A 57,083-nucleotide genomic window follows, 5' to 3' on the forward strand; every position below is an offset into this window, starting at 1 on the left:
ACGTTTTCGATCACCACCACCGGCTTGTCCGGCGCGTGGCCGTGGGCCAGCAGTCGCTCGGCGGTGGCGATGGCCTCGCGGCCGCCCATGTATTGCACCAGCGTGTCGGTTTCCGGGATGGCGTCGTGGTCCGAGTGTTCGGGCGCGGTGGAGGAGGTGAAGAAGGCGACGCTGCGGGCGATGCCGCGCTTGGTCAGCGGCTGCCTGGTGGCGGCCGCCGCCGCCAGTGCGGTGGTGATGCCGGGGACGACTTCGACTTCGATGCCTTCGGCTTCCAGCGCGCGCAGCTCTTCGTCGGCGCGGCCGAACATCATGGGATCGCCGCCTTTCAGGCGCACCACCAGCTGCGCGCGGTGCGCGGCTTCCACCAGTTGCTGGTTGATGAGTTGCTGGGCCATCGAGCGCTGGCCGCTGCGTTTGCCGACCGGGATTTGCTCGGCTTGCGGGCAGAGTTCCAGCATTTCCGGCGTTACCAGCGCGTCGTGCAGCACGATGTCGGCTTGCGCCAGCAGGCGCGCGCCGCGCACGGTGATGAGGTCTTGCGCGCCGGGGCCGGCGCCGATCAGATAGACTTTTGCGGGCGTTGGCATTTTTTGCGTCACTCCCGCGCAGGCGGGAGCCTATACTCAGCATGGATCCCCGCCTGCGCGGGGATGACGGGGATGACGGGGGGACGTCAGAGGCGGATCATGCCGGCGGCGACGGTCTGGTGGGTGACTTCATCGATCAGGATGAAGGCGCCGGTCGCGCGGATGTCGCTGTAGGCGTCGGCCGCCAGCGGCTGCTGCACGGCCAGCTCAATCGTCGCGATGTCGTTCAGCTTCAGGCCCTCCGCGTTGTGGCGCTGCTGGGTGTTGATGTCCAGCAGAGACTCAATCGCCTTGACCTTGGCCGAAGTCTGCCTGGTGCCGTGCTTGATCCAGTATTTGCGACGCACGTCCAGCGGCTCGTCCGACATCCAGCATACATCGGCCTTCAGCTGCTTAAGCTGCGTGGCCGGCTGGTCAGCGCTGGCCAGCAGGTCGCCGCGCGAAATGTCCAGGTACTCGTTCAGCAGCAGCGTGACCGACTGGCCGGCCACCGCCGACTGGTGCGAACCTTCCAGCGTGACGATATCCTTGACGGTCGCGCTCTGGCCGGACGGCTGCACCACCAGCTTGTCGCCCACCGATACCTTGCCGGCCTCGATGCGGCCCATATAGCCGCGGAAATCGTTGGCCTCGTGGCCGTTGTGGCGCGCCACCAGCTGCACCGGGAAGCGGAACGGCGCGTCGTGCGATTCGTCGTACACCGACAGCGATTCCAGCAGCTCGATCAGGGTCGGTCCCTGATACCAGGCCAGCTTCTCGCTCTTTTCCACCACGTTGTCGCCGGTCAGGGCGGACAGCGGGATCGGCGTGATGTCCTTCAGGCCCAGCGACGCGGCGAATTCGCCATACGCCTTGACGATGCGCTTGTAGATGTCCTGGTCGTAGTTCACCAGGTCCATCTTGTTGACGGCCACGATCACGTGCTCGATCTGCAGCAGGTGGGCGATGGTCGAATGGCGCTTGGTCTGGATCAGCAGGTCGACGCCGCCGTCCTCGCGCAGCTTCACTTTCGACACGTCCACCAGGATGATGACCGCGTCGGCGGTCGACGCGCCGGTCACCATGTTGCGGGTGTACTGCTCGTGGCCCGGCGTGTCGGCGATGATGAACTTGCGCTTCGGCGTGGCGAAGTAGCGGTAGGCCACGTCGATGGTGATGCCTTGTTCGCGTTCGGCTTCCAGGCCGTCGGTCAGCAGCGACAGGTCGACCGTGTCGCCCACGGTGCGTTTGTGCTTGGAGCGCGACATGGCGTCCAGCTGGTCGGCGAAGATGCCCTTGCTGTCGAACAGCAGGCGGCCGATCAGGGTGGACTTGCCGTCATCGACGGAGCCGGCGGTGATAAAGCGCAGCAGGCTTTGTTCGTTGGTAGTGGTGGTCATTAGAAGTATCCTGCTTTTTTACGTTTTTCCATCGATGCTTCGGACGTCTGGTCGTCCATGCGCGTTGCGCCGCGTTCGGTCACCTGCGTGATCGCCGTTTCAGCGATGATCTGCTCCACGGTCGCCGCGTCCGAGGACACCGGGCAGGTGCAGGAGATGTCGCCGACGGTACGGAAGCGCACCACCTGTTTTTCAACGGTCTCACCTTCGCGCGGCGGCGTCAGGTCCGTCAGCGGTACCAGCAGGCCGTTGCGCGGAATGACTTCGCGCTCGTGGGCGAAGTAGATCGGCGGCAGCTCCAGCTGTTCGCGGGCGATGTACTGCCACACATCGAGCTCGGTCCAGTTGGAGATCGGGAACACGCGCATGTTTTCTCCCGGATGGACGCGGGTGTTATACAGATCCCACAACTCCGGGCGCTGCGATTTCGGGTCCCACTGGCCGAATTCGTCGCGGAAGGAGAAGATGCGCTCCTTGGCGCGGGCTTTCTCCTCGTCGCGGCGGGCGCCGCCGATGCAGGCGTCGAAGCCATGTTCGGCGATGGTTTCCAGCAGCGTCACCGCCTGCGCGGCGTTGCGCGAATCGGTTTGCGGATTACGCAGGCGCACGGTGCCTTTTTTGATCGAGTCTTCGACCGAGCCGACGATCAGGCGTTCGCCCAGTTCGGCCACGCGCTTGTCGCGGAAGGTAATCACTTCCGGGAAGTTGTGGCCGGTGTCGACGTGCACCAGCGGGAACGGGAATTTGCCGGGGCGGAAAGCCTTCTCGGCGATGCGCAGCAGGACCACCGAGTCTTTACCGCCCGAGAACAGCAGGGCGGGATTGCTGCATTCGGCGGCGACCTCGCGCATGATGTGGATCGCTTCGGACTCCAAAGCGTCGAGATGGCGCGAGTTCACGTGCGCGTTGTTTTCTACTAAAGCGTTCATTTGTACTAGCTTTCTGCACGTCGTTCCCGCGAAGGCGGGAACCCATGCTGAGTAACGTTGGATGCGGCGTATGGACTCCCGCCTGCGCGGGAGTGACGCTACGCCGCGGATTTAATGCGTATCAGTTTGCCGTCGACGACGTGGAGGCCGCACTCTTTCGATTCCGGGTTCTCCCACCACCAGCGGCCGGCGCGGACATCTTCACCTGGCTGGATGGCCCGGGTACACGGTTCGCAGCCGATCGACGGATAACCCTGGTCATGCAGCGCGTTGTACGGCACGCCGTTGTCGCGGATGTAGTTCCAGACGTCTTCCTCGGACCAATCGGCCAGCGGATTAAACTTGGTCATGAAATGCGCCGCGTCGTCTTCCTCGACCATCAGCGAACCACGGGTGGCCGCTTGCGCGCGTCGCTGGCCGGTGACCCAGGCCTTCTTGCCCAGCAGCGCGCGGCCCAGCGGCTCGACCTTGCGGATGCGGCAGCATTCCTTGCGCATCTCAACGCTGTCGTAAAAGGCGTTCAGGCCGTGCTGCGCGACATAGGCATCGACCGCCTCCGGCTGCGGCCGGAACACAGCGATATCGTAGCCGTAGTGCTGCCGCACCTTGTCCAGCATGGCCAGCGTCTCCTGGTGCAGGCGGCCCGTCTCCAGCGAGAAGATGCCGATGTCGTAGCCGCCCTTCAGTATCAGGTCGGTCAGCACCATGTCTTCCGCCGCCAGCGAGGAGGCGAAGACGGCGGGCGTAAAGTCGCTGGCGATGCGGGACAGCGTGGCGCGCGTGTCCGCAATCAGCTTGCTCAGGTCACTCATGGCAAGCTCCAGTCAAACGCCGGCGGGGGCGGGGCGCGCGTGACGGCGGAACAGCGGCACTTTCTGGTCGACCGAAGCCTGGTAGGTTTCGGAGAAGTCGGACAGGCCTTTCAGCGCATCATGCACGTCGCGGTCGGCGCGCACCGCGTAGGCGTCAAAGCCCACGCGCTGCATCGAGAACAGCTGGTCGCGCAGCACGTCGCCGATGGCGCGCAGTTCGCCGGTCCAGCCCAGGCGCGTGCGCAGGTTGTAGGCGATCGAATAGCCGCGGCCATCGGTGAACTTCGGGAAATCGACGGCGATCAGCGGGAACTGGTCCAGCAGGCCTTTCAGCGTTTCCGGGCGCTCGTCGGAGGCGATCCACACGGCGATTTCGCCGGCGGCGGTGCGCGCCGCCAGCACCTCGCGCTGCGCCAGCCACAGGCTCAGTGGCACGATGAACTTACCTTCCGGGACGGCGACGGTGGAAGGGTCGTGCGGCGGCGCGCCCTCGACCGGTTCGGCCAGGCGCAGCACCTGCCAGTCATCTTCCACTACCTGGCGACCCTTGATAATCAAATGCTTAGACATATTCATCCTCTCCAACCAGGCGGCCGCTTTTTCTGCGATCGGCGTGGCGTACACAAATTCCTTGAACGGTGCGACGCCGATGCGCTGGACACAGGCGGCAAACGATTCGTCTTCAAAACGCTCGCGCAGGTAAACCTTGAGCAGGCGGTCGATCACTTCCGGCATTTGCAGCGCGGAGAACGATGGGCCGATGATCTTGCCGATGGCGGCGTTATTGCCCTGCGCGCCGCCAATCGACACCTGATACCATTCGCTGCCATCCTTGTCGACGCCCAGCACGCCGATGCTGCCGACGTGGTGGTGGCCGCAGGCGTTGATGCAGCCGGAGATATTCAGCTCGATCTCGCCGATGTCGTGCTGGAAGTCGATATTGTCGAAGCGCTCGGCAATGGCGGCGGCGATCGGGATCGACTTGGCGTTGGCCAGCGAGCAGAAGTCGCCGCCGGGGCAGCAGATCATGTCGTTCAGCAGGCCGATGTTCGGCGTCGCCAGGCCGTGCGCCTTGGCTTCCTGCCACAGCGCGAGCAACTGCGACTGCTCGACGTCGGCCAGCACCACGTTCTGTTCGTGGGTGACGCGCAGTTCGCCGTAGCTGTAGCGGTCCGCCAGGTCGGCCATGAAGTCCATCTGCTCGGCGGTGGCGTCGCCCGGCGGCACGCCGGTCTTTTTCAGCGACAGCACCACGACGGCGTAACCGGGCTGCTTGTGCGGCTTGACGTTGCGGCTCACCCAGTTGGCAAAGGCCTTGTTGCCCGGCTGCGCGGCCACCACGTCGGTGTCGTCGAGCTGCTTGTAGGCCGGCGGCTGGAAGTAGTCGATGATGCGCTGCATCTCTTCGACGGTCAGCGTTTCCGGGCCGTCTTTCAGGTCGGCCCATTCCTGTTCCACCTGGCGCGTGAATTCCTCGACGCCGAGGGCTTTGAGCAGGATCTTGATGCGCGCCTTGTACTTGTTGTCGCGGCGGCCGTGCTGGTTATACACGCGCATTACGGCTTCGGTGTAGGTCAGCAGATGCTGCCACGGCAGGAATTCGCGGATCACGCTGCCGATGATCGGCGTGCGGCCCATGCCGCCGCCGGCCATGAACTTGAAGCCGATTTCGCCGGCGTCGTTGCGCACCACGGTCAGGCCGATGTCGTGGATGGCGATGGCCGCGCGGTCCTCGACTGCGCCGTTGATCGCCACCTTGAATTTGCGCGGCAGCGCGATGAATTCCGGGTGGAAGGTCGACCACTGGCGCAGCACCTCGGCGTAAGGGCGCGGATCGATGATCTCGTCGGCGGCGACGCCGGCATACGGGTCGGACGTGGTGTTGCGGATGCAGTTGCCGGAGGTCTGGATGGCGTGCATCTCCACCGAGGCCAGGTCGGTCAAAATATCGGGGGTCTGTTCCAGCTCAATCCAGTTAAACTGGATGTTTTGACGGGTGGTGAAGTGACCATAGCCACGGTCATACTTGCGCGCGATGTGGGCGAACATGCGCATTTGCTTGCTTGCAAGCAAGCCGTATGGCACGGCGATGCGCAGCATGTAGGCGTGCCGCTGCATGTACAGGCCGTTTTGCAGGCGCAACGGCAGGAATTCGGCTTCGGTCAGCTCATCGGAGAGGCGGCGGCGCACCTGGTCGCGGTACTGGGCGATGCGCTCGCGCACAATGAGGTGGTCATACTGGTCGTATTGATACATGAATATTCTTCCTGGATAGTCGCTGGTTCCCCAAACTAGCGCTAATAGTAATAAACTTCGTCTTTATTCCATACGACTTAGTCTTTATTTGCTTATATAAGGATTGGGCATAAGCATGGACGCTAATAATTTTAAGATGGGCCAAGACCTGCAATGAACCTTCATCAATTGCGCTTCGTGCGCGAAGCGGTACGCCAGAATTACAATTTGACCGATGCCGCCAAGGCGCTGTTCACCTCGCAGCCGGGCGTGTCCAAAGCCATTATCGAACTGGAAGAAGAGCTGGGGGTCGACATCTTCACCCGCCACGGCAAGCGCATCCGCGGCCTGACCGAGCCGGGGCGGCTGGTACTGCAATCGGTGGAGCTGATCATGCAGGAGATCGACAGCCTCAAGCGCATCGGCAAGGAATACGCGGCGCAGGACAGCGGCAGTTTCACCATCGCCACCACCCACACGCAGGCGCGCTACACCTTGCCCAAGGTGGTGCAGGCCTTTATGGTGAAATTCCCAAAGGTAAGATTGTCTTTGCTGCAAGGAAATCCGCAACAGATCGCCGAGATGGTGCAGCGCGACCAGGCCGACCTGTGCATCGCCACCGAATCCATCGCCGGCGTCACCGGCCTGGTCACGCTGCCATGTTACCAATGGGAGCACGTGGTGGTGGTGCCGCCCGATCACGCGCTGCTGCGCGTCAAGCAGCCGACGCTGGAAGAGATCGCGGCTTTCCCGATCATCACGTATGATGGCGCCTTTGCCGGCCGCAGCAAGATCGACCACGCGTTTTCGCTGCGCGGGCTGAAGCTGGACGTGCTGCTGGAAGCCATCGACGCCGACGTCATCAAGACTTACGTGGAGTTGGGCATGGGGATTGGTATCATTGCGGGCATGGCCTTCGACGCCGAGCGCGACAAGAACCTGCGCGCCATCCCGGTGGGCCACCTGTTCGGCATGAACGTGTCGCGGGTGGCGGTCAAGCAGGGCGCTTACCTGCGCAGCTATATCTACACGTTTATCGAACTGCTGGCGCCCACGCTCAACCGCAAGTTGATCGAGCAGGCCATGAGCGGTGAAAAAGACAACTACGAACTATAAAGAAAGCATCAACATGATTACCAACCAGTTGACACAATATTACGCCGTCAACGCGGACAACTATGACCAGGTCTACGCCCAGGAAGCGCGCTTCGACGACCTTGATGATTTGCAGGAAATGATCGCCGAGCTGTTCCAGGACCACAAGGTGCTGGAACTGGCTTGCGGCACGGCTTACTGGACCGACCTGATTTCGGAAGTGGCCGAGTCGGTGCACGCCACCGATATTTCGCAGGAAATGCTGGACCTGGCCGCGTCCCGTGGCCTCGATGAAGATATCGTCACCTTCGAACAGATGGATGCCTTCAACCTGCCGGACGGCCTGGAAGGGCAGTACACCGCCGTGTTCGCCGCCGGCCTGTGGGCGCATGTGCCGCGCGAGCAGCACGAGAAATACCTGAAGACCTTGCGCGCCAAGCTGGGCAAGGATGTGCTGCTGGTGCTGCTGGATGAGTGTTATGTCGATGGCAATTCGACTGTGATTGCCCGTACCGACGCCGAGGGCAATACCTACCAGATCGTCACTGCGGACGATGGCCAGCGTTACGAGATCATGAAGAATTACCTGACTGACAGCACGCTGCGCAAGCGCTTCGCCGCCCATACCAAGCAGTTCCGCACCGAGCGGCTGGAATATTATTACCTGTTGAGTTGCCGCCTGAAGTAAATCCTCAAGCCGCGTTTCACGCGGCTTTTTTACGTCGCTCCCGCGCAGGCGGGAGCCCATTCCGAGTTTGATTAGCCAGCGTTCCATGGATTCCCGCCTGCGCGGGAATGACGCTGGGTGATGCTGATTTACAACAAATTAGTGTTGTCACATTGTTGAAGTAATTGATAGGCATGATTCCCGCCGTGGATTCAACACGCAGACCTTCTTCAACCTAAAGTAGAGAATATCAAGTGAAAAAACTTACTCTGGCAGCACTGATCATCGGCGGCTTCGCTGCACAAGCCCAAGCGCAATCGAACGTCACGATCTACGGCCTGGTGGACGCCGGCATCGTCAGCGAGCGCGGCGGCGTGAATGGCTCCGTGACCAAGGTCACCAGCGGTATCGGCGGTCAATCGCGTCTGGGCTTCCGTGGCACGGAAGACCTGGGCAACGGCCTGTCGGCGATCTTCCAACTGGAAACCGGCTTTAAGGCCGACGACGGCTCGCTGGACACCGCCAACTCGATCTTCAACCGTCAAGCCTTCGTTGGCCTGAAATCCAAAGACGCCGGCCAGATCACCATCGGCCGCCAGTACACCATGCTGTACAACGCGCAAAGCCAGGTCGCCGACCCGTTCGGCGCAGGCTACGCCGGTTCGATCAAGAATCTGTTCCCATCGGCTGGCGCCAACACCCGCGTGAGCAACGCCATTGTCTACGCCACCCCAACCATGGGCGGCTTCAGCGCCGAAGCCCTGTACGCGCTGGGCGAGCAAGCCGGCAGCTCGACCGCCGGCCGCCAGTTCGGCTTCGGCCTGAACTACGCCCAAGGCCCGCTGAACGCGCGCCTGGTGTACAACAACAAGAACAACGACACCGCCGCAGTCGGCGCCACCCCGGCTAAAAACCAGGACACCGGCCGCAACACCATGTTCGCCGCCAACTACGACTTCAAGGCCATCAAGGTCTACTTCGCGTACAGCGCCGACAAGGGTGTGAACAGCGCCCAGATCCCGGTGGCCAACGCCTACGGCTACGCCGTCGCGCCTAAAGCCAGCACCGACAGCAACGACATCCTGATCGGCGCGCAGATCCCTGCGGGCAACGGCTACTTCATGACCTCGTACATCCGCAAGGACGACAAGACCGCCAACAACCAGGACGCCAACCAGTTCGCGCTGGGCTACCTGTACTCGCTGTCGAAGCGTACCGGCGCCTATGTTACCTACGCCAAGATCAAGAACAAGAACGGCGCCGGCTACACCGTTGGTAACAACAACGAAGCTGGTAGCGGCGACAAGGCCTTCAACGTCGGCATCCGTCACGCCTTCTAAGCGGGCTTAGGCGGTTTCCGGCGGCGGCAGCGGCAGGCGGATCATGATCCGCGTGCCGCCGTCGCTGACGATGGCGATATCGCCGTGCAGTGCCCAGACGCGCTCGCGCATCCCGATCAGGCCGAAGGACGATGCCTTGTCCATATCCTTTTCGGCGATACCGCGGCCGTCATCATGTATCGTCACGTGCAGGGTCGTATCCTTGCGATACAGTGACAGCGCCACCTTGCGCGCTTCCGCGTGGCGGGCGATGTTGGTCAGCGCCTCCTGCACGATGCGGAAGATGGCGGTGCTGTAGACGTCATCCAGTATCAGCTCCTCCTCACTGGCGTCCAGCGTCGACGCAATATTGTTGCGCTCGACGAACTCATGGCGCAGGCTTTCCAGCGCAAAATACAAACCGCCTTCATCGAGCGCGCGCGGCCGCAGGTTGCCGGCGATGCGTCGCAGCGAGCTGATGGCCGACATCAGCAGCTCATCCATGCCGGCCTGCAGCTTGCGCGCGGCGGCGCTGTTGCCGCCCTGGCGTTGCAGCAGCGCCAGGTCGCCGCGCAACGTCGCCAGCAACTGGCCGAGATCGTCGTGCAGCTCGCGTGCGATGTGCTTGCGTTCCTCCTCGCGGATGGTCTGCAGGGCCGCCGACAGCTCGCGCAGCTGCGAATACGACTGTTCCAGCTGTTCCTGCACCTGCTTGCGCTCGGTAATGTCGCGCAGAATGATGGTGTAGATGCGTCCGCCATTTTCGCTTAGCGAGGAAATCGTGCCTTCCAGCGGGAAGTGCTGGCCGCTGGCCTTGAGGCCGGTCACCGCGTAGTCGCTGGTGCGCCGTCCTTTCATGCGCATACGGATGCCGGTGTCGCCGAAATACTGCGCGGCGCCGTTGTCGCTGTGCTGGCGCTGGTCGCGCGGGATGTAGTGGTGCAAGGGCGCGCCCTGCATTGCCCGCACCGTGGTGCCGAACATGGCGGCGGCGGACGGGTTGACCTGCAGGATATGCTGCTGCTCGTCGGTGGAGATGATGGCGTCGGTGGCGTGCTGGATGATGCCGCGGCTGCGCTTGGCGGCCGATGCGCTGTGGGCGCAGGACCAGCCCATGCGCCAGGACAGGCGGCTGGTCAGGGCCAGCGCCAAAAGTGGCAGCACGGAGGAGGTGAGGCGGCTCATGGGCGACTCCTTGCGGCCGAGGGCCGCGTGGAATCACACTAAACCGGAAGCGGATGAGGTAATTTGATCTACATCTGCTTGAACAGATGCAGGAAGCTGCGGCTCACTTCCAGCTTGTCGTTGCGGCCCTTGATCATCACCAGGTGGCGGCCGCGGATATCGCGCGTCACGCCTTCGATGGCGTTGACATTGACCAGCGTGGCGCGGTGGATCTGCCAGAACAGCGCCGGGTCCAGTTCGTCGGCCAGGTCGCGCACCGGCTTGCGGATCAGTGCTTCGTATTTTTCAGTCTGCACGCAGGTGTACTTCTCGTCGGAGCGGAAGAACAGGATTTCCTCGACCGGAATCATGCGCAGGTCCTGGCCGATGCTGGCCTGAATCCATTGCAGGTGGGCCGGCTTGGGCGCGGCGATCTTCTCGCTGAGCTGGGCCAGCATGGCGGTCACGGTCGAGCTGATGTCGGGGGCGGCGCTGGCCGGCTTGTCCAGCCGGGCCTTGAGGCGGTCGACGGTGATTTGCAGGCGCTCCGGCTCGGGCGGTTTCAGCACATAGTCGATGGCGCCGCGCTCGAACGCTTCCACCGCGTAGGCGTCGTAGGCGGTGACGAACACGATATTGCTCTTGTTGCCGATGACGCTGGCCGCTTCCATGCCGGTCTTGCCCGGCATGCGGATGTCGAGGAAGGTGAAGTCCGGCTTGAGCTGGTCGACCAGTTCGATGGCTTCGTCGCCATTTTTGGCTTCGCCGATAATGTCGAGCTCAGGCCAGACCTGGGCCAGGCGCATGCGCAATTGGTCGCGCATTAAACGTTCGTCATCTGCAATGATTGCTGTAGGCATGGTGCGGGTGTGTAAGGTTGTTTAAATTATTATTCATCGAATTGCAGTAATAAGCAATCAACTTGATTTTTTCGCCAACGCGTAGGGCACTTCGATGGTGCAGATCACGCCGCTCGGGCTGTTGGCGGCGATAAGCAACTGGCCCTGGTCGCCATGCAGCAGCTTCAGGCGCTCGCGGATGTTCGACAGACCCAGGCCGGTACCGTCGCTCGGCTTGGCGCCGAAGCCGAGGCCGTCGTCGGCGACGATCACGCGCAGCTTGTTGTGGGCGACGTCGGCGCGCACCTTCAGCGTGCCGCCCTCCGGCTTGCCTTCGAGGCCGTGCTTGATGGCGTTTTCCACCATCGACTGCAACATCATCGGCGGGAAGGCGGCGGTGCGCAGGCCTTCGGGGATGTCGAAATCGACGGTCAGGCGCTCTTCCATGCGCATTTTGAGCAGATTCAGGTAGGCTTCGACCATATCGGCTTCGCGGCCCAGGTTGGTGATCAGCGCGGTGTCGCGCATCTGCGGCAGCACCGCGCGCAGGTATTTGATCAGGCTGCGCTGCATGGCCGAGGCGCGCGGCGGGTCGGTTTCGATCAGGTGCTCGACCGAGGCCAGCGTGTTGAACAGGAAGTGCGGCTCGACTTGCGCCTGCATCATCTGCATCTTGGCTTCGCTCAGCTGGCGCTGCATGGATTCGCGCTCGGCGGCGGCGTTGGCAGTCTGGGTTTCGGCTTCGGCGCGTTTCTTGCCGCCCATCAGCGCCTTGGTGCCGAACAGGGCCAGCACCAGCAGCGTGATGAAACTCTTGAACCAGGTCGAAGCCTGGCCGTGGTAGCGCGCCACCTTTTGCTCGGCTGCATCGTCGACCGCCTCTTCAATTGCGTTGGACAGCTCCTCGCCGATCTGCGGCGGCAGGTCGATGTGCACCTCTTCGCCCGGCAGCGAGGGCAGGGACGGGATGGAGGCGGCGCCGGCTTTGCCGGACTTGGCCGGGGTGGCGGGCGCTTCCGGCGCCTCGGCGGCGGCCGGCACTTCGGGCGTTTCCGGTGTTTCCGGCGCCGCCGGGGCTTCCGAGCCGGCGCTCGGGTCGGCCTCTTCGGTATTCTTGCGGATTTTGCCGCGCTGGCTGAAGTGGATCCCGCTGTCGTCGATGCGGATATTGGTATCGTTGCCTTTGCGCTTGCTCATGCGCGCGTTTTCTATCTCTTCCTGCATCGGATTGGACGAGAACAGCTCGTCCTGCAGGATGGAGCCGGCGATCAGCATCAGGATCGCAAACACCAGGAATTTCCACCATGACAGCTGGGTGACCCAGGTGGCGACGGCGTCAAAGCCGCGATGCAGCATGCTGGCGGCAGTCTTCAGGGTGTCTTGCACTTTAGGCGTAGGAAACATGAACGGCTTTCACTCTTAACATGATGCAAGTGTAACGAGCGATGCCGCTAAGCGCCATGCGCGTGCGACAGTCTGCAAAAAACGGCGCCTGGACGGTAGTCATTCCCGCGAAGGCGGGAATCCATAGACAGCATCCACCGGCCGCGCTGGCTGACACTCAGCATGGATTCCCGCCTGCGCGGGAATGACGTAGAAAAACGACCGGGAAGGTATTTGCGCGGTAGCCACTTGCCAAAGTGAATTCCGCTTGCTATAGTTCTGTCCCTCGCAAGACAACGCAGACGCTGAAAAGCGAAACGAAGAAAGCGAGGGGTTGACGAGATAAATCAAGTGCTTCATAATCTCGCTTCTGTGCTGATGAACACAACGCTTCAACAGCAGCAACACGGATCTTTAAGAATTTACAGTCGATAAATGTGGGCGTTTGATGCTGCAACAAAAAGCATTAAATGCTCAACAAGAAATAACACAGTAGTAATACTGTCAGTATTTTGAGTGAGCGAACCATGGTCAGCAATGACCATCAAACAGAGATTAAACTAAAGAGTTTGATCCTGGCTCAGATTGAACGCTGGCGGCATGCCTTACACATGCAAGTCGAACGGCAGCACGGAGCTTGCTCTGGTGGCGAGTGGCGAACGGGTGAGTAATATATCGGAACGTACCCAGGAGTGGGGGATAACGTAGCGAAAGTTACGCTAATACCGCATACGTCCTAAGGGAGAAAGTGGGGGACCGCCTTGGCGGCCTCATGCTCGTGGAGCGGCCGATATCTGATTAGCTAGTTGGTGGGGTAAAGGCCCACCAAGGCATCGATCAGTAGCTGGTCTGAGAGGACGACCAGCCACACTGGAACTGAGACACGGTCCAGACTCCTACGGGAGGCAGCAGTGGGGAATTTTGGACAATGGGGGCAACCCTGATCCAGCAATGCCGCGTGAGTGAAGAAGGCCTTCGGGTTGTAAAGCTCTTTTGTCAGGGAAGAAAAGGCTGCGGCTAATATCTGCGGCTCATGACGGTACCTGAAGAATAAGCACCGGCTAACTACGTGCCAGCAGCCGCGGTAATACGTAGGGTGCAAGCGTTAATCGGAATTACTGGGCGTAAAGCGTGCGCAGGCGGTTTTGTAAGACTGATGTGAAATCCCCGGGCTCAACCTGGGAATGGCATTGGTGACTGCAAGGCTAGAGTTTGGCAGAGGGGGTAGAATTCCACGTGTAGCAGTGAAATGCGTAGATATGTGGAGGAACACCGATGGCGAAGGCAGCCCCCTGGGTCAAAACTGACGCTCATGCACGAAAGCGTGGGGAGCAAACAGGATTAGATACCCTGGTAGTCCACGCCCTAAACGATGTCTACTAGTTGTCGGGTCTTAATTGACTTGGTAACGCAGCTAACGCGTGAAGTAGACCGCCTGGGGAGTACGGTCGCAAGATTAAAACTCAAAGGAATTGACGGGGACCCGCACAAGCGGTGGATGATGTGGATTAATTCGATGCAACGCGAAAAACCTTACCTACCCTTGACATGGATGGAATCCTTGAGAGATTGAGGAGTGCCCGAAAGGGAACCATTACACAGGTGCTGCATGGCTGTCGTCAGCTCGTGTCGTGAGATGTTGGGTTAAGTCCCGCAACGAGCGCAACCCTTGTCATTAGTTGCTACGCAAGAGCACTCTAATGAGACTGCCGGTGACAAACCGGAGGAAGGTGGGGATGACGTCAAGTCCTCATGGCCCTTATGGGTAGGGCTTCACACGTCATACAATGGTACATACAGAGGGCCGCCAACCCGCGAGGGGGAGCTAATCCCAGAAAGTGTATCGTAGTCCGGATTGTAGTCTGCAACTCGACTGCATGAAGTTGGAATCGCTAGTAATCGCGGATCAGCATGTCGCGGTGAATACGTTCCCGGGTCTTGTACACACCGCCCGTCACACCATGGGAGCGGGTTTTACCAGAAGTAGGTAGCTTAACCGCAAGGAGGGCGCTTACCACGGTAGGATTCGTGACTGGGGTGAAGTCGTAACAAGGTAGCCGTATCGGAAGGTGCGGCTGGATCACCTCCTTTCTAGAGTTTGCTTCATTAAGCGCTCACACTTATCGACTGTAAGAGATTAGAGAACAGCATAGGGTCTGTAGCTCAGCTGGTTAGAGCACCGTGTTGATAACGCGGGGGTCGTTGGTTCGAGCCCAACCAGACCCACCAAGACATTGGGGGATTAGCTCAGCTGGGAGAGCACCTGCTTTGCAAGCAGGGGGTCGTCGGTTCGATCCCGTCATCCTCCACCACTTACTGTTTTTACGTAAGCAGCAGTGTTTAGGTAAAAGTAGTACCGTTCTTTAACAATCTGGAAGAAGTAAAGTTTTATTTAAGCGTGTAGAAATACACACTTAGGGTAGTAAAACTCATCATCACAATAGTAGTAAATGCTTAGAACTATAGCCGTCAAGGTTATAGGGACAAGTGAATAAGTGCACATGGCGGATGCCTTGGCGATTACAGGCGATGAAGGACGTAGTAGCTTGCGATAAGCTGCGGGGAGCTAGCAAACAAGCTTTGATCCGCAGATTTCCGAATGGGGAAACCCGGCCCTCTGGGTCATCACCCACTGAATACATAGGTGTGTGAAGCGAACGCGGCGAACTGAAACATCTAAGTAGCTGCAGGAAAATAAATCAACCGAGATTCCCAAAGTAGTGGCGAGCGAAATGGGAAGAGCCTGTACGTGATAGTCGGACTGATAGTGGAATGCTCTGGAAATGGCAGCCATAGCGGGTGATAGCCCCGTACACGAAATCAGACCGGTGGTACTAAGCGTACGACAAGTAGGGCGGGACACGAGAAATCCTGTCTGAAGATGGGGGGACCATCCTCCAAGGCTAAATACTCGTAATCGACCGATAGTGAACCAGTACCGTGAGGGAAAGGCGAAAAGAACCCCGGGAGGGGAGTGAAATAGATCCTGAAACCGTGTGCATACAAACAGTAGGAGCCTCGCAAGGGGTGACTGCGTACCTTTTGTATAATGGGTCAGCGACTTACATTCAGTGGCAAGGTTAACCGGATAGGGAAGCCGTAGAGAAATCGAGTCCGAACAGGGCGATAGTCGCTGGGTGTAGACCCGAAACCAAGTGATCTACTCATGGCCAGGATGAAGGTGCGGTAACACGCACTGGAGGTCCGAACCCACTAATGTTGAAAAATTAGGGGATGAGCTGTGGGTAGGGGTGAAAGGCTAAACAAACTTGGAAATAGCTGGTTCTCTCCGAAAACTATTTAGGTAGTGCCTCAAGTATCACCATCGGGGGTAGAGCACTGTTATGGCTAGGGGGTCATCGCGACTTACCAAACCATTGCAAACTCCGAATACCGATGAGTGCGAGCTTGGGAGACAGACGTCGGGTGCTAACGTCCGGCGTCAAGAGGGAAACAACCCAGACCGCCAGCTAAGGTCCCAAAGATTGGCTAAGTGGAAAACGAAGTGGGAAGGCTAAAACAGTCAGGATGTTGGCTTAGAAGCAGCCATCATTTAAAGAAAGCGTAATAGCTCACTGATCGAGTCGTCCTGCGCGGAAGATGTAACGGGGCTAAGCCAGTCACCGAAGCTGCGGATATCCGCAAGGATATGGTAGGAGAGCGTTCTGTAAGCCTGCGAAGGTGTCTTGTAAAGGATGCTGGAGGTATCAGAAGTGCGAATGCTGACATGAGTAGCGATAATGGGGGTGAAAAGCCCCCACGCCGTAAGCCCAAGGTTTCCTGTTCAACGTTCATCGGAGCAGGGTGAGTCGGCCCCTAAGGCGAGGCAGAGATGCGTAGCTGATGGGAAGCAGGTTAATATTCCTGCACCGTCGTATGATGCGATGGGGGGACGGATCGCGGAAGGTTGTCTGACTGTTGGAATAGTCAGTTTCTGCTTCATAGAAGGTGCTTAGGCAAATCCGGGCACGTAATTCAAGGGAGTGGGACGAGTGAACTTGTTCACGTAGCAATCGGAAGTGGTTCCAAGAAAAGCCTCTAAGCTTCAGTCATACGAGACCGTACCGCAAACCGACACAGGTGGGCGAGATGAGTATTCTAAGGCGCTTGAGAGAACTCGGGAGAAGGAACTCGGCAAATTGGTACCGTAACTTCGGGAAAAGGTACGCCTCGGTAGCTTGGTCACTTTACTGTGATAGGGCGAAAAGGTTGCAATAAAATGGTGGCTGCGACTGTTTAATAAAAACACAGCACTCTGCAAACACGAAAGTGGACGTATAGGGTGTGACGCCTGCCCGGTGCTGGAAGATTAAATGATGGGGTGCAAGCTCTTGATTGAAGTCCCAGTAAACGGCGGCCGTAACTATAACGGTCCTAAGGTAGCGAAATTCCTTGTCGGGTAAGTTCCGACCTGCACGAATGGCGTAACGATGGCCACACTGTCTCCTCCCGAGACTCAGCGAAGTTGAAGTGTTTGTGATGATGCAATCTACCCGCGGCTAGACGGAAAGACCCCATGAACCTTTACTGTAGCTTTGCATTGGACTTTGAATCAATCTGTGTAGGATAGGTGGGAGGCTTTGAAGTAGGGACGCCAGTTCCTATGGAGCCATCCTTGAAATACCACCCTGGTTCATTTGAGGTTCTAACCTTGGCCCGTTATCCGGGTCGGGGACAGTGCATGGTAGGCAGTTTGACTGGGGCGGTCTCCTCCTAAAGTGTAACGGAGGAGTTCGAAGGTACGCTAGGTACGGTCGGACATCGTGCTAATAGTGCAATGGCATAAGCGTGCTTAACTGCGAGACCGACAAGTCGAGCAGGTACGAAAGTAGGACATAGTGATCCGGTGGTTCTGTATGGAAGGGCCATCGCTCAACGGATAAAAGGTACTCTGGGGATAACAGGCTGATTCCTCCCAAGAGTTCATATCGACGGGGAGTTTGGCACCTCGATGTCGGCTCATCACATCCTGGGGCTGTAGCCGGTCCCAAGGGTATGGCTGTTCGCCATTTAAAGTGGTACGTGAGCTGGGTTTAAAACGTCGTGAGACAGTTTGGTCCCTATCTGCCGTGGGCGTTGGAAATTTGAAGGGGGCTGCTCCTAGTACGAGAGGACCGGAGTGGACAGACCTCTGGTGTACCGGTTGTCACGCCAGTGGCATTGCCGGGTAGCTAAGTCTGGAAGAGATAACCGCTGAAAGCATCTAAGCGGGAAACTTGCCTTAAGATGAGATTTCCCAGAGCCTTGAGCTCTTTGAAGGGTCGTTCGAGACCAGGACGTTGATAGGTCAGGTGTGGAAGTGCAGTAATGCATTAAGCTAACTGATACTAATTGCCCGTACGGCTTGTCCCTATAACCTTGACGGTTATACGCATTTACTATGATGGTGAGTGCTACTCTGATAAAACGAAATTGGGTTCCCGCCTGCGCGGGAACGACGACGCATCGTCGTCCCCGCGAAGGCGGGGACCCATCACACCTTACTTCTTCCCGATTGTTCCCAGTCAAAGCTTGATGACCATAGTAAGTCGGTCCCACCCCTTCCCATCCCGAACAGGACCGTGAAACGACTCTACGCCGATGATAGTGCTGCAACCAGTGTGAAAGTAGGTTATCGTCAAGCTAGTTATTAAGTGAGAAGGCCCGGTCTGTGACCGGGCCTTTTTGCGTTTACAGCACTTCCGGTTGTATGATGGGTGATCGCCATGCGGCGGCCCTGTTCAACCTACGAGAGGTGCGATCCATGTCTGAAGCGAAGAAATATCGTCTGGTTACCCGTAGCGATTTTGACGGCCTGGTTTGCGCCGTGCTGTTGAAGCATCTGGACATGATCGACGAGATCCTGTTCGTTCACCCGAAGGACATGCAGGACGGAAAAATCACGATCACCGACCGTGACATCACTACCAATTTGCCGTATGTGGCTGGCGCGCACCTGGCCTTTGACCACCACCTGTCCGAAACCATCCGCAACACCGGCGAACGCAAGAACCATGTGATTCATCCTGAGGCGCCGTCGGCCGCGCGCGTTGTGTACGACTATTACGGCGGCCTGAAAGCATTCCCGGCCTCGTGGAACGAGATGATGGCGGCGGTCGACAAGGGCGACGCAGCACGCTTCAACGAGCAGGAAGTGTTGAATCCGGAAGGCTGGGACTTGCTGAACTTCCTGATGGACGCGCGTACCGGCCTGGGCCGCTTCCGCGAGTTCCGCATCTCCAACTACAACCTGATGATGGACCTCATCGATTACTGCAAGGACCATACGATCGGGCAGATCATGGAGCTGCCGGACGTGAAGGAGCGCAAGGAACTGTATTTCGAGCACGCCGAGAAGTGCAAGGACCAGATCCGCCGCTGCGCCACCGTGCACAAGAACCTGGTGGTGCTGGACCTGCGCGATGAGGAGATCATCTTTGCCGGCAACCGCTTCATCGTTTACGCGCTATTCCCTGAGACGAATATCTCGATCCACGTGCTGTGGGGGCTGAAGAACCAGAATACCGTGTTTGCCACCGGTAAATCGATTCTTAACCGCACGTCTAAAACCAATATCGGCGCGCTGATGCTGGAATACGGCGGTGGCGGGCATGAGAATGCCGGCACCTGCCAGGTGGATAATGAACGGGCGGAGGAAGTGTTGGGAGCTTTGATCCACCGGATCAATTCCGATGGCTGAGATACCCCGTCATTCCCGCGGAGGCGGGAATCCATGCTGAGTTGGCTATTCGCTGGCGCTATGGATTCCCGCCTTCGCGGGAATGACGGGGGACGAGGTGTTACGCTTCGCGTTCGGGCATCGCGATCTGGTTGTCAACGCTGAACTGGTAGTCCTTGAACACATGCTCCGCGGTCAGCAACTGGTACTCGCCGTCAGCCTTCCTGAACGACGTATCCTTCAGCTTGTAGGTGTAGTGGCCGCAGGTCCAGCAGTTGAAGTTGCGCATGTGGGTGCACAGGCAGGTCTTGTCCATCACCACCACGTTCTTCTGTTCAGGATGCGCTTCCACCTCGCGGTTATACGAGTTGATGTAGGCGCAGTTGCCGTTGGCGTCCAGCAGGTAGCCGTAGGATTCGCAGCCCGGACGGATGCCGGAACCGATCGCCGGCGTGTTCTTCAGCATGCGCATCGGGTAGCCGGTCGGCGACACGCCGTTGACGATCACGTCTTCTTCCGATGCCTTGAAGTATTCCTGCTTGACCTTGTCCGGCAGGCCGCATTCCTTGGTGACGGTGAAGCGCGTGGCCACCTGCACCCCGGCCGCGCCCGCTTCCAGGAAGCTGACCGCGTCCGAACCGGTGAAGATGCCGCCGGCGGCGATCAGCGGAATGTCCAGCTTCTCTTCCTTGAAGTAGGCCAGCAGCTCCTTGGTGATGGTCATCAGGTCGTAGTCCTTCCAGTCCTCCAGGCCGAAGCCGAGGTGGCCGCCGGCCAGCGGGCCTTCGACGATGACGAAGTCCGGCAGGCGGTTCAGCTTGGCGTTCTTGCGCAGGAAGATTTGCAGCGCGCGCACCGACGAGACGATGATGCCCAGCTTGGCTTCGCGGAAGCGCGGGTGGTCGGCCATCAGCGCGAACGAGCCGAAGTGCAGGCCGGCCGACAAGGTGATGCCGTCGATGCCGGCGTCCAGCGCCGCGTTCAAACGGGTGCGCAACGTTTCGCGCGGGCCGTTCATGGTCAGCTTTTCCATGCAGTTGACGAAGATCAGGCCAGGGCCTTGCTTGGCCTTCATGGTGGCGCCGATGTGCAGGCGCTGCGCTTCGGCCAGGCGCTCCAGGTCGAACTGGACAATGGACTTGTCCATATTGTTGATGTTGTGCTTGTAGAGCCTGGTCTTGTCCTTGACGAAGCTGGTATCGAACTTGCGGTCGGACACGTCTTCCACCATGGCATCGGAAATGTGGCCGATGCCGCCCAGGCGGGCCGCTTCCAGTGCCAGTTCAGAGGTCGAGATATCGACACCCATTCCGCCGATCATGATGGGCACATATTCTTCATTGCCAAATCGCAGGCGGAAATCATCAACACGTTTCATTGCTATCCTTAGACTACCGAGGTTATTTGCGGTCGCGCGGCAGTACGCACAATCGGAGCGCCGATTTATTCTACTCCATGTGTACTACAGCTAGATGACGGGCGCGGCATGCAGAACCGCCGCGCGCGGCGGACGAGTATTAGTCGCGGAAGTTGTTGAATTCCAGCGGCAGGTCGGTCGCTTCCTTGCGCAGCAGCGCCATGGCCGCCTGCAGGTCGTCGCGCTTGGCGCCGGTGACGCGCACCGACTCGCCCTGGATCGCCGCCTGCACCTTCATCTTGCTGTCCTTGATGATGCGCACGATTTTCTTGGCGGCATCGGACTCGATACCGTTCTTGACCTTGATAACCTGGCGCACTTTGTCGCCGCCAATTTTCTTGATGTCGCCGTCTTCGAGGAAGCGCACGTCGACCTTGCGCTTGCCCAGTTTGCCGATCAGCACATCACGCACTTGTTGCAGCTGGAAATCGGAATCGGCGGTCACGGTCAGTTCGCGTTCTTTCTGTTCGACGGCGGCGCCGGTGCCCTTGAAGTCAAAGCGCGTGCCGATCTCCTTTTGAGATTGCTCGACGGCATTCTTCACTTCGATCATATCGGCTTCCAAAACTACATCAAACGACGGCATAACTATTTCCTTTTTCGTGTGGCACGCGGCGACCAGAATCTCGCCGCATCAAAGACTGCCATTTTAACGGACAACCGGCGATTCGCCGCCATATCGGCGCTGGTTTTTTACTTGTTTGGCTCTATAATCGATCAAATTTTTTGCTTATTCCCCTCATGTCCTCGCCGATTCCTGTTCTACATCAATTTTCGCTGCAATCCCTGAATACTTTCGGCATCGCCGCAACGGCCCGCGCGTATTTGCGTGTGACCAAAAAAGAGCAACTGCTCGGCTTTTATGCTGATGGCGCTTGGCTTACTTTGCCGAAGCTGATTCTGGGCGGCGGCTCGAATGTGCTGCTGACGGGCGATTTCGATGGCATGGTTTTGCATATCGGCCTGGAGGGGAAAGAGCTGGTCGGTGGCAATGAACAGCAGCACTTCGTGCGTGCGGCGGCCGGCGAAAACTGGCATGCGTTCGTGCAGTGGACGATCGCGCAGGGGCTCGGGGGCTGGAAAACCTGTCGCTGATTCCCGGCACCGTCGGCGCCGCGCCGATCCAGAATATCGGCGCATACGGGCTGGAAATCAAGGACGTTTTCCATAGCGTGACGGTGTTCGATCCGGCGACCGGCGAGACGCGCGTGATGGATGGCGCGGCGTGCCGCTTCGGCTACCGCGACAGCGTGTTCAAACACGAAGGCCGCCATCTGATCATTCTCGACGTGACCTTCGCGTTGCCGAAGCAATGGACGCCCAATCTGCGCTACGCCGAGCTGGCGGCGGAGCCGGGCATGGCGGCGCAGCCAACGCCGCGCCAGGTGGCCGACGCGGTGATTGCCATCCGCCGCCGCAAGCTGCCCGACCCGGCGGTGATCGGCAATGCCGGCAGCTTCTTCAAGAATCCCGTGGTGCCGGAGGCGCAATGCGCGGCGCTGCTGGAACGCTTCCCGAATCTGGTGCATCACGCGCAGGCGGACGGCACGGAGAAGCTGGCGGCGGGCTGGTTGATCGATCAGTGCGGGTGGAAGGGCAGGAATCTCGGCGCGGCTGGTGTCTATTCGAAGCAGGCGCTGGTGCTGGTGAATAACGGCGGCGCGACCGGGGCGGATGTGGTGGCGCTGGCGCGCGCGATTCAGGCCGATGTGCAGGCGCGCTTTGGTGTGCTGCTGGAGCCGGAGCCGGTGTTCGTCTAACCCCCGTCATTCCGCAGCGGCGGACCGCCGCGCAGGCGGGAATCCATGCTGAGGCTGCGCTGCCGTTCTATGGATTCCCGCCTGCGCGGGAATGACGGGTCAGGGGCGGGCGGCCTGGACCAGCTCGATCGCGGTGCGCGCGTCTTCCGGATACAGCGAGCTGCCGGTGTGGCAGGCGGCGCGCAAGGCGGCGTCGCTGATGCCGGGCAACGGTTCGCCCGTCACCGACAGGCTGATGCGATGCAGCTGGCTGGTGACGATCGAACGCCGCGAGGCCATGTTGAGGATCACAGCGAATTCGTCGTGCCCGATGCGCGCCACCAGGTCGCCGGCGCGGCATTCGCGCTCGATGCGGCGTGAGATATCGGCCAGCGCTTCCGGCAGCGAGTCGATGCCGTGAATGCGCACCACCGCCACGCCCAGGTGCGCGCTGCCGGCCAGCCTGGCCTGCAGCTGTTCGTAGAAGAAGGAACGGTTGGCGGTGCCGCTGGCTTCATCCATGGTCATGCGCTGCCGCAGCACATTCGGGCCTTCCTGCGTGGCGCGCTGCATCAGCATCGCCGTCATGTTCGCCAGCAGCGCGGCGATCTGTTCCTCGCTGTCATTGAACGCGCGCGGCTCCTTCCACACCAGCTTCATAACGGCGATGGCTTCATCGCCGGCGATCAGCGGCACAATCACCATCGCCCGCAGACCGACCTTGCGGCAGGCCTCGCGGTTGACGCGGTCGTCGGTTTCGCTGTCGCTGCACAGCGCCGGGGTGCGGCTGGTGAGCACGCGGCCCGACAGGCTGTTCGCCACCGGCATGCGCAGGCCGAGCTGCGCCTCGGCGATGCCGCTGGCGGAGCGGTAGACGATGGAGTCGTCCTCCAACAGTTCGACCACAGCGCCATCGGCGCCCGTCAGTTCCACCGCCTTGGCCGAGGCGGCGTCCATGACCGCGCTGAGGTCATTGCCCAGGCCGACCAGCTGCACCTGGGCTTCGATGATCGCGAGTAGCTTGTGTGAAGGTATGTTCATAGCCGTAAAAAAGCAGCCCTTGGCCGCTCAACAATCAAGCACCGTCGTTCCCGCGCAGGCGCGAACCCATGGAGCGCCCGATGGCAGACGCGGCATGGATTCCCGCTTTCGCGGGAATGACGTGGCTTGGCTGAGCGGCAGCAAGACCTTGGTCTGCTTTTCAGTTTAGCCGAAATGGCAAACGTAATCGAGGATTTCCACCGTTTCGATATCGAACTTGCTGTTGCCCGCCACCTTGAACTGCTGGCCGGCGCCGAAGGTTTGCCATTCGCTGGCGCCGTCGAAGCGCACCTTGCACACGCCGCTGGTGATTTCCATGATCTCCGGCGCATCGGTGTTGAAGGTCAGGCTCGATGGGAAGATGACGCCCAGCGTCTTCTTGCTGCCGTCGGCCAGGATGACGGTGTGCGACACGCATTTGCCGCCAAAGTAGATATTCGATTTTTTAACGACGCTGACTTGATCGATTTGAGCACGCATGCTGCTGTTTTCCTTAGTTCGATGAGGTGGGACCGGCCACGCTTTCCGCGCTGACGACGCGGTTGCGGCCACCGCTTTTCGCGGCGTACAGGGCACGGTCGGCTTGCCGGATCAGCTCTTCGGCCGACGACGCCGGCGACGGCACCACGCTGGCCACGCCGATCGACATGGTCACGCAGGACAGTTCCGTGGTTGCCTGCGGATTTTCAATCGCGAGCTGCTCCAGGTGGCGGCGGCACGACTCGGCCACGATCATGGCTCCAGTCAGCGGTGTCTCCGGCAGGATAATGGCGAATTCCTCGCCGCCGTAGCGCGCGGCCAGGTCGGCCGGGCGCTTGAGGTGTTCAGTGAGGACAGCCGCCACCTTCTTCAGGCACAAATCGCCGGCGAGGTGGCCGAAGCTGTCGTTATACAGTTTGAAGAAATCGACGTCGCACATCAGCAGCGTCAATGGCTTCTTGTCGCGCTGGCCGCGCTGCCATTCGATGCGCATGGTGTCGTCGAAGCGGCGGCGGTTGGCAATGCCGGTCAGGCCGTCGAGCGCGGCCAGCTTTTGCAGTTCGATGTTGGCGTCGGCCAGCTGCTTCTGGCTCTCGCGCAGGAAGCGGAAGGCCTGGTCGCGCTGCAGGCGGCTGATGTGGGCGCCGGAGTGGTAGCGCACCCGCGCCAGCAGTTCCAGCTTGTCGGGCAGCTTGACCATGTAGTCGTTGGCGCCGGTGCCGAAGCTGTGCGCCTTCAGCTTCGGGTCTTCCTTGGCCGACAGCACGATCACCGGCACGTGGCGCAGGCTTTCCTCGGCGCGGTACTGGGCGATCTGGCCGAAGCCGTCGATGGCCGGCATCACCAGGTCCTGCAGGATCACCGTCGGCTGCAGTTGCAGCGCCGTCTCCAGCGACCTGGTGGCGTCGGTCACATAGTGGAATTCGATATCCGGCTGGTCGCTCAGCATGCGCCGCACCGCTTCGACGATGATCAACTGGTCGTCGACCAGCAGCACGCGTACTTTGAAAGTGGGGAGGCCCGGTTCTTGATCTGCTGCGATTACTTGTGCTTCGGACATCAGGTTTCCATTCAGTTATTGGCTACGTCCGCCAAGGGTGCTGCGCAAGACCGGTCCGATCTTCGCCAGCGGTAAAATCATCTGCGCCGCATCCAGCTCCGCCGCCGCGCGCGGCATGCCATACACCGCGCTGCTGGCCTGGTCCTGGGCGATGGTGGTCTGGCCGGCCTTGCGCATGGCCAGCAGCCCCTCGGCGCCGTCGCGCCCCATGCCGGTCAGCAGAACGCCGATTGCCTCGCCTTTCCAGTGCTGCGCCACACAATGGAAGAATACGTCCACCGACGGCCGGTAGGCATAGTCCTTTGGGTGGATATCGTAACGCAAGCGCAGGTTTTGATCCAGCGTGAGGTGATCGTTGCTCTTGGCGATAAGGACCGTGCCGGCCACCAGCTCATCGCCTTCCTCGGCGGCGCGCACCGGCATGTCGAGTTGCTCGCCAAGCCAGCGGGCGAAGTTGTCGGCGAAGTGCTGGTCGATGTGCTGCACCACGACGATGGCGCAGCCGCGCGGCGCCTTCCAGCCGGCCAGCAGCTTCGAGACCGCCACCGGGCCGCCGGTGGAGGCGCCGATGGCCAGCAGCGACGTGACTTTTTCCTGGCTGGGCGTGTCGGCGCCGCCGTTGCCGTTGTTGGCGGCGGTCTTGGGCAGCATGGCCTGGTTGCCGCCGCTGTGGCGTATCAGCTTGTCCATGGTGCGGATCTTGGCCAGCAGTTCGGCGTCGCCGCCTGGCTGGCCTTGCAGCACCGGCGTGGCGGTGACGTCGAGCGCGCCGGCGCCCAGCGCGCGGAACACCTGGTTGACGTTGTCCTGCGGCCGGCCGGTCACCACCAGAATGGCGCACGGGCTTTGCTCCATGATCTGGCGCGTCGCCTCGACGCCGTCCAGCTCCGGCATGTTCAGGTCCATCAGGATCAGGTCGGGGCGGTTTTCCGCCGACATGCGCACCGCCTCCGCGCCCGTGCGGGCAATCCACAGCACCTGGTGCTCGGCGGTGCTGGCGACCACGCGCCGCAGCGCTTCTGCTGCCATGGCGACATCGTTGGCGATGGCGATCTTCATCTACGGGCGTCCCCAATCAGGTCACTGACCGCGTCCAGCAGCGTCTCGTCGTGGAAACTGCCCTTGGTCAGATAGTAGTCGGCGCCTGCCGAGAGGCCGCGCGCGCGGTCTTCGGGGCGATCTTTGTAAGAGACTATCATGACTGGAAGCTTGTGAAGATGTATATCTTTCTTAATCAAGGTTACTAGTTCGATGCCGTCCATGCGCGGCATGTCGACGTCGGTGATGACCAAGTCGTACTCGCCGCTGCGCACCACGTTCCAGCCGTCGATGCCGTCGATGGCGATGTCGACCAGGAAGCCCCGGCTTGACAGCAGCTTGCGCTCCATTTCGCGCACGGTGAGCGAATCGTCCACCACCAGGATGCGCTTGGTCTTGCGCCGCTCGGCGGCGTCGGACTTGGCCAGTTGGTGCAGGCCGCCCTCGTGCAGCAGCTTGTCGATCGATAGCAACAGGTCGGGCACGTCGAGGATCAGCACCGGATCGCCGTTGTCGAGCAGGGCGGCGGCCGAGATGTCGCGCATCTTGCCGAAGATCGGGTCGATCGCCTGCACCGCCAGGCTTTGTTCGCCGAGGATGGCGTCCACCACCAGCGCGTAGCGGCGCGCGCCGGCGCCGATGACCACCACCGGCAGCTCGGCGCCTTCGGCGTTGGTGTCGCCCAGTTCTAGCACTTGCGAGGCCGAGACCAGGCCCAGATGCTCGCCGCCAAAGTCGAAGAACTGCTTGTTCTCCAGCGTGTGGATGGCGTTCTGCGGCACCTTCAGCACGCGTTCGACCTGCACGATGGGCACGGCGTAGGCTTCGCCCTTGACGTCGACCACCAGCGCGCGCACGATCGATTGCGTCAGCGGCAGCGTGATGTAGGTGCGGAAGCCGACACCGAATTCGGATTCGATGCGCACCGTGCCGTTCTGCGAACGGATGGTTTCATGGACGATGTCCAGGCCGACGCCGCGGCCTGAGATTTCGGTGATGTTGTCCTTCAGGCTGAAGGCGGGCAGGAACAGGAACTCCAGCAGCTCCGCCTGCGACATCGAAGTGGCCATCTGCGACGGCGCCATTTTGCGTTCGATGACGCGGGCGCGGATTTTCTCGATGTTGACCCCTTTGCCGTCGTCGCTGATTTCAATACTCAGCATGCCGGCGCGGTGCCTGGCTTCAAGCACGATGGTGCCGGTGCCTGGCTTGCCCATGGCGATGCGGTCGGCGGCGCTGTCCATGCCGTGATCGATGGCGTTGCGCAGCATGTGGTTCAGCGGGCTTTCGATCTTGGCCAGGATGTCGCGGTCGACCAGCGTGTCTTCGCCGATGATGTGCAGCTGCACGTCCTTGCCGAGATTGCGCGAGAGGTCGCGCACCATGCGCGGGAAGTGCTGCACGCCGTCGCGGAAAGGGCGCATGCGCATGGTGAGCACTTCGTCGACCATGCTTTGCGAGACGCCCAGCAGGCGGCGTTCGTAGGCTTCGATGTCGGCGATATGCTCCAGCACGAACTGCTTGAGCGGGTGCGTCTTTTGCAGGGCGAGCAGGGATTTTTCCTTGAGGACGGGATCGTCGCTGTTGGAGATCGCTTCGTGCAGCTGTTCGATGACCGAGAACAGGCTGCTCTGGTTGCGCTTGAAGCGCTGCAGGTCTTGCACGAAGGGGTGCATCTGGTGGGCGTTGATGCGCGATTCGCTGGCCAGCGATAGCAGCTTGTCGAAATTTTGCGCGTGCTTCATGGGCGCCGGGGCGCGGCGTTCGTGGGCGTCGTCGGGGGCGGGTGGGGCGGCGGAGGATGTGGGCGGGACGGCGGAGGATGCGGGCGAGGGCGCGGACGATGCACCAGCAGCCGGCGCCTCCCCGTCGTTCCCGCGCAGGCGGGAATCCATGCTTTGCGCGCTTTCAGGCGCTCCATGGGTTCCCGCCTGCGCGGGAACGACGGGGGCAGGCTGACAGGCTCCGGCAGGAAGGCGATGGTGCTGATCGCATCCATCGTCTTCCTGATTTGCCCGCCATTGGCGGCCAGCCACGCCTCCACCTCGCTGTCCTTCAGGCGCGACAGCTGCAAAATCAGATCCACGCCCGCCAGCAGCACATCCACGCGGTTGGGCGTCAACGCCAGCTTGCCGTTCTGCGCGGCGATGAACGCGTCCTCCATGCCGTGCGCCAGCTGCACCACCACCTCAAGCCCGACGATGGCCGCCGCGCCCTTGATCGAGTGCGCCGCGCGCATCATCGACTCCACCGCGCTGGCGTCGTCCTTCAGCCGCTCCATCGCCAGCAGGCCGTCGGTCAGAATCTGCGTCTGGCTATCGGCCTCCATGCGGAACAGGTCCAGCATGGAGAACTGGCTCAGGTCTCCGTTGTTATCCACGCTCATCGCAGGGTTCTCGCAAGTTGGTAGCCGATCAGCGCTTCGTCCAGCATGCCGATGCGCATGTCGCCATGCGTGATTACGCCGGTGAGGAAACGGGACAAGCCCTTGTTGATGGTGGCCGCCGGCGCCTGTACCGTGGCGGCGGCGTAGCGCAGGATGCCATGCAGGTCGGCCACCGGCAGTGCGTAGGCCTGGGCTTCCCATTGCGTCAGCAGCAGGCGCGCGAAGGTGTGGCGGTTGGTCGCGGCTTCGCCCTCGCTGTCGTCGATGCCCAGCAGCTCGGCCAGCGACATGCACGGATACAGCGTGCCGCCGACATTGACGATGCCGCTCAAGCCGCGCGAGGCGCGGTGCGGCAGCCGGTGCGGCCTGGCGGTCGGCGCCACCGAAACAAACATCCGGGTCGGCAGCGACAGCCATTCGCGGCCGATGCGGAACACCGGGCAGGAGGCGTCCTGCTGCTGGGTGTCGCTGGCGGCCTGGCGGAAGTGGGCGGCCCATTCCTTCTTGTAGTCGTCGCCGACGGGCCGCTGCAGGTTCTGCTGCGCGGCGTTGGCATAGACCTCGCAGTTGCGGCAGTGGACAGCCTGCTCCAGCTTCTCGCAACTCTGGTCGCCATTGACGCCGATAACGTTCCAGCAGTCCTGGACGTCGACGGTGGCGGGGGAGGTGGTTGTGCTCATGGTTTAGCGTCTTCAGGATGCTTGCTGGCGTTTGTAGATGCGGGCGGCGCGCGCCTTGAGCGCGGCGGCGCCGCTGGCGTCGTTGTTGGCTTCCGCCAGCAGCGCCAGGTGGCACAGCGCCTCGTAGTGGTCGGGTTGCAGGTAGATGCAGCGCTTCCAGTAATCCTCCGCCATCTTCGGCTTGCTGGTCAGCTCATTCAGCAGGCCGAGGATGAAATAGGCTTCGGCCGATTCCGGGTGATGGGCCAGATGGTCGCGGCAGTGCTTTTCCGCCGCCTTGACGTCGCCCAGGTCGGCCAGGCGGCGCGCGTCGGCCAGCAGGTTGGCGCCGATGGCTGGCGTGGGCGTTGGCGCGGCGGCAGGGCGGGCTGCAGGGGCGGCGCGGCCGCGTGCCAGCGCGGCAGAAGCCGGCGGCAGCGATGGCGGCGAGGCGGTCCGGCGCGCGGCGCCGGGCGGCGCCTTGAGCGCGGCGCGCGGCGCATGCGCCGGCCTGGCGGATGGCCGGGGCGGGGCGGCTGTCTCTTTCAGCAGCCCGAACGCCTGGTTGTATTGCAAAGGCGTGAAGCCGTTGGCGCAGAACGACGGCACTTCGGCGTAGCCGGCGAACAGTTGGCCGTCGTCGGCCAGCAGCGCGCGCAGCTTGGCGATGGCGGCCCTGGTGGTTGGCTTGTCGAAGTAGATCAGCAGGTTACGGCAGAACACCACGTCGTAGTAGCCGGCGCGCGCGGCCAGGTCGAACTCCAGCAGGTTGCCCTGCTTGAAGCGCACCTGCTTGCGGATATCGTCCTTGACGCGGTAGTCGCCGTCGCCGGCGCTGGTGAAGTGCAGGTCGCGGAACGCCAGGTCCTGCGCGCGGAAGGCGTTGCGGCCGTAGATGCCGCTCTGCGCGCGCGCCACGCACGTCGGGCTGATGTCAAAGGCGTCCACCATGAAGTGATCCGGCGGTATGCCGGCGTCGGTCAGCACCATGGCGATGGTGTATGGCTCCTCGCCGCCGGCGCACGGTATCGACAGCACGCGCAGCAGCCGGGCGGGATCGGCGGCCAGCCGCGCGCGCAGGAATTCGCTCATGGCGGCAAAGGCCTGGGCGTCGCGGTAAAACCACGATTCCGGCACCACCACCAGCTCCACCAGCGCGGTCATTTCGGCCGGCGTCATTTGCTTCAGGTAGGCGTCCGGATCGCTCACTGCGGTCTGCGCCATGCGGTTCTTGATGGCGCGGTCGACCACCGACTTCGACAGATTCAGGCCGGTGGCTTCGCGCAGCAGCGACTGGGCCGGCGTCATGTTGGCGTCCCGTCACGCTGGAACAGCAGCGCGCGCAGCCCGGCCGGCAGCAACTGTGACAGTTCCACCAGTTGCAGCATGCCGTGCGCGCCGCTGGCCACCTGGCCGAGGAAGGGCGCGGCCAGCACGCCGCTATCGATCAGCTGCTCGTCGCGCACCTCCTGCACGCCCAGCACGCGCTCGGCGCGCAGGCCCAGCTGGTGGTGCGCGCCTTCCGGCGTGACGTAATTGGCGACGATGATGCGGGTGTCGAAATGATCGGCGCCGCTGGGCAGGCCGGCGGCGCGGCACAAGTCGATCACCGGCACCGAGGCGCCGTGCAGGTCCATCAGGCCGGCCACGCTGTCCGGCGCCAGCGGCAGCTGCTTCAGTTCCAGCAGCGGCAGCACGCGCACCACATCGCGCAGGCGCAGGCCGTAACGGTCGGCGCCGATGTGGAAGACGAGGAGCTTCATCGCGCGCCCCGCTTACACCGCCACGGCGAAATTGGCGACGCTGGTTTGCAGGTCGCCGGCGGCGTACTGCAACTGGTGCACCGCCTCGCTGGTGGCCTTCAGCGACTCCACCGTCTGCTGGGTGGCGTCGTTCAGCTGCATCATGGTGGCGGCGATCTGCTCCGCGCCCACGGCCTGCGACTGCATCCCTTGCAGCACCACGTCGAACTGCGGCGCCAGTTTCTGCACCTGGTCCATCACGCCCGACAGCTGGTCGGTGACCTGCCGCACCTCGCCGACGCTGCGGCGGATCTCTTCGGAGAATTTGTCCATGCCCATCACGCTGGCCGACACCGCCGACTGCATCTCCTTCAGCATCTGCTCGATGTCCCAGGTCGATACCGAGGTCTGGTCGGCCAGGCGGCGGATTTCGGTGGCCACCACCGAGAAACCGCGTCCCGCCTCGCCGGCTTTCTCGGCTTCGATGGCGGCGTTCAGCGACAGGATGTTGGTCTGGTCGGCCACCTTGGTAATGGTGATCAGCACACTGTTGATGTTGGAGGCTTTCTCCGACAGCGCCGCCAGCTTGGCGTTGATCGAGTCGGTGGCGGAAACCATGTGCTGCATGGTGCTGTCCATGCGGCGCAGGTTGTTCTGCGCGTCGGCGGTGGCGCTGGTGGTGTAGTCGGCAACGGCGGTCGCTTCTTCCATCGTCTTCAGCAGCTGCGAGGTGTTGGCCGAGATTTCCTTGGTGGTGCTGAGGATCTCCACGCTGGTTTGCGCCTGTTCGATGCCGGTGGCTTCCTGCTGCTTGGCCGAGGCGGCGATTTCGGTGGCCGAAGTGGTGACCTGGATGCCGGCCTTCTGCACATTGTTCAGCAGGCCGCGCAGGTTGTCGAACATGCGGTCCAGGCCTTGCGCCAGCTTGCCAATGGCGTCGTCGCCGTGGACGTCGATCTGGCCGGTCAGGTCGCCCGACGCGGCTTTCGACACCACGCCCAGCAGCGAATCGACCTTGGCGCGCAGCGCGTTGGTGGCGGCCAGCTCGTTGGCCTGGCTGTCCTGGATAGCCTGCGCCATGCGGTTGAATTCCACCGACACCTCGCCCAGTTCATCGGCCGACAGCACTTCCGCGCGCGCCGACTGGTCGCCGGCGGCGATGCGGCTGACCGCCTGCGTCAGGTTGTTCAGCGGCGACAGCAGCGCGCGCACCAGCAGCCAGGCGATGCCGATCGACAGCACCACGCACACCACGCCGCCGCCGGAGATGATCATGCGCATGGTTTCCTGCAGCCGCTCGGAAGCTTTCGAGCGTTCGGCCAGCAGGCGCTTCTCCTCGTCCGCCGCGTCGTTCATGAATTTGTAGATGGCGCCGATGGCCGAGTTGCTGGTGCTGGCCAGCTGCGGCGTGCGGCCCATGGTGTCGGCGGCGCCGGGCTTGTCGCCCAGCTCCTGGCGCATCTTCAGCTGCGATTCGATCACTTCCAGGCTCCACACCTTGATCATGTCTTCCAGCTTCTTGAAGCGCTCCACCTGCACCGGATTGTCGGCCGTGAGCTTTTGCAGTTCGGCGATGGAGGCCGGCAGGTCGTCGCGTTCCTTGATGGTGCGCTCCAGCCGTTGCTGCGAGCCGGTGAGGTAGTAGCCGCGCGCTTCCACCTGCACTTGCAGCAGGTCGTTGCGCAGCACGTCGATGGCCTGGATCACATCCATCGTATGACGGTCCCACGCATTGGCTTCGGACAGGCTGCTGAAACGGTTGTAGGCAATCGACAGCAGCACCAGGATGATGGCAAGGATGGCGCTAAAACCGAGGTACAGCTTGTTCTTGATGCTCAAGTCTTTAAACATTTTATCTCCAGGGCTGGCGGGTACCAGGTTGCGACTGCCATTGTCCCATACCGGCTGTTGTTGTGGTGTTTCAGGTCACTACCGAGAACGAGGCGACGCTGGTCTGCAAACCGCCGGCCGCATACTGCAGCTGGTGCACCGCCTCGCTGGTCGATTTCAGCGATTCCACGGTTTGCTGGGTGGCCTCGTTCAACTGCATCATGGTTTCGTTGATCTGGGCAGCGCCGACGGCTTGGGACTGCATGCCCTGTAGTACCTGGTCGAACTGCGGCGCCAGTTTCTGTACCTGGTCCATCACGCCGGACAGTTGATTGGTCACCTGGCGCACTTCGCCGACGCTGCGGCGGATCTCTTCGGAGAATTTGTCCATCCCCATCACGCTGGCGGAGACGGCGGACTGCATTTCCTTGAGCATTTGTTCGATGTCCCAGGTGGAGACGGAGGTCTGGTCTGCCAGCCTGCGGATTTCCGTGGCCACGACCGAGAAGCCGCGTCCCGCCTCGCCGGCCTTTTCGGCCTCGATGGCGGCGTTCAGCGACAGGATGTTGGTCTGGTCGGCCACCTTGGTGATTGTAATCAGAACGCTGTTGATATTGCTAGCCTTTTCGGAGAGGGCTGCCAGCTTGGCGTTGATCGAGTCGGTCGCCGTCACCATGTTCCGCATGGTGCCGTCCATGCGTTGCAGGTTGCCCTGGGCGTCGGCGGTGGCGTGGGTGGTGTAGTCGGCCACGCTGGTGGCGTCCTCCATGGTCTTGACCAGCTCCGCGATATTGGCCGAGATTTCCTTGGTGGTGGCGAGAATCTCCACGCTGGTCTGGGCCTGTTCGACGCCGGTAGCCTCCTGCTGTTTGGCCGAGGCGGCGATCTCGGTGGCCGAGGTGGTGACCTGGATGCCGGCCTTCTGCACGTCGTTCAGCAGCGTGCGCAGATTGTCGAACATGCGATCCAGTCCTTCGGCCAGCTGGCCGATGGCGTCGTCGCCATGCACACCGACCTTGCCGGTCAGGTCGCCGGCGGCGGCCTTCGACACCACGCCAAGCAGCGTATCGACCTTGGACTTGAGCAGGTTGGCGGCCGCCAGCTCCTTGTCCTGGCTTTGCTGGATGGTTTGCGCCATCAGGTTGAAATCGTTCGACATCTGGCCCAGCTCATCGCGCGAGGTCACTTCCACGCGCGCGCCTTGCTCGCCGTGGGCAATGCGGTCCACCACCGCCGCCAGGCGGCTGATCGGATCGCCCAGCGCCTTCAGCAGGATGGCGCCGACGATCAGCGCCATCACCGTGCACACGCCGCCGCCCAGCACCAGCAGCAGCATCATGGCCTCCGACAGGCCGGCCGTGTTGCGCGTGCGCTCGGCCAGCAGGCGGCTTTCCTCGTCGGTGATTTCCTTGATCATGGCGCGCGCATCGGCGATGGTGCGGCTGCCAACCCGCACCTCGTCGGCGCTGACGGCCTGCGCGCCGGCGCCGCGCTTTTCCAGCTGCGGGTTGATCACCTTGTTGAGCCAGTCGTTGACAAAAGGCGTGAGCTTGCGCAGGCGCGCCTGCTGGGTGGGATTGTCCGCGGTGAGCCTGCTGATTTCGGCCAGGTGGCGGCGCAGGATGTCTTCCTCGCTGCTGACGCGCTGGATGGCCGAGGCGTCGCCGGTCAACAGGTAGCCGCGCGTGGAGCTCTGGATCTGCACCATGGCCGTTTCGATCTGGTTCGCTTCCAGCAGCACCTGCATGGTGTGCAGGTCCCAGCCGCTGGCGGCCGACAGTTTGGTGAAATTGGTGTAGGCCATCGTCAGCAGCAGGACGATCAGGGCGACGATGAGCCCGAAGCCGCTGGCGAGTTTTTTCTTGATACTGAGGTGCTTCAGCATGGGCGCTCCACTCATGATCAGGACGTGGAGCCAATGTATCAAAAAAACGCCGCTCAGCGAGCGGCGTGTCGTTCCCGCGCAGGCGGGAATCCATACTGAGGTTGCTCATCAAGCGCTCCGTCGTTCCCGCCTGCGCGGGAACGACGGAGCGGCTTATTGGCCGCGCTTCAGGCGCGCGTTGGCGGCGATGCGCATGCGCAGCGCGTTCAACTTGATGAAGCCGCCGGCGTCGGCCTGGTTGTAGGCGCCGCCGTCGTCGTCGAAGGTGGCGATGGTAGTATCAAACAGGGAGTCGGTCTTCGAATCGCGCGACACCACGATCACATTGCCCTTGTACAGCTTGACGCGCACCCAGCCGTTCACGGTCTGCTGCGTGTGGTCGATCAGGGTTTGCAGCGCGACGCGCTCCGGCGCCCACCAGTAGCCGTTGTAGATCAGCGAAGCGTAGCGCGGCATCAGGTCGTCCTTCAGGTGGGCCACTTCGCGGTCCAGCGTGATCGACTCGATGGCGCGGTGCGCCTTCAGCATGATGGTGCCGCCCGGGGTTTCGTAGCAGCCGCGCGACTTCATGCCGACGTAGCGGTTTTCCACCAGGTCCAGGCGGCCGATGCCATGCTTGCCGCCCAGGCGATTCAGTTCGGTCAGCACCGCGGCCGCCGACAGGCGCACGCCGTTCAGCGCGACGATGTCGCCTTTTTCGTATTCGATGTCCAGGTACTCGGCTTCGTCCGGCGCCTGTTCAGGGCTGACGGTCCAGCGCCACATCGATTCCTCGGCTTCGGCGCTCGGGTTTTCCAGGTGGCGGCCTTCGAAGGAGATGTGCAGCAGGTTGGCGTCCATCGAGTACGGCGCGCCGCCGTTCTTGTGTTTCATGTCGATGGCGATGCCGGCGTCTTCCGCGTACTTGAGCAGCTTTTCGCGCGACAGCAGGTCCCATTCGCGCCATGGGGCGATCACTTTGACGCCCGGCTTGAGCGCGTAGGCGCCCAGCTCGAAGCGCACCTGGTCGTTGCCCTTGCCGGTGGCGCCGTGCGAGATGGCGTCGGCGCCGGTTTCGTTGGCGATCTCGATCAGGCGCTTGGCGATCAGCGGACGCGCGATCGAGGTGCCCAGCAGGTATTCGCCCTCGTACACGGTGTTGGCGCGGAACATGGGGAACACGAAGTCGCGCACGAACTCCTCGCGCACGTCGTCGATGTAGATGTTTTCAGGCTTGATGCCGAACTTCAGCGCCTTGGCGCGCGCCGGTTCCAGCTCTTCGCCCTGGCCCAGGTCGGCGGTGAAGGTGACGATTTCGCATTGGTAGTTATCCTGCAGCCATTTCAGGATGACGGAGGTATCGAGGCCGCCCGAATAGGCGAGGACTACTTTTTAATGTCGCTCATGGTTGATCCCAGTTGGTTGTTGTCGTTCCCGCGCAGGCGGGAACCCATACTCCGCATGGCCCGCACCGGCGGACCGTCCGCCTGCGCGGGAATGACGGGGGTTACTTGTTATCGAGGCGGCCGAGCAGCAGGTACTCGATCAGCGCCTTTTGAATGTGCAGGCGGTTCTCCGCCTCGTCCCACACCACGGACTGCGGGCCGTCGATGACGTCGGCCGCGACTTCCTCGCCGCGGTGGGCGGGCAGGCAGTGCATGAACAGCGCGTCCGGCGCGGCGCGCGCCATCTTGGCGCTGTCGACGATCCAGCCGTCGAAGGCCTTCAGGCGGGCGGCGTTTTCCTCTTCGTAGCCCATGCTGGTCCAGACGTCGGTGTTGACCAGGTGCGCGCCCTCGCAGGCGTCGGAAGGGTTCTTGAAGAAGGTGTAGCGGTCGGTCGACACCAGCGACATGTCCATCTCGTAGCCGTGCGGCGTCGAGACGTTGACGTGGAAGCCGAATACCTCGGCGGCCTGCAGCCACGAATACAGCATGTTGTTGGCGTCGCCCACCCAGGCCACGATCTTGTCCTTGATCGAGCCGCGATGCTCGATGTAGGTAAAGATGTCGGCGGCCACCTGGCACGGGTGATGTTCGTTGGTCAGGCCATTAATCACCGGCACGCGCGAATTGGCGGCGAAACGCTCGATGATGTCCTGGCCGAAGGTGCGCACCATGATGATGTCGCACATGCGCGACATGACCTGGCCGGCGTCTTCCACCGGCTCGCCGCGGCCCAGCTGCGAATCGCGCGTGTTCAGGTAGATGGCGGCGCCGCCCAGCTGGTGCATGCCGGCCTCGAACGACAGGCGGGTACGGGTCGAGTTTTTATCGAACACCATGACCAGCGTGCGGTCGATCATCGGGTGATAGATCTCGTAGTTCTTGAACTTGCGCTTGATGATATGCGCGCGCTCGATGACGTACTCATACTCTTCCAGCGTGAGGTCGGAAAACTGCAGGTAATGCTTGATCGGTTTTTGGATAGGCATAATGACAACTGACAGAAGGCTACGGCTTAGCCGGTCAATTATAAAGGCAATTCGGCGCACCGGGCGAATTACCGCAGATTGTGCTGTCTATACAAACGGTTTAATGGTAGATATGGCTGGTGGACGGCTGCTGGTTTTCCGGCGCCGTCAGCGGCAGGTCCAGCGTGAAGGTGGTGCCGTCGCGCGCGCTGTGCACGGAAATCTGCCCACCCATGAGCGAAGTGATAATGTTGTAGCTGATCGACAGTCCCAGCCCGCTGCCGCCCTGTCCCAGCTTGGTGGTGAAGAAGGGATCGAAGATGCGCGACAGGTGCTGCGGCGCGATGCCGCCGCCGTTGTCGCGGAAGCTGACGTGGACGCGGCCGTCGGCCTGCTGCGCGCGCAGCCACATGCCGCCGCTGGCCTTGCCGGCGAACGCGTGCAGCAGCGCGTTGTTGATGAAGTTGGCGATCACCTGGCCATACGGCCCCGGATAGCTGTCGAGCGCAATCGTGTCCGGCACCTCGACCTCGATGCGGTGGCCGGAGGCGCGGATGCGGTTCATCATGGTGGCGATGACTTCCTGCGACACCTGCGCCAGGTTGAACTGGCGCCGCTGCTCGGTGGTGCGGTCCACCGCCACCTGCTTGAAACTGTTGACCAGGTTGGCCGCGCTGGTCAGGCCGCGCATCACCAGTTCGTGCGCCTTGCGCGTGTCGTCCAGATAGGTCGCCAGTGCCGAGCGTTTCAGGCCGGGGCCATTCAACTGCGCCTGCATTTCCTCGGTCTTTTGCGCCAGCGTGCTGGCGATCAGCAGGCTGTTGCCGATCGGCGTATTCAGTTCGTGCGCCACGCCGGCCATCAACGCGCCCAGCGCGGCCAGCTTTTCCTGCGACACCAGCTGGGTTTGGGCGTCCTTCAGCTGGCGATAGGCCTCGGCGTTATCGAGCGCGATGGCGCCGTAGGCGCACAGCGTGCGGAAGATCAGCCGTTCGCGCTCGCCGTAGGCGTCCACCTCGATCGACTGCACCGTCATCACGCCCAGCGCCCGTTCGCCGACCAGCAGCGGCACGTACAGCGCGCTGGCCATCAGCTGCGTGCCGGGAGCGAGGAAGATGTCTTCCGGTCCCGCCTCGGCGATATAGATTTCGGCGCGCTCGCGCAGGCTGCGGGCGGCGTTGGCGCGCGGGTTGTCGATCTCGATGGTGTTGCCGGCCAGCGGCTGGCCGTGCTCGCGGCCATAGGCGCGGCTGATGGTGTCGCAGCCGGGGTCGCACAGGTAGATCGCCAGCGAGTCGGCCGGCAGCAGCGCCTGCACGTGGCGGTCGAGCGCCTGGAACACGGCGCCGGCGTCGAGGTGGGTGGTGATCTCGCGGCCGATGGCGGACAGCCGCTCCAGCGTGGCGCTGGTCTGCTGCAGCAGCTGCACGCGGCGCGCCTCGGCGGCGGCCAGCTCGCGGTGGTGCAGGCCCTCGGCGCGCGCGTGCTCGGTCTGGTGCTGCACCTGCATGGCGACCGCGCGGTTGGTGGCGTCCTGGCTGTTGGTCCGGGCGCGCGCGGCGGCCGCCCGCTGCGCCGAGGCGTAGGCCTGCTGGTAGTCGCCGATCTGCGCGTATTCGCGCGCCAGCGCGTCGTGCAGGTCGGCCGGCAGCGTGTAGCCGTTGATGTGGCCGGCCACCGCCAGCGCCTGGTGCAGGAAGTGCAGCGTGGCGTTGGGCTCGGTCATGCCGGGCGGCGGCGGCAGCTTGTGGCGCAGGTGGATCAGCGACATCACGCGCAGCGCGGCCACGTGGTTGTAGTTGTTGGCCTGCTGGCGCGCCAGCGCGGCGCCGCGTTCGGCCGCCTCCAGCGCCTCCTGCGGCCGGTCGAGGAAGCACAGCGCGTGCGCCTGGCCGCGCGCGGCGATGCTGAGAAAGTCGGCGTGGCGCAGCGCATGGCCGCGCGCTTCCAGTTGGCGGAACACGTCCAGCGCGGCGCGGAAGTCGCCCTGGTCCAGCGCCAGGTCGCCCAGGTAGTGCAGCGCGATGGCGTACGGGCGCGCGCCGGAAATCGGCGCCAGGATTTGCAGCGCCTCGCGCAGCAGTTCCTCGGCGGCCTCGAAGCGGCCGAGCCGGCGCATATTGTCGGCGGTGTGCATCAGGCAGGCGCCGATGCTGCGCGGCCAGCAGGTCGGGCGCGCCAGATCGAGCGCGCTTTCCAGCCATTCCAGCGCCGCGTGGTGGTCGTTGAGGATGGTGAAATTCAGGCCGATGTTGATGGCGGCGGTGATGGCCATGCGCAGCTGGCCGCTTTCCAGCGCCGCCTCGTAGCTGCGCAGGTAGTGGGCGGCGGCGGCGCCGAAGTCGCTGGACTGGCTGGCCGCCAGGCCCTGGTAGTCGGCGATCCAGCTGGCCACCGCCGGCAGCCGTTCCTCCTCGCGGCTGAAGCGGCCGGCCCAGCGCTGTTGCGCGGCCGGCAGGTCGCGCAGCACGCTCCAGCGCGCGTTGACCGCGTCGGCGATGGCGCAGCGTTGCAGGTCGCCGGCCGCGCGGGCGGCGTCGGCCATCTGTTCCAGCATGGTTTCGGCGCGCGCGTGCTCGCCGCTGTCGATGGCGATCCAGGCACGCAGCCAGCAGGTGTCGGCGCGGCCGAGGTGGAGTTGGAGCGCGTCGAAGCTGGCGCCGGCCCGGCGCGCCTGGGCGTCCGCCGCGTCGAGCTGGCCGGCCAGCCACGCCGCTTCGGCCTGCACCAGCAGCAGGCGCGCGGCGACGGCGTCGGTTTCATCGGGCGGCAGGGCGGCGGCAAGCAGCAGCGCGCGCGCCTCGGCCGCCAGGCGCAGGGCGCGCGGCGTGTCGCGCTGGCGCAAATGCCACGCCAGCGGCAGCGGCAGTGGCAGGCGCGCAGGGCCGTGCACGGAGGGCAGGGCTGCCTCCCAGTCGGCCAACGCGTCGTCCAGCGCAAACATGTCCATCTTCCGCTCCCAGGATCTTGCCCCAAAGCATTATAGACATAAAACCTAGCGTTTAATACAGGGTCTGTGAGGATTCGTGCAACAGCTGGGCGTACAGCGTGTGGCGCATTTTGGCTATCTTGCCGTCCTCGACGGCGGCCAGCACCGCGCATTGCGGTTCGATCAGGTGGCGGCAATTGTAGAACTTGCAATGGCCGAGGTAAGGTTCGAATTCGACAAACGCGCGTTCCAGCATGCCTTCGCTCAGGTGGTAGAGGCCGAATTCCTGGAAGCCGGGCGAGTCGATGATGACGCTGTCCGGCCCCAGGTCCGGCATCGTGTACAGCCGGGTGAACGTGGTGGTGTGCTTGCCGGTGTCGAGCGCCGCCGAGATTTCGCGCGTGGCGATGTCGGCTTCCGGCACCAGCAGGTTGATCAGCGAGGACTTGCCCATGCCGGACTGGCCGATCAGGATCGACGAATTCCCGGCCAGCAGCGGGCGCAGCGTGGCGACCGCGTGCTCCGGCCGGGCCGTGGCCGACACCTCGTGCACCGGGTAGCCGAGCGCGGCATACGGCGCCACGCGTTCGCGGGTGCGCGGCAGCGCGTCCGCGACGTCGGTTTTGTTGAGGATCAGGTGCGCCTTGATGCCGGCCGCCTCGGCCGCCACCAGCGCGCGCGAGACCAGGTCGTCGGTAAAGCCGGGTTCGGTGGCGACCACGATGAACAGCTGCGTCAGGTTGGCGGCCAGCAGCTTGGACTTGTACTGGTCCGAGCGGTACAGCAGCGTCTTGCGCTCCGCGATCTTGTCGATCACGCCCTGGTCGGGCGAGGTCATGGTGATGTGGACGAGGTCGCCCACCGCCACATTGGTCTTCTTGCCGCGTGTGACGCATTGCAGCTTCTGCCCATCCGCCTCGGCCAGATAGTGGCGGCCGTGGGCGGCGATGATGATGGCGGTGCGCTGTTGCTTCGGCGCGCTCATGCCCGGGCCTCGTACAGGCTGTCGGCTCTGGCGGCGCAGATGAAGTCGTTATTGCTCAGGCCGTGGGCCGAGTGCGTGTCGTAGCGGACGATGCAGGTGTTGTAGCTGACGGTCATTTCTGGGTGATGGTCTTCGTTGTGGCTCAGGTAAGCCAGCGCGTTGACGAAGGCCATGGTGTGGTAATAGTTTTTGAAGGCGTAGTTGCGCGCCAGGCGGCCATTGTCGACGGCCCAGTCCGGCAGCAGCGCCAGCAGGCGCGCGGCCTCGGCGTTGTCCAAAGCGGCCGTGGTCGGGCGGCAATGCATGGCCAGCAGGTCGGCGCGGGCGGCGATCATGCGGCCGCCGCCCGGTTCAGTTGGCGGATGCGCACGCTGGCCGGCGGGTGCGAGTCGTAGAAGGCCGAGTGCAGCGGGTCGGGCGTCAGCGTCGAGGCGTTGTCCTCGTACATCTTGACCAGCGCCGACACCAGGTCGCGGGCGTCGGTGTGCTGCGCGGCGAAGGCGTCCGCCTCGAACTCATGCTTGCGCGAACCGCGCGAGGTCAGCGGATTGAACAGGAAGGTGAACACCGGCAGCGCCAGCATGAACAGCAGCAGCGCCATGGCGTCGTTGCTCTGGCCCGGCAGCAGCAGCGGGTTGACGCCGAGGCCGTCGTAGAACCACGGCTGGGTCTTCAGGTAGCCGAGCAGGGCGAGGAAACCGAGCGATATGACGAACATCATGGCGATGCGCTTGATGATGTGCCTGAGCTTGAAGTGGCCCAGTTCGTGCGCCAGCACCGCCTCGATTTCCTGCGGTTGCAAGCGCGCCAGCAGCGTATCGAAGAAGACGATGCGCTTGTTGGCGCCGAAGCCGGAGAAATAGGCGTTGCCGTGGGCGCTGCGCCTGGAGCCGTCCATCACGAACAAGCCCTTGGCGGCGAAGCCGACGCGCGCCATCAGGCCCTCGATGCGGGCCTTCAGCGACGCGTCTTCCAGCGGCGAGAACTTGTTGAACAGCGGCGCGATCACGGTTGGGAACAGCACCATCATCAGCAGCTGGAAGCCGCTCCAGACAAACCAGGTGTACAGCCACCACAGGTCGCCGGCCTGGTCCATCAGGGTCAGCACCACCCACGCCAGCGGCAGGCCGATGAGCGCGCCCAGCAAGGCGCCCTTGAACATGTCGGCGAAGAACAGGCCGCGCGCCATCTTGTTAAAACCGAAACGTTGTTCGAGGCCGAACTGCTTGTAGTAGTCGAACGGCAGGTCGATGATGCCGGAGATCAGCGCGAACGCCGCCAGCAGCGCCAACTGGTAGGTCATGCCGGGACCGGTCGCCTGGAAAATCTGCAGCGACAGCCATTGCAGGCCGCCCAGCAGCGTGAAGCCGATCAGCACCAGCGTATTCACCATCAGCGTCAGCAGACCGTACTTGGTGCGCGCGACGGTGTAGTCGGCGGCCTTCTGGTGCGCGGCCAGCGGTATCTTTTCTGCAAATTCCGCCGGCACGGCGCTGCGGTGCGCCAGCACGTGACGGATATGGCGCGAGGCCAGCCAGAAGCGCACCAGCAGCGTCAAAATGATGAAAGATACGAACAAAATCGAAAACGCGAGTGAATACATTCTGTGCCTGTGAGAAAATGGCAGATTCGGATTAATTTAGCCAAGAAAAGAGAATTATGTCACAAGCTACTGATTTGCCAGAAGGCGCAGCCGCCACGCCACGCCCGAACGAATTCAACCTGGTCTGGGTCGACATGGAAATGACCGGCCTGGAGCCGGACACCGACCGCATCATCGAAGTGGCCATCGTGGTCACCGACATGCACCTGAACGTGCTGGCCGAGGCGCCGGTGTTTGCCATTCACCAGTCCGACGAAACGCTGGGCAAGATGGACGCGTGGAACACCGGCACCCATGGCCGTTCGGGCCTGACCGAGCGCGTCAGGGCCTCGACCATCACCGAAGCCTATGCCGAAGAGGAGCTGATCAAGTTCCTCAAGCAGTGGGTGCCGAAGGGCAAAGCGCCGATGTGCGGCAACACCATCGGCCAGGACCGCCGCTTCATGGTGCGCTACATGCCGAAGCTGGAAGCCTTCTTCCACTATCGTAATATCGACGTCTCGACGCTGAAGGAACTGGGCAAGCGCTGGAAACCGGAAATGGTCAGCGGCTTCAAGAAGGCGCAAAAGCACACGGCGCTGGCCGACATCCTGGAGTCGATCGAAGAACTGAAGTACTACCGCGAACACTTCATCAAGCTGTGATGCGGCGCGCGATACTGGCGCTCGGCGCCTCGCTGGCGACGGCGGCGCAGGCGGGCGAGTTCGTCCACAAGGACTGGGCGGCCGCCTGCGACAACACGCGCCATTGCGAGGCGGTCGGCTATCAGCAGATGGACGCGGACTTGCCCGTCACCTTGTGGCTGGGCCGCGACGGCGGCGGCAACGCGCCGTTGCTGGGCAAGCTGATGGCGTACGCCGAGGACGAGGGCGATAACGCGCGCCTGAGCATCCGCGCCGGCGATGTGGTGCTCAAGGGCATCCGCCAGGACCTGAGCGCAGAGCAGATGGCGCGTCTGCTGCCAGCCTTGAAGAAGGCCGCGACAGCGCAGGTCTCGGACGGCAGGCATCAATGGACGCTATCGCTGGCCGGGCTGAACGCCGCGCTGCTGAAGATGGACGACCTGCAAGGGCGTGTTGGCACGGTGACGGCGCTGGCGCGGCCAGGCGACAAGCCGGCCAGCGCGGTGCCGCCGGCCTTGCCGGCGCCGCTGATGCGCGCCGCGCCGCTGCCGCAGACCAGCGACAGCGACAAGGCTTTGTTGCCCAAGCTGCTGGCCGCGCTGGACGCCGACGACTGCGAAGCCATCGCCAGCGAGGGCGCGTATGGCGACGTCCATCGGATCTCGGCCACTCAGCTGCTGGTGGTGCGCCAGTGCTGGCTGGGCGCCTATCAGGGCGCGTATGGCGTGTGGCGCGTCAACGACCAGCCGCCGTATGCGCCGGTGCGGCTGATGCTGCCGGGCGCCGACGGCAAGGAGGAGGACTCGGCGGTTGAGGCGTATTTCGAACAGGGCGAGCTTAGCTCGTATGCGAAAGGCCGCGGCCTGAACGACTGCGGCAGTTTCCAGCGCTGGCTGTGGACTGCCGACGGTTTCAAGTTGCTGGAATCGTCCAGCGGGCCGCTGTGCCGCGGCATGCCTGGCGGCGGCTTCATGCTGCGCCAGTGGCTGGCGCGCCAGAACTAAGCCGCAACCCCCACCGTCGTTCCCGCGCAGGCGGGAACCCATAGTGCATCAATGAGCAGGCGTTCTATGGATTCCCGCCTGCGCGGGAATGACGGCGGGGGGCGGCTTTTTTCACGGTGGCCTGGCGCACGGTCAAGCCCCAATTGCAGAGATAGAGTAAGGCATCGCCCATGCCCCCACATCGACTGCCATGTCCCGACCTTACCGCCTGCTTGCGCTGGGCCTGCCTTTACTGCTGCTGGCGCTGGCCGCCTGCTCGCCGCTGACAGCGCTGAACGCGCTCTCGCCCGCCGGCGCCACCGACTCCGTAGAAGGCCTGGCCTATGGCGAAGGGGCGCGCCGCAAGCTCGATGTCTACCGTCCGCGCGACCAGCGCGGCCCGGCGCCGGTGGTGGTGTTCTTCTACGGCGGCAACTGGGTTGGTGGAGAACGCGGCGACTACGCCTTCGTCGGCCGCGCATTGGCCGCGCGCGGCATCGTCACCATCGTGGCCGATTACCGCCTGCACCCGGAAGTCAGCTATCCCGATTTCCTGCGCGACGCCGCCCAGGCGGTGGCCTGGGCGCACCGCGAGGCCGCCCGCTACGGCGGCGACCCCCGGCGCCTGTACGTGATGGGCCATAGCGCCGGCGCCTACAACGCCGCCATGGTGGCGTTGGACGAACGCTGGCTGCAAGAACAGGGCATGGCGACAGCCGACCTGCGCGGCTGGATCGGCCTGGCAGGCCCCTACGACTTCCTGCCGATTGAAAATCCCACCACCAAGCCGGTCTTCCATTTCCCTGATACGCCGCCGGACTCGCAACCGGTGCGCCACGTTGCCGCCGGCACGCCGCCGGCGCTGCTGATCGCCGCGCACAAGGACAAGCTGGTGGAGCCGGAACGCAATACCGGCCAGCTGGCAAAGCTATTGCGCGCGCGCCAGGTGCCGGTGCGGGAGCTGTACTACGGCAGCGTCACGCACACCACGCTGGTGGCGTCGATCGCCGCGCCGCTGCGCTGGCTGGCGCCGACGCTGGACGATGTGGCCGCCTTCGTCCTCAAGCCTGGCGCATGACGAACGGCACCCCGCGCGCCCAGCGGTTGGACGACAGCGAGAACGTCAGCGCGTGCACCTGGTGATACCAGCCGGCCGGCACATACAGCATGTCGCCGGGCCGCACCACCACTTCGATCATCGTCGCCTGGCGCGCCAGCGGGTAGGCCGCGTAGTCGGGCGATTCCGGATTGAACGGCGAGCCGAACAGCATGGCGCTGGCTTCCTTCACGTACAGGAATTCATCGTGGTGCGGCGGCGACAGGAAGATGCGTTTCTCGCCCCAGACCTGGGCGAAGATATTGTCGTCGTAATCGCAGTGCAGCGGCGTCAGCGTGCCGGCCGGGCCGATCCAGAAGCGCGGCGGCCCCATCTTGTCGAAGTAGCCGGGCCAGTGGCACATGCTGTTCAATTCTTTCAGTTCGAGGTTGCCGAGATAGGGCGGCAGGCCTTCGCTGCCTTCGGCCAGATCGAGGTAGGCGGCCATGGTCATGTCGCGCATGGCGCGGTCGGGCGCGAAGGCGGTGCTGATGTAGTCGCCGACGCGGGCGCGTACCGCCATGTGGCCGTGGCGCTCGCGCAGGATGCTGTGCGGCTGCGCGGCCAGCGGCCAGCGGTTGACCACGCCTTCGATCAGGAACGGCAGGCCTTGCGCGGCGCGCTCGCGGAACTGCGCCGCGCCAGGCGCCCGCAGGCGCGGCACGGCGGCGATGGCCGGCAGCGTGCGCGACGCCTGCCTGATCGCCGCGCGCATCTCGTCGATGGAGCTGACGCCGCGCACCTGCGCGTCGCGCTGCGCGCGCGCCAGCCTGTTGGCGGCGGCTTGTTCAGGGGTTTCGGTGGCCAGCACGCGGGGCGGCAGGGCTTTGGTGGTTCGGGATGTGGTCACTGGCAGTTAAAATCGTCAAGATGGGGCGCGTCGCTCGGTTTGCCGGCCTCCACCCATTGTAACTTGGCCGACAGGAAGGCGAGGGCGTTGTCGATGCTCTGGCGCTTTGCTTCCAGCCTGCCGATCTGCTTGCGCAGCACGTCGGCGGTGCGGGCGTCCGAGCGGGCGCCGTTGCGGTACTCCTTGTTCAGCGCGGCGATCTCGGCCAGCGAGTAGCCGAGCGACTGCTGTAGCCGGATCATGCGTGCGGCGGTGAGGTCGCTGTCGCTGAAAATCTGGTACGGGCGCGAGCCGCCCCTGGCGCTGCGCTTGGGCGCGAGCAGGCCCTTGTCGATGTAGAAGCGGACCGTGTCGACCGACAGGCCGGCGGTTTTGGCAAATTCGGAAATCAGCATATGCTTGACTATGGACTTAACTCCACAGTTATAACACAGGTTTTTGAGGAGAAGTCTGATGAGCGATATCGATTGGGGCGTGCAGGGCCTGGGCTGCATGGGCATGAGCGAGTTTTACGGCGACACCGATCCGGCCGAGGCGCGCGCCACGCTGGCGCTGGCGCTGGACTGCGGCGTGCGCATGTTCGATACGGCCGATATGTACGGGCTGGGCGCCAATGAGGAGTTCCTGGCGCCGTTCGTGCGCGCGCACCGCCAGCGGGTGCTGATCGCCACCAAGTTCGGCTATACGCGCACGGCGGCAAATCCCGATGACTGGGGGCTGGACAACCGGCCCGCCTATATACGCGGCGCGGTCGAGCGTTCGCTCAAGCGCCTTGGCGTCGACACCATCGACCTGTATTACATGCACCGCCGGCAAGCGGATGTGCCGATCGAGGATTCCGTCGGCGCGATGGCGGACCTGGTGGCGGCCGGCAAGGTACGTTGGCTGGGCTTGTGCGAAGTCAGCGCGGACGAGTTGCGCGCGGCGCATGCGGTGCATCCGATCAGCGCCCTGCAATCGGAATGGTCGGTGTTCAGTCGCGGCCTGGAAGGCGCGGTATTGGACGTGGCGCGCGGGCAGGGCACGGCCGTCGTTCCGTTTGCGCCGCTGGGGCGCGGCCTGCTGACGGGCGCCGCGCTGGCGTTGGACGCCGGCGACGCCCGCCGCCACTTTCCGCGCTTCCAGGACGGCAACCGCGACGCCAACCAGGCATTGGCCGCGCAGGTCGCCACGCTGGCCGCCGGGCGCGGCATCAGCGCCGCGCAAATGGCGTTGGCCTGGCTCTACACCCGCGCCGAGGCGCTGAACGTGAAGGTCGTGCCGATCCCCGGTACGCGCCGCCGCAGCCGCCTCAGCGAAAACCTGCAAGCGGCCGCCATCCGCCTCAACGACGCCGAAATGGCCGCCCTCAACCAGCTTGCCGCCAGCGTGCGGGGCGTCGGCGTGTAAGGCTTATTCGGCGAACGCCTGCCACACCAGCCAGGTGTTGGCGGCGGAGATCAGGGCGAACAGGAACCAGGCCAGGGCGATGGTCCACCAGGCGTTGACGAAGTTACCCATGATGCGGCGTTGCGACGTCAGGCTCACCAGCGGATACATGGCGAACGGCAGTTGCATGCTCAGCACGACCTGGCTCAGCACCAGCAGCTTGCCGACCGAGTGTTCGCCCAGCACGATCACGCCGATCATCGCCGGTATCAGCGCCAGTCCGCGCGTGATGGCGCGCCGCTGCCAGCATGGGATCTTCATCTTGAGGAAGCCTTCCATGATGACCTGGCCGGCGATGGTGCCGGTGAAGGTGGAGCTCTGGCCGGACGCCAGCAGCGCCAGGCCGAACAGGATGGCGGCCAGCGCCGTGCCGGCCACCGGTTCCAGCAGCAGATAGGCTTCGTCGATGTCCAGCACGGCCGCCTGGCCGGGCTTGTGGAAGGCGGCCGCCGCCAGCACCAGGATGGCGCCGTTGATCAGCAGTGCCAGCAGCAGTGAGACGATGGTGTCGATGCGCGACAGGCCGATGGCCTCGCGTTTGGCGGGCTCGGTCTTGTTGACCACGCGCGTCTGCACCACCGACGAGTGCAGGTAGAGGTTGTGCGGCATCACCGTGGCGCCGAGGATGCCGATGGCCAGGTACAGCGGTTCGCGCGACGACAGCGCGCTGAGCGACGGCACCAGTCCGGCCGCCACCGCCTGCCAGTCGGGCTTGACGAATATCAGCTCGGCAAACAGACAGACCGCCACCGTCAGGATCAGGCCCAGCACGATCGCCTCGACCTGGCGGAAACCCTTGCCCTTCAGTCCCAGCACGATCAGCGTGTCGAGCGCGGTCAGCGCCACGCCGGTCGGCAGCGATACGCCCAGCAGCAGTTTGAAGGCCAGCGCGCAGCCGAGCACCTCGGCCAGGTCGCAGGCAATGATGGAAATTTCGGCGAAGCCCCACAGCGTCTTGCCGACCGCCGGCCGGTATTGCTCGCGGCAATGCACGGCCAGGTCCTTGCCGGTGACGATGCCCAGCCGCATGCTCAGGCATTGCAGCACGATCGCCGCCAGGCTGGACAGCACCACCACGAACAGCAGCTGATAGCCGAACTGCGAGCCGCCCTGGATCGCCGTGGCCCAGTTGCCCGGGTCCATATAGCCGACCGAGACCAGCAGGCCGGGGCCGGCAAAGCGCACGATCTTCTTCCAGAACGGATCGCCCTCGGGCACCGCGACGGTGCCCGCTACTTCAGACGGACAGAACGGCGCGGTGGCCGTGGTGGGAAGCTTGAAGGGGAAGCGTCCCGTGGTCATTCGGCCGATTCGTTAGCGCCGTGGCACTTCTTGAACTTCTTGCCGCTGCCGCAAGGGCAGTCGTCGTTGCGACCGACCTTCGGCTCTTCGCGCTTGACGGTTTCGACGCCGGCCTTGCGCAGCGGCAGCCAGAACTTGTAGATGTTCGGCAGGTTGGCTTCCAGTTCCAGCGCCAGCTTGTGCGCCTTGACCGGGTCTTCCACCAGCGCCAGTTCCTCTTCTTCGATCTCGTCGGCGCCCAGCAGGTAGATCGGGCGCATCAGGTCGGCTACTTCGGAATCCCAGATCGGGTCCCACGAACCCGGGCGCAGCTCCATGCCTTCCCAGAAGCCCCAGCACCAGGCTTCGGCGTTGATCAGGTTCTGGCCCTCGTGCTCGTGCTCGACGAACAGCGGCTCGAACTCCTTCGGCGCCACTTCGAACGTCACCAGCACCTCGTTCATGAAGCGCATGATCAGGTTGATGATGCGCTGCTCTTCCTTCTCGTGCTTGAAGGACGGGATGTCGGTGTCTTCCTTGCCCCAGACTTTTTCAGCCATTCGGCCGGCATGACCGGTTCCGGGCCGATGGCGATGGCGGTCAGGTAGCCGTGGAGCATGTCCATGGTCATCGCATCTTCAGGCGTGCGGTCGGACAGCAGGAAGTTGTCCAGTTCGTCGAATTCTTTATCGCTCAGTGGCTGATCGAGTTGCATAGCTTGCTCTTTTATTTGCGGGAAGCCGATAGTATACACGTCCGCGCCGCTTACAATGGCGGTTATGACTGCACCTCACCCTTATTCCGCGTTGAGCCCCGATTGCGTGCTCGACGCCCTCGACAGCATCGGCCTGCGCGGCGATGGCCGCCTGCTGGCGCTAAACAGCTATGAAAACCGTGTCTACCAGGTCGGCATCGAAGACGACAAGCCGCTGGTGGTCAAGTTCTACCGTCCGGGCCGCTGGAGCGACGAGGCCATCCTGGAAGAACACGCCTTCACGCAGGAGCTGGCCGCCGCCGAAGTCCCGGTGGTGCCGGCGCTGGCGCTGAACGGCGCCACGCTGCACCGCTTCGACGGCTTCCGCTTCGCCGTGTTCACGCGCCACGGCGGCCGCGCCCCGAGCTGGGCGACCCGGCGGTGCTGGAATGGACCGGGCGCTACATTGGCCGCATCCACGCGGTCGGCGGCGCCCGGGCGTTCGCGCACCGGCCCGCGCTCGACATCGACACCTTCGGCACCGAGCCGTGCGAATTCCTTGAGGCGCATGACTTCATCCCGATGGACCTGAAAGCCTCCTACGCCGCCATCTCCCGGCAGGCGCTCGACGGCGTACGCCGCTGCTACGACCGGGCCGGCGCGCTGCCGCAGTTGCGCCTGCACGGCGATTGCCACGGTGGCAACGTTTTGTGGACCGATGCCGGTCCGCACTTCGTCGACTTCGACGACGCCCGCATGGGCCCGGCCATCCAGGACCTGTGGATGATGCTGTCCGGCGACCGCGCCGAGCAGGTGCGCCAGATGGGCGATATCCTGGCCGGCTACGAGGACTTCTGCGAATTCAACCCGCGCCAGATGCACCTGGTGGAAGCGCTGCGCACGCTGCGGCTGATCCATTACTCGGCGTGGCTGGCGCGGCGCTGGGACGATCCGGCCTTCCCGGCGGCGTTCCCGTGGTTTAACACGCAGCGCTACTGGCAGGACCGCATCCTCGAGCTGCGCGAGCAGGTCGCGCTGATGGACGAGGCGCCGCTGCCAGTTTGAAGAAATAGCGGGGTTTTCCGCCTCTGCTTACTGCTAGGCTTGCTTGATGGCTACATGATAATGAGTGCTCGGAAAACCTCTCAGCGAGACTCTCATGCAAGCACAATTGGTCAAACAAGAACGCGACGACGTCACCCTGCAGCCATTGCCGATGGCCACCGTGGCCGACGCCGACGCCGCCGCGCCAGCCCAGATGCCGCGCGCCGCGATGGAAATGAAAGCCATCCAGGAAGCCATCGCCCGGGTCGAGGCCGAGGCCAAGGCCGCCTGCGCCGCCGAGAGCCGCGCCCACGCTGAGGCGCGCGCCCGCGCGCTGGCGGAAGACCGCGCCGCCGTCGACGCCGCCGCCGCCGCTGTCGCGCTGCAAAACGCGCAGGCCGCCGAAGAGGCGATCAAGGCCAACCAGGAGCGGCTGGAATCGCTGCGCGCCGCCGCTCAGGCCAGTGTCGCCCGCCTCGACGCGGTCAAGCAGGAAACCGCCGAGCTGCGCGCCCGCGCCGAGGCCGACAACCAGATCCGCAAGGCCGCCGAGGGGCGCGCCCGTGCCGAAGAGGAAAGCCGCAAGCGCGCCCACGAACAAATCGCCACCGAGGCCGAGCTGGCCGAGCAGGCCGCGCGCGCCGCCGCCGAGCTGGAAGCGCAGACCGAACAGGCCCGCCTGCAGGCCGCCGAGCGCGTCGCCGCCGTGCAGGCTGCCAAGGAAGAGGTGGTCGGCATCGCCACGGCCGACGCCCGCGTCGCCACGCTGGCGCGCGAGCGCGAGCGCCACGCCGCCGGCGCGCGCCTGACCGCGCAGCAGCTGGCCGAAGCCGAGGCCGAGGCGCTGGAACTGACTAAGCAGCGCGAGCGCGCCGACCAGATCGCGCTCGAAGCCGCCTTCAACCGCTCGGCCGCCGAGGTGCGCGCGCTGGAAGAGGCCCGTGCGCTGGCGCACCTGGAGCAGGAGCGCGAACAGATCGCCCAGGCCAAGGCCGAATCCGAGCGCAGCGCCGCGCAATCGCTGCGCCTGCGCCTGCAAACGGAAAAGAAATCCGCGACGCCGCGCTGCACCGCGAACGCATGGAAGCGGTGGCCGCCGCCGCCGCCGAGGCGCGGCGCGAAGCGGACGCGCGCATCATCGCCGCCACCGAGGCACGGATCGAAGTCGACAGCCAGCTGCGCGCCGTCTCGCTGGCCCGCGTGCAGGCGGAAGAAGAAGCTGAAATGGCCACCCTGGCCAAAGTGGAGGCCGAAGCCGAAGCGCTGGAGCAAGCCAAGCTGCGCAAAGCGGCCGACGAAGCGGCCGCCGAGGCCGCCCGTGCCGACCAGCTGGAACAGCAGCGCGGCGCCGACCTGGCGCACGAACGGGCCGCGCTGACGCGCGCCGCCGCCGAACTGGCCGCCAGCCAGAACGCCGCCGAGCAGGCCGAAATCGCCACGCTGGCGCAGCAGGTGGAAGCGCACAACGCCGCCAACGCGCTGGCGATTGACCGCGCCGACCGCGCCGCCGTGCTGCTGCAGGCCGAGCAGGACCGGGCCGAGGCCGAACAGCAAGCCATCGTCGCGCTAAAGGAAAAACTGGACGCCGAACAGCGCGCCACCGAAGCAGCGCGCCAGCGCGTGGCCGCCGAGCAAGCGCAGGCAGAAGCGCTGCGCCAGCAGCAGCAAGCCGAGCAGCGCCTGGCCGACGCCGCCGATCAGGAAGCCGAGGCGGCGCGTGTGATGGCGGCCCAGGTATCGGCCGAAGCCGAGCAAAAAGCCATCGCCGCGCAGGCGCTGGCGGCGCAAGCCAGCCTGGCGGTGGAGCTGGGCGCGGTGCACGCCGAGCGCGCCCGCGTGGAGCAGGAAAAAGCCGCCAAGGCCGAACAACTGCTGGCGGCCGAGCGCGAGTTCATCGAAGCCGAGCGCAAGTCGCTGGCGCTGATCGACCAGAAGCTGACGCAGCAGCGCATCACCACCGCCGCCGAAATCCGCGCCTCGCAAGCCATCGCCGGCCGCCTGGAAGCCGAAAAAGCCGTGGCCGCCAGCGCCCGCCAGCGCGCGGAAGAAGAGCAGGCCGCCGCGCAGGCGATGGCCGACAAGGCCGCCGCCCAGCAAGCGCTGCTGGAAACCGCGCAGGCGTACGCGGCGATGCAACGCAAGGTGGCCGACACCACGGCCGCGATGACCGTCGCCAAGCAAAAGCTGGTGGAGCTGGAAACGCGCCGGCTGGGCGCCGCGCAAAAAGTGCTGGCCACGGTACAAGCCAAAATCATCGCCGAGGAATCGCAGGCGGCCGACGGCAACATCGCCACGCTGGAACAGGCGCGCGCCCGCAAAGAAGCCGCGCGCCAGTCGCAGCCGGCCGAAGCCACCCAAGCCGTCTGGCGCGCCCGCTAACCCGGGGTCAGGTCTGACAAACGCACACGGGCTCAACTGCGAAGCAGTTGAGCCCGTGTGCGTTTATCAGACCTGACCCCGGATTTATTGGACGGCGACTTTGGTGATGTAGTATTCGGTTTCGCCGAAGCATTGGGTCGGCACGCCGCGGTGCTGCGAGTAGCTGAGGATGACCCGCTTGCCGGTGGCCGCCGTCAGCTCTTTCGCGACCTGCGGGTCGCGCACGCTGAATTCGAATTTTTCCGGGATCGCGCCCGGCATCGAGGTCAGCAGGATTTCGCCTTCCCAGGTCTTGCAGATCCAGCCACGGGTGGAGAATTTCTGCAGGTAGCCGGCGCGCTCGCCGTCCGAGTACGAGACGTGCAGCATGGCCCAGGTGTAGGCGGCCAGCAGCAGCAGGGCGGCAATCAGCAGGCCGAAGGTGTAGAGGATTACGCGTTTGGATGTGGTCATGGCGGCTATAGTATCACGCGTTGTTCTGACGCTTGTAGCGCACCGACGACCAGAGCGATACCGCGATGAAGGCCACCCCCGAGAGGCCGGTGAACCACTCCGGAATATGGTATTTGACGCTGGCCAGCATGATCAGCGCCAGGATGCCGATCGCGTAATGCGCGCCGTGCTCCAGGTAGACGTATTCGTCCAGCGTGCCCTTGTGCACCAGGAACACCGTCAGCGAACGCACGAACATGGCGCCGATCGCCAGCCCGAGCATGATGATGACGACGTCGGTGGTGATGGCGAACGCGCCGATCACGCCGTCGAAACTGAACGAGGCGTCCAGCACTTCCAGGTACAGGAAGCCGCCGAAGCTGCCCTTGGCCACCGTCGCCACCACCGGGCCGACCCCGGCTTCGGTGGTGTCGTCGTCGTCCTCCGGCTGCTTTTCCTCCAGCAGGCTGCTGATCCAGCCCACCGCCAGGTAGACGATGACGCCGACCACGCCGGCCGTCAGCACCTTGTATTGTTCGCCGGCGCCGACCAGCGCGACGCAGCCGAAGATCGCGCCCAGCGTCAGCAGCACGGCCAGGCTTTCGCTGCCGAGCTGGCCGATTTTCTCTTCGATCCAGCCCAGCCAGTGCAGCTCCTTCTGGTCGTCGAACAGGAAGTTGAGGAATACCAGCAGCAGGAAGGCGCCGCCGAACGCGGCCACCTCGGCGTGGGCGCCGGTCAGGTAGCGCGAGTATTCCTGCGGCGTGTTGAGCGCCATATGCCACACTTCGACCAGCCCCAGCCCGGTGGCCATGGCGACGATCAGCAGCGGGAACACCAGCCGCATGCCGAAGACGGCGACCAGGATGCCGACCGTCAGGAATAGCTTGCGCCAGAATTCGTTCCAGTGCTTGAGCACCGAGGCGTTGACCACCGCGTTGTCGAACGATAAGGACACTTCCATGATGCCCAGCACGGCGGTGATCCACAGCGCCTGCGCCAGGCCGGCCATGCCGCCGTGGTTGTAGCCCCACCAGCCACCCAGGCCCATGAGGATGAAGGTGACCGCGAACGAGATTCTGAAGTGTTGCATGGTTGTCTTTGTTGAAAGGTGTGCAATGGGTGAATTTTATATTACTTGCTTCCGCCGCTGGGGGGCCATCTGCCATAATGTCGCCACAAAAATGTTAAGGATATAACGATGGACATCGCTTACCTCGTCACCCCGCTGCTTACGTGGATCACGGTGGGGCCGATCAAGTTTCTGATTAATAGCGCCAAGGCGCGCAAATGGGCGTTCAACCTGGTCGGCAACGGCGGCTTTCCGAGCAACCACAGCGCCGTGGTGTCGAGCATGGCGACCCTGATCGCGCTGCGCGAGGGCATCGGCCACCCGGCCTTCGGCGTGGCGGTGACCTTGTGCTTTATTGTTGTCATTGATGCAAATAGCCTGCGCCAGCACGTCGGCAAGCAGGCGGCGGCGATCAACCGCATCGCCAGCGGCGACGGCGGCCACAAGTGGCTGCGCGAGCGCATGGGCCATACGCTGGTGGAGATCGCCGGCGGCCTGTGCACCGGCATCGCCATCGGTCACCTGGTGCACGCCATTTTCGGCCGCGGCTGACCGTCCGCCCCTCCGGCCGGACGTCCGCTCCGGCCTATTGCTCTACCGTTCATCCCCGTATTTGGCATTTCAGCCACAAATTCTGCCGTCCGTCGCACTATGATTGACCTGACAAGGTCCGTCGCGGATACTCTGCGCCCTGTAGTCTGGCTAATTCTAAAAGCACCCCAGGTGCCACTTTCTCGGAGAACGTTATGTTGCGCAAAACCCTGCTAGCTCTCGCCATTGCCTCGGCCCTCGTCGCCTGCGGCAAATCAGCCAAGGAGCCCGAGAAAGCCGGAGCCAGCGCTTCGGCCTCGGCCGCCGCAGCGAAGGACGAGAAAAAAGTGACCCTGCTGATGTCGCCCGAGGATACGCTCACCGTCGAGTCCGATTCGCTGGCCTCGGGCCCGGTCATCACCGGCTCGATCCAGCCCGAGCGCCGCGCCGACCTGCGCGCCGAGGTGGGCGCGATCGTCCTCCAGGTGCTCAAGGAGAACGGCGAGGCGGTCAGGAAGGGCGATATCCTGCTGCGGCTCGACGAGACCTCGATCCGCGACAGCCTGACCTCGGCCGACGAGGCCACCCGCGCCGCCGAGCAGTCGCTGGCCCAGGCCCAGCGCATGTACGAGCGCCAGAAAACCCTGCTGGCCTCCGGCATGGTGTCGGCCACCGCGCTGGAGGACGCCGAGGTGCGCCGCAACAACGCCCAGAGCGACCTGGCGGCCGCCCGCTCACGCTCGGTCGCGGCGCGCCAGCAGCTGACCCGCACCTTGGTGCGCGCGCCGTTCGACGGCATCGTCAGCGAGCGCAAGGTGTCCAACGGCGACACCGCCCAGGTCGGCAAGGAGCTGATCAAGGTGATCGACCCGAGCAGCATGCGCTTCGAGGGCACGGTGTCGGCCGACAAGATCGGCGTGGTCAAGGTCGGCCAGCCGGTGCTGTTCCGCGTCAACGGCTACGGCGACAAGCCGTTCAACGGCAAGGTCAAGCGCGTCGACCCGGCCGCCAACGCCATCACCCGCCAGGTCGAGGTGCTGGTCGAGTTCGCCGACGCCGCGCGTCCGGGCGTGGCCGGCCTGTACGCCGAGGGCCGGGTCGAGGCGCAGACCGCGTCGACGCTGATGATCCCGCCGTCGGCGCTGGTGCAGGCCGGCGACAGCAACTACGTCTGGCGCGTCAAGAACGGCACGCTGGCCAAGGTGCCGCTGACCATCGGCACCCGCGACGAGCGCAGCGGCCGCTGGCAGGTGCTGTCGGGCCTGCAGGCGGGCGACATGGTGGTGCGCGTGCCGACCTCGGGCTTCAAGGACGGCCAGCCGGTGCAGCTGAGCGCGGCAAAAGCGGTGGCGTCGGCGTCGACCCAGAAAACGTCGGGCAAATAAGAGGAAACTGCCATGTTCTTATCGGATTTTAGTGTAAAACGGCCGGTCGCCACGATCGTGCTGATCGTCGCGATGATGTGCCTGGGCTTGATGGCGCTGACCAAGCTGCGCGTCAACCAGAACCCGGACGTCGAGGTGCCGTTCATCGTGGTTGCGATTCCGTATCCGGGCGCCTCGCCCGAGACGGTCGAGCGCGAGATCATCAACCGCCTGGAAAAATCGCTGAACTCGATCACCGGCGTGACCGAGATCAACAGCACGGCCTCGGAAGGCTCGGCCAGCATCTTCATCAAGTTCACCTTCACCAAGAACCTGATCGAGGCCTCGGACGAGATCCGCAACGCCATCGCGGCGGTGCGCTACAAGCTGCCGATCGAGATGCGCGAGCCGATCCTGCAGCGCATCGACCCGTCGGCGCAGCCGGTGATGCAGATGGCGCTGTCGTCCAGCTCGCAGAGCCACGCCGAGATTTCGCGCCTGGCCGAGGACAAGCTGGCCGACCGCTTCCGCAGCATCGACGGCGTCGCCTCGGTGAATATCGACGGCGCGCTGCGCCGCGAGCTGAGCGTGCTGCTGAAGGCGGAGAAGCTGCGCGAGTACAACGTTTCTGTCAACGACGTGGTCAACGCGCTGCGCAACCAGAACACCAACGCGCCGGTCGGCAAGGTCCGCGGCGAGCTCGATGAGAAGAGCATCCGCCTGGTCGGCCGCATCGAGCGTCCGGAAGAGTTCCAGCAGGTGGTGGTCAAGCGCAACGGCGACGACCTGGTGCGGCTGGCGCAGGTGGCGACGATCGTCGACGGCTTTGCCGAAACCAATAGCCTGAGCGTGCGCTCGGGCAAGCCCAACGTCGGCATCTCGGTGACCCGCTCGCGCGACGCCTCGACCGTGACCGTGGCCAAGAAAATCAAGGCCATGGCCGAGGACATGCAGAAGGAAATGCAGCCCGGCACCAAGCTCGACATTACCCAGGACGACGGCGAGAACGCCGAGTCCAGCCTGGACAACGTGATTCACGCGCTGGTGTTC

General features: G+C 63.5%; 43 protein-coding genes, 2 tRNA genes, 3 rRNA genes and 5 pseudogenes (2 of these 53 cut by a window edge). 19 read left to right on the forward strand and 34 right to left on the reverse strand.

Annotation, left to right across the window (positions count from 1 at the left end):
- From cobA to ACRQ5J_RS09390, 6 genes and pseudogenes are all read right to left on the reverse strand, one after another.
- Nucleotides 1–590, reverse strand: partial view of a uroporphyrinogen-III C-methyltransferase gene (cobA, locus tag ACRQ5J_RS09365; protein WP_432382844.1) — the 5' portion only. It extends 172 nt beyond the left edge of the window; the window shows 590 of its 762 coding nt (coding positions 1–590); the start codon lies at nt 588–590; its stop codon lies beyond the left edge, outside the window.
- An 86-nt stretch (nt 591–676) separates the two neighbouring features.
- The gene (locus tag ACRQ5J_RS09370; protein WP_432382846.1) at nt 677–1,969 is read right to left on the reverse strand and encodes a sulfate adenylyltransferase subunit 1; all 1,293 of its coding nucleotides are present in this window, start codon (nt 1,967–1,969) and stop codon (nt 677–679) included.
- Nucleotides 1,969–2,898: a sulfate adenylyltransferase subunit CysD gene (cysD, locus tag ACRQ5J_RS09375; protein WP_432382847.1), complete on the reverse strand. Its 930-nt coding sequence runs from the start codon at nt 2,896–2,898 to the stop codon at nt 1,969–1,971. Before cysD ends, ACRQ5J_RS09370 begins: the two co-directional genes overlap by 1 nt.
- Nucleotides 2,899–2,996: 98 nt before the next feature.
- Nucleotides 2,997–3,710, reverse strand: coding sequence for a phosphoadenylyl-sulfate reductase (locus ACRQ5J_RS09380; protein WP_432382849.1), 714 nt, complete (start codon nt 3,708–3,710; stop codon nt 2,997–2,999).
- 12 nt (nt 3,711–3,722) lie between these two features.
- Nucleotides 3,723–4,286 carry a DUF934 domain-containing protein gene (locus ACRQ5J_RS09385; protein WP_432382850.1) on the reverse strand — a complete coding sequence of 188 codons (564 nt, stop codon included), beginning with the start codon at nt 4,284–4,286 and terminating at the stop codon, nt 3,723–3,725.
- A pseudogene (locus ACRQ5J_RS09390) lies at nt 4,273–5,966 on the reverse strand (nitrite/sulfite reductase). Before ACRQ5J_RS09390 ends, ACRQ5J_RS09385 begins: the two are co-directional and overlap by 14 nt.
- A gap of 153 nt (nt 5,967–6,119) precedes the next feature.
- Between ACRQ5J_RS09390 and ACRQ5J_RS09395 the strand changes: the two are divergent.
- The 3 genes from ACRQ5J_RS09395 to ACRQ5J_RS09405 all read left to right on the forward strand — a co-directional run bounded on the left by ACRQ5J_RS09395 (nt 6,120) and on the right by ACRQ5J_RS09405 (nt 9,047).
- The gene (locus tag ACRQ5J_RS09395) at nt 6,120–7,061 is read left to right on the forward strand and encodes a CysB family HTH-type transcriptional regulator (RefSeq protein ID WP_432382851.1); all 942 of its coding nucleotides are present in this window, start codon (nt 6,120–6,122) and stop codon (nt 7,059–7,061) included.
- A gap of 13 nt (nt 7,062–7,074) precedes the next feature.
- Nucleotides 7,075–7,728, forward strand: coding sequence for a methyltransferase domain-containing protein (locus tag ACRQ5J_RS09400; RefSeq protein WP_432382853.1), 654 nt, complete (start codon nt 7,075–7,077; stop codon nt 7,726–7,728).
- A gap of 233 nt (nt 7,729–7,961) precedes the next feature.
- Nucleotides 7,962–9,047, forward strand: a complete 1,086-nt coding sequence (locus ACRQ5J_RS09405) for a porin (RefSeq protein ID WP_432382854.1) — start codon at nt 7,962–7,964, stop codon at nt 9,045–9,047.
- Between the two features lie 6 nt (nt 9,048–9,053).
- On the opposite strand, the gene ACRQ5J_RS09410 is transcribed toward ACRQ5J_RS09405, so the two are convergent.
- The 3 genes from ACRQ5J_RS09410 to ACRQ5J_RS09420 form a co-directional block, all read right to left on the reverse strand.
- On the reverse strand, nt 9,054–10,211 hold the full coding sequence (locus tag ACRQ5J_RS09410; protein WP_432382855.1) for a PAS domain S-box protein: 1,158 nt from the start codon (nt 10,209–10,211) through the stop codon (nt 9,054–9,056).
- A 68-nt stretch (nt 10,212–10,279) separates the two neighbouring features.
- On the reverse strand, nt 10,280–11,050 hold the full coding sequence (locus ACRQ5J_RS09415) for a LytR/AlgR family response regulator transcription factor (protein ID WP_432382857.1): 771 nt from the start codon (nt 11,048–11,050) through the stop codon (nt 10,280–10,282).
- 57 nt (nt 11,051–11,107) lie between these two features.
- Nucleotides 11,108–12,433 (reverse strand): sensor histidine kinase, encoded by a 1,326-nt coding sequence (locus ACRQ5J_RS09420; protein WP_432382859.1) that lies wholly within the window; start codon nt 12,431–12,433, stop codon nt 11,108–11,110.
- 536 nt (nt 12,434–12,969) lie between these two features.
- Here ACRQ5J_RS09420 and ACRQ5J_RS09425 point away from each other — a divergent pair.
- The 6 genes from ACRQ5J_RS09425 (at nt 12,970) to ACRQ5J_RS09450 (ending at nt 19,091) form a co-directional block, all read left to right on the forward strand.
- Nucleotides 12,970–14,503: ribosomal RNA gene (locus ACRQ5J_RS09425) — 16S ribosomal RNA — on the forward strand.
- Between the two features lie 61 nt (nt 14,504–14,564).
- Nucleotides 14,565–14,641 (forward strand) — tRNA-Ile (locus ACRQ5J_RS09430).
- 7 nt (nt 14,642–14,648) lie between these two features.
- Nucleotides 14,649–14,724: transfer RNA gene (locus ACRQ5J_RS09435), tRNA-Ala, on the forward strand.
- 169 nt (nt 14,725–14,893) lie between these two features.
- Nucleotides 14,894–17,764, forward strand: a 23S ribosomal RNA gene (locus tag ACRQ5J_RS09440).
- Nucleotides 17,765–17,922: 158 nt separating this feature from the next.
- Nucleotides 17,923–18,035: ribosomal RNA gene (gene rrf, locus ACRQ5J_RS09445) — 5S ribosomal RNA — on the forward strand.
- The 16S, 23S and 5S rRNA genes sit together here with 2 tRNA genes alongside, the layout of an rRNA operon.
- A 120-nt stretch (nt 18,036–18,155) precedes the next feature.
- The gene (locus tag ACRQ5J_RS09450; protein ID WP_432382861.1) at nt 18,156–19,091 is read left to right on the forward strand and encodes an exopolyphosphatase; all 936 of its coding nucleotides are present in this window, start codon (nt 18,156–18,158) and stop codon (nt 19,089–19,091) included.
- Nucleotides 19,092–19,191: 100 nt separating this feature from the next.
- Here ACRQ5J_RS09450 and ACRQ5J_RS09455 read toward each other — a convergent pair whose 3' ends face one another.
- Nucleotides 19,192–20,448, reverse strand: coding sequence for a nitronate monooxygenase (locus ACRQ5J_RS09455; RefSeq protein WP_432382863.1), 1,257 nt, complete (start codon nt 20,446–20,448; stop codon nt 19,192–19,194).
- A gap of 139 nt (nt 20,449–20,587) precedes the next feature.
- Complete coding sequence (locus tag ACRQ5J_RS09460; protein ID WP_432382865.1) at nt 20,588–21,073, reverse strand: YajQ family cyclic di-GMP-binding protein; 486 nt, start codon at nt 21,071–21,073, stop codon at nt 20,588–20,590.
- Nucleotides 21,074–21,228: 155 nt separating this feature from the next.
- Between ACRQ5J_RS09460 and murB the strand changes: the two are divergent.
- A pseudogene (gene murB / locus ACRQ5J_RS09465) lies at nt 21,229–22,247 on the forward strand (UDP-N-acetylmuramate dehydrogenase).
- Between the two features lie 99 nt (nt 22,248–22,346).
- Here the strand turns inward: murB and ACRQ5J_RS09470 are convergent.
- The 17 genes and pseudogenes from ACRQ5J_RS09470 to ACRQ5J_RS09550 form a co-directional block, all read right to left on the reverse strand.
- Nucleotides 22,347–23,267, reverse strand: coding sequence for a sensor domain-containing diguanylate cyclase (locus tag ACRQ5J_RS09470; RefSeq protein ID WP_432382867.1), 921 nt, complete (start codon nt 23,265–23,267; stop codon nt 22,347–22,349).
- A gap of 165 nt (nt 23,268–23,432) precedes the next feature.
- Nucleotides 23,433–23,747 carry a pyrimidine/purine nucleoside phosphorylase gene (locus ACRQ5J_RS09475; RefSeq protein WP_432382869.1) on the reverse strand — a complete coding sequence of 105 codons (315 nt, stop codon included), beginning with the start codon at nt 23,745–23,747 and terminating at the stop codon, nt 23,433–23,435.
- A gap of 13 nt (nt 23,748–23,760) precedes the next feature.
- Entirely contained in the window at nt 23,761–24,807 is a 1,047-nt protein-coding gene (locus tag ACRQ5J_RS09480) for a diguanylate cyclase (RefSeq protein ID WP_432382871.1), read from the reverse strand.
- 15 nt (nt 24,808–24,822) lie between these two features.
- Nucleotides 24,823–25,866 carry a chemotaxis-specific protein-glutamate methyltransferase CheB gene (cheB, locus tag ACRQ5J_RS09485; RefSeq protein ID WP_432382873.1) on the reverse strand — a complete coding sequence of 348 codons (1,044 nt, stop codon included), beginning with the start codon at nt 25,864–25,866 and terminating at the stop codon, nt 24,823–24,825.
- The gene (locus tag ACRQ5J_RS09490) at nt 25,863–27,590 is read right to left on the reverse strand and encodes a hybrid sensor histidine kinase/response regulator (protein ID WP_432382875.1); all 1,728 of its coding nucleotides are present in this window, start codon (nt 27,588–27,590) and stop codon (nt 25,863–25,865) included. Before ACRQ5J_RS09490 ends, cheB begins: the two co-directional genes overlap by 4 nt.
- Complete coding sequence (locus ACRQ5J_RS09495) at nt 27,587–28,231, reverse strand: Hpt domain-containing protein (RefSeq protein ID WP_432382878.1); 645 nt, start codon at nt 28,229–28,231, stop codon at nt 27,587–27,589. Before ACRQ5J_RS09495 ends, ACRQ5J_RS09490 begins: the two co-directional genes overlap by 4 nt.
- Complete coding sequence (locus ACRQ5J_RS09500; RefSeq protein ID WP_432382880.1) at nt 28,228–28,911, reverse strand: chemotaxis protein CheW; 684 nt, start codon at nt 28,909–28,911, stop codon at nt 28,228–28,230. The genes ACRQ5J_RS09495 and ACRQ5J_RS09500 overlap by 4 nt, the downstream gene beginning before the upstream one ends.
- Before the next feature lie 12 nt (nt 28,912–28,923).
- The gene (locus ACRQ5J_RS09505) at nt 28,924–30,198 is read right to left on the reverse strand and encodes a CheR family methyltransferase (RefSeq protein ID WP_432382882.1); all 1,275 of its coding nucleotides are present in this window, start codon (nt 30,196–30,198) and stop codon (nt 28,924–28,926) included.
- The gene (locus ACRQ5J_RS09510) at nt 30,195–30,653 is read right to left on the reverse strand and encodes a chemotaxis protein CheW (protein WP_432382884.1); all 459 of its coding nucleotides are present in this window, start codon (nt 30,651–30,653) and stop codon (nt 30,195–30,197) included. The genes ACRQ5J_RS09505 and ACRQ5J_RS09510 overlap by 4 nt, the downstream gene beginning before the upstream one ends.
- A gap of 12 nt (nt 30,654–30,665) precedes the next feature.
- Nucleotides 30,666–32,483: a methyl-accepting chemotaxis protein gene (locus ACRQ5J_RS09515; RefSeq protein WP_432382886.1), complete on the reverse strand. Its 1,818-nt coding sequence runs from the start codon at nt 32,481–32,483 to the stop codon at nt 30,666–30,668.
- 70 nt (nt 32,484–32,553) lie between these two features.
- Nucleotides 32,554–34,347: a methyl-accepting chemotaxis protein gene (locus tag ACRQ5J_RS09520; RefSeq protein WP_432382888.1), complete on the reverse strand. Its 1,794-nt coding sequence runs from the start codon at nt 34,345–34,347 to the stop codon at nt 32,554–32,556.
- Nucleotides 34,348–34,500: 153 nt separating this feature from the next.
- Nucleotides 34,501–35,732 (reverse strand): annotated as a pseudogene (locus tag ACRQ5J_RS09525) (argininosuccinate synthase).
- A 101-nt stretch (nt 35,733–35,833) separates the two neighbouring features.
- On the reverse strand, nt 35,834–36,760 hold the full coding sequence (argF, locus tag ACRQ5J_RS09530; RefSeq protein ID WP_432382889.1) for an ornithine carbamoyltransferase: 927 nt from the start codon (nt 36,758–36,760) through the stop codon (nt 35,834–35,836).
- A 100-nt stretch (nt 36,761–36,860) separates the two neighbouring features.
- Nucleotides 36,861–39,689: an ATP-binding protein gene (locus tag ACRQ5J_RS09535; protein WP_432382891.1), complete on the reverse strand. Its 2,829-nt coding sequence runs from the start codon at nt 39,687–39,689 to the stop codon at nt 36,861–36,863.
- A gap of 52 nt (nt 39,690–39,741) precedes the next feature.
- On the reverse strand, nt 39,742–40,653 hold the full coding sequence (gene rsgA / locus ACRQ5J_RS09540) for a ribosome small subunit-dependent GTPase A (RefSeq protein WP_432382893.1): 912 nt from the start codon (nt 40,651–40,653) through the stop codon (nt 39,742–39,744).
- On the reverse strand, nt 40,650–40,988 hold the full coding sequence (locus ACRQ5J_RS09545) for a 4a-hydroxytetrahydrobiopterin dehydratase (RefSeq protein ID WP_432382895.1): 339 nt from the start codon (nt 40,986–40,988) through the stop codon (nt 40,650–40,652). Before ACRQ5J_RS09545 ends, rsgA begins: the two co-directional genes overlap by 4 nt.
- Complete coding sequence (locus ACRQ5J_RS09550) at nt 40,985–42,256, reverse strand: M48 family metallopeptidase (protein WP_432382897.1); 1,272 nt, start codon at nt 42,254–42,256, stop codon at nt 40,985–40,987. Before ACRQ5J_RS09550 ends, ACRQ5J_RS09545 begins: the two co-directional genes overlap by 4 nt.
- 56 nt (nt 42,257–42,312) lie before the next feature.
- Here ACRQ5J_RS09550 and orn point away from each other — a divergent pair, with 56 nt between their 5' ends.
- The 3 genes from orn (at nt 42,313) to ACRQ5J_RS09565 (ending at nt 44,940) form a co-directional block, all read left to right on the forward strand.
- Nucleotides 42,313–42,900, forward strand: a complete 588-nt coding sequence (orn, locus tag ACRQ5J_RS09555; protein WP_432382898.1) for an oligoribonuclease — start codon at nt 42,313–42,315, stop codon at nt 42,898–42,900.
- Nucleotides 42,900–43,883: a DUF1176 domain-containing protein gene (locus ACRQ5J_RS09560; protein WP_432382899.1), complete on the forward strand. Its 984-nt coding sequence runs from the start codon at nt 42,900–42,902 to the stop codon at nt 43,881–43,883. Before orn ends, ACRQ5J_RS09560 begins: the two co-directional genes overlap by 1 nt.
- A gap of 190 nt (nt 43,884–44,073) precedes the next feature.
- Entirely contained in the window at nt 44,074–44,940 is an 867-nt protein-coding gene (locus tag ACRQ5J_RS09565) for an alpha/beta hydrolase (protein ID WP_432382900.1), read from the forward strand.
- Here the strand turns inward: ACRQ5J_RS09565 and ACRQ5J_RS09570 are convergent.
- A complete protein-coding gene (locus ACRQ5J_RS09570) occupies nt 44,924–45,808 on the reverse strand; it encodes a cupin-like domain-containing protein (protein WP_432382902.1) in 885 nt (294 codons plus the stop codon). The two genes, ACRQ5J_RS09565 and ACRQ5J_RS09570, sit on opposite strands and share 17 nt — an antisense overlap.
- A complete protein-coding gene (locus ACRQ5J_RS09575; RefSeq protein WP_432382904.1) occupies nt 45,805–46,203 on the reverse strand; it encodes a MerR family transcriptional regulator in 399 nt (132 codons plus the stop codon). Before ACRQ5J_RS09575 ends, ACRQ5J_RS09570 begins: the two co-directional genes overlap by 4 nt.
- 58 nt (nt 46,204–46,261) lie before the next feature.
- Between ACRQ5J_RS09575 and ACRQ5J_RS09580 the strand changes: the two genes are divergently transcribed.
- A complete protein-coding gene (locus ACRQ5J_RS09580; RefSeq protein ID WP_432382905.1) occupies nt 46,262–47,197 on the forward strand; it encodes an aldo/keto reductase in 936 nt (311 codons plus the stop codon).
- A 3-nt stretch (nt 47,198–47,200) separates the two neighbouring features.
- Here ACRQ5J_RS09580 and ACRQ5J_RS09585 read toward each other — a convergent pair whose 3' ends face one another.
- Entirely contained in the window at nt 47,201–48,538 is a 1,338-nt protein-coding gene (locus ACRQ5J_RS09585) for an Nramp family divalent metal transporter (RefSeq protein ID WP_432382906.1), read from the reverse strand.
- Nucleotides 48,535–49,232 (reverse strand): annotated as a pseudogene (locus ACRQ5J_RS09590) (UPF0149 family protein). Before ACRQ5J_RS09590 ends, ACRQ5J_RS09585 begins: the two are co-directional and overlap by 4 nt.
- 64 nt (nt 49,233–49,296) lie before the next feature.
- Between ACRQ5J_RS09590 and ACRQ5J_RS09595 the strand changes: the two are divergent.
- Nucleotides 49,297–50,276, forward strand: a pseudogene (locus ACRQ5J_RS09595) (serine/threonine protein kinase).
- 1,059 nt (nt 50,277–51,335) lie between these two features.
- Entirely contained in the window at nt 51,336–52,634 is a 1,299-nt protein-coding gene (locus ACRQ5J_RS09600; protein WP_432382908.1) for a hypothetical protein, read from the forward strand.
- 84 nt (nt 52,635–52,718) lie between these two features.
- On the opposite strand, the gene ACRQ5J_RS09605 is transcribed toward ACRQ5J_RS09600, so the two are convergent.
- Nucleotides 52,719–53,087 (reverse strand): hypothetical protein, encoded by a 369-nt coding sequence (locus tag ACRQ5J_RS09605; RefSeq protein ID WP_432382910.1) that lies wholly within the window; start codon nt 53,085–53,087, stop codon nt 52,719–52,721.
- A gap of 13 nt (nt 53,088–53,100) precedes the next feature.
- Nucleotides 53,101–54,159, reverse strand: a complete 1,059-nt coding sequence (locus ACRQ5J_RS09610) for a DUF475 domain-containing protein (RefSeq protein ID WP_432382912.1) — start codon at nt 54,157–54,159, stop codon at nt 53,101–53,103.
- Between the two features lie 108 nt (nt 54,160–54,267).
- Here ACRQ5J_RS09610 and ACRQ5J_RS09615 point away from each other — a divergent pair, with 108 nt between their 5' ends.
- The 3 genes from ACRQ5J_RS09615 to ACRQ5J_RS09625 form a co-directional block, all read left to right on the forward strand.
- Nucleotides 54,268–54,690, forward strand: a complete 423-nt coding sequence (locus tag ACRQ5J_RS09615; protein WP_432382914.1) for a divergent PAP2 family protein — start codon at nt 54,268–54,270, stop codon at nt 54,688–54,690.
- Between the two features lie 194 nt (nt 54,691–54,884).
- Complete coding sequence (locus tag ACRQ5J_RS09620; RefSeq protein ID WP_432382916.1) at nt 54,885–56,054, forward strand: efflux RND transporter periplasmic adaptor subunit; 1,170 nt, start codon at nt 54,885–54,887, stop codon at nt 56,052–56,054.
- A gap of 12 nt (nt 56,055–56,066) precedes the next feature.
- A protein-coding gene (locus ACRQ5J_RS09625; RefSeq protein WP_432382918.1) for an efflux RND transporter permease subunit crosses the window boundary here: on the forward strand, nt 56,067–57,083 show its start. It continues 2,220 nt past the right edge of the window; only the first 1,017 of its 3,237 coding nucleotides appear in the window; the start codon lies at nt 56,067–56,069; its stop codon lies beyond the right edge, outside the window.

This window comes from Duganella sp. P38 (assembly GCF_050859475.1).
In the GTDB taxonomy this organism is placed as follows: Bacteria; Pseudomonadota; Gammaproteobacteria; order Burkholderiales; family Burkholderiaceae_D; genus Rugamonas.

Excerpts from the sequence above, each read along its gene's own strand:
- ACRQ5J_RS09450 (WP_432382861.1), top strand. The coding sequence starts at position 18,156 with ATGTCTGAAGCGAAGAAATATCGTCTGGTTACCCGTAGCGATTTTGAC.
- ACRQ5J_RS09400 (WP_432382853.1), top strand. The coding sequence starts at position 7,075 with ATGATTACCAACCAGTTGACACAATATTACGCCGTCAACGCGGACAAC.
- ACRQ5J_RS09420 (WP_432382859.1), bottom strand. The coding sequence starts at position 12,433 with ATGTTTCCTACGCCTAAAGTGCAAGACACCCTGAAGACTGCCGCCAGC.
- ACRQ5J_RS09395 (WP_432382851.1), top strand. The coding sequence starts at position 6,120 with ATGAACCTTCATCAATTGCGCTTCGTGCGCGAAGCGGTACGCCAGAAT.
- ACRQ5J_RS09455 (WP_432382863.1), bottom strand. The coding sequence starts at position 20,448 with ATGAAACGTGTTGATGATTTCCGCCTGCGATTTGGCAATGAAGAATAT.
- ACRQ5J_RS09520 (WP_432382888.1), bottom strand. The coding sequence starts at position 34,347 with ATGCTGAAGCACCTCAGTATCAAGAAAAAACTCGCCAGCGGCTTCGGG.
- ACRQ5J_RS09490 (WP_432382875.1), bottom strand. The coding sequence starts at position 27,590 with ATGAAGCACGCGCAAAATTTCGACAAGCTGCTATCGCTGGCCAGCGAA.
- ACRQ5J_RS09550 (WP_432382897.1), bottom strand. The coding sequence starts at position 42,256 with ATGTATTCACTCGCGTTTTCGATTTTGTTCGTATCTTTCATCATTTTG.
- ACRQ5J_RS09545 (WP_432382895.1), bottom strand. The coding sequence starts at position 40,988 with ATGATCGCCGCCCGCGCCGACCTGCTGGCCATGCATTGCCGCCCGACC.
- ACRQ5J_RS09495 (WP_432382878.1), bottom strand. The coding sequence starts at position 28,231 with ATGAGCGTGGATAACAACGGAGACCTGAGCCAGTTCTCCATGCTGGAC.
- ACRQ5J_RS09505 (WP_432382882.1), bottom strand. The coding sequence starts at position 30,198 with ATGACGCCGGCCCAGTCGCTGCTGCGCGAAGCCACCGGCCTGAATCTG.
- ACRQ5J_RS09370 (WP_432382846.1), bottom strand. The coding sequence starts at position 1,969 with ATGACCACCACTACCAACGAACAAAGCCTGCTGCGCTTTATCACCGCC.
- argF (WP_432382889.1), bottom strand. The coding sequence starts at position 36,760 with ATGCCTATCCAAAAACCGATCAAGCATTACCTGCAGTTTTCCGACCTC.
- ACRQ5J_RS09460 (WP_432382865.1), bottom strand. The coding sequence starts at position 21,073 with ATGCCGTCGTTTGATGTAGTTTTGGAAGCCGATATGATCGAAGTGAAG.
- ACRQ5J_RS09565 (WP_432382900.1), top strand. The coding sequence starts at position 44,074 with ATGTCCCGACCTTACCGCCTGCTTGCGCTGGGCCTGCCTTTACTGCTG.
- ACRQ5J_RS09575 (WP_432382904.1), bottom strand. The coding sequence starts at position 46,203 with ATGCTGATTTCCGAATTTGCCAAAACCGCCGGCCTGTCGGTCGACACG.
- ACRQ5J_RS09515 (WP_432382886.1), bottom strand. The coding sequence starts at position 32,483 with ATGTTTAAAGACTTGAGCATCAAGAACAAGCTGTACCTCGGTTTTAGC.
- ACRQ5J_RS09605 (WP_432382910.1), bottom strand. The coding sequence starts at position 53,087 with ATGACCACATCCAAACGCGTAATCCTCTACACCTTCGGCCTGCTGATT.
- ACRQ5J_RS09475 (WP_432382869.1), bottom strand. The coding sequence starts at position 23,747 with ATGCGTGCTCAAATCGATCAAGTCAGCGTCGTTAAAAAATCGAATATC.
- cheB (WP_432382873.1), bottom strand. The coding sequence starts at position 25,866 with ATGAAGATCGCCATCGCCAACGATGTCGCCATGGCAGCAGAAGCGCTG.
- ACRQ5J_RS09535 (WP_432382891.1), bottom strand. The coding sequence starts at position 39,689 with ATGGACATGTTTGCGCTGGACGACGCGTTGGCCGACTGGGAGGCAGCC.
- ACRQ5J_RS09610 (WP_432382912.1), bottom strand. The coding sequence starts at position 54,159 with ATGCAACACTTCAGAATCTCGTTCGCGGTCACCTTCATCCTCATGGGC.
- ACRQ5J_RS09415 (WP_432382857.1), bottom strand. The coding sequence starts at position 11,050 with ATGCCTACAGCAATCATTGCAGATGACGAACGTTTAATGCGCGACCAA.
- ACRQ5J_RS09560 (WP_432382899.1), top strand. The coding sequence starts at position 42,900 with ATGCGGCGCGCGATACTGGCGCTCGGCGCCTCGCTGGCGACGGCGGCG.
- ACRQ5J_RS09480 (WP_432382871.1), bottom strand. The coding sequence starts at position 24,807 with ATGTCCGAAGCACAAGTAATCGCAGCAGATCAAGAACCGGGCCTCCCC.
- ACRQ5J_RS09410 (WP_432382855.1), bottom strand. The coding sequence starts at position 10,211 with ATGAGCCGCCTCACCTCCTCCGTGCTGCCACTTTTGGCGCTGGCCCTG.
- ACRQ5J_RS09580 (WP_432382905.1), top strand. The coding sequence starts at position 46,262 with ATGAGCGATATCGATTGGGGCGTGCAGGGCCTGGGCTGCATGGGCATG.
- orn (WP_432382898.1), top strand. The coding sequence starts at position 42,313 with ATGTCACAAGCTACTGATTTGCCAGAAGGCGCAGCCGCCACGCCACGC.
- rsgA (WP_432382893.1), bottom strand. The coding sequence starts at position 40,653 with ATGAGCGCGCCGAAGCAACAGCGCACCGCCATCATCATCGCCGCCCAC.
- ACRQ5J_RS09600 (WP_432382908.1), top strand. The coding sequence starts at position 51,336 with ATGGAAGCGGTGGCCGCCGCCGCCGCCGAGGCGCGGCGCGAAGCGGAC.
- ACRQ5J_RS09620 (WP_432382916.1), top strand. The coding sequence starts at position 54,885 with ATGTTGCGCAAAACCCTGCTAGCTCTCGCCATTGCCTCGGCCCTCGTC.
- ACRQ5J_RS09470 (WP_432382867.1), bottom strand. The coding sequence starts at position 23,267 with ATGAACATACCTTCACACAAGCTACTCGCGATCATCGAAGCCCAGGTG.
- ACRQ5J_RS09510 (WP_432382884.1), bottom strand. The coding sequence starts at position 30,653 with ATGAAGCTCCTCGTCTTCCACATCGGCGCCGACCGTTACGGCCTGCGC.
- ACRQ5J_RS09585 (WP_432382906.1), bottom strand. The coding sequence starts at position 48,538 with ATGACCACGGGACGCTTCCCCTTCAAGCTTCCCACCACGGCCACCGCG.
- ACRQ5J_RS09615 (WP_432382914.1), top strand. The coding sequence starts at position 54,268 with ATGGACATCGCTTACCTCGTCACCCCGCTGCTTACGTGGATCACGGTG.
- cysD (WP_432382847.1), bottom strand. The coding sequence starts at position 2,898 with ATGAACGCTTTAGTAGAAAACAACGCGCACGTGAACTCGCGCCATCTC.
- ACRQ5J_RS09385 (WP_432382850.1), bottom strand. The coding sequence starts at position 4,286 with ATGAATATGTCTAAGCATTTGATTATCAAGGGTCGCCAGGTAGTGGAA.
- ACRQ5J_RS09380 (WP_432382849.1), bottom strand. The coding sequence starts at position 3,710 with ATGAGTGACCTGAGCAAGCTGATTGCGGACACGCGCGCCACGCTGTCC.
- ACRQ5J_RS09500 (WP_432382880.1), bottom strand. The coding sequence starts at position 28,911 with ATGAGCACAACCACCTCCCCCGCCACCGTCGACGTCCAGGACTGCTGG.